At 73.5% G+C, this 56,145-nt stretch carries 49 protein-coding genes (2 of these 49 running past the window's edge); 21 read left to right on the plus strand and 28 right to left on the minus strand.

Annotated features, from left to right (window positions below; genetic code table 11):
- On the minus strand, positions 1-1,164 hold the 5' portion of the coding sequence (locus ACIRB4_RS10275) for a hypothetical protein (RefSeq protein WP_403289760.1). Its footprint begins 348 nt before the window's first position; the window shows 1,164 of its 1,512 coding nt (coding positions 1-1,164); the start codon lies at positions 1,162-1,164; its stop codon lies off the left edge, out of view.
- 157 nt (positions 1,165-1,321) lie between these two features.
- Between ACIRB4_RS10275 and ACIRB4_RS10280 the strand changes: the two genes are divergently transcribed.
- Positions 1,322-1,858 carry a WcaF family extracellular polysaccharide biosynthesis acetyltransferase gene (locus ACIRB4_RS10280; protein ID WP_403289761.1) on the plus strand — a complete coding sequence of 179 codons (537 nt, stop codon included), beginning with the start codon at positions 1,322-1,324 and terminating at the stop codon, positions 1,856-1,858.
- Positions 1,855-3,006 (plus strand): glycosyltransferase, encoded by a 1,152-nt coding sequence (locus ACIRB4_RS10285; RefSeq protein WP_403289762.1) that lies wholly within the window; start codon positions 1,855-1,857, stop codon positions 3,004-3,006. The genes ACIRB4_RS10280 and ACIRB4_RS10285 overlap by 4 nt, the downstream gene beginning before the upstream one ends.
- Here ACIRB4_RS10285 and ACIRB4_RS10290 read toward each other — a convergent pair.
- The 3 genes from ACIRB4_RS10290 to gmd all read right to left on the minus strand — a co-directional run bounded on the left by ACIRB4_RS10290 (position 2,985) and on the right by gmd (position 7,627).
- A complete protein-coding gene (locus tag ACIRB4_RS10290; protein WP_403289764.1) occupies positions 2,985-3,677 on the minus strand; it encodes a hypothetical protein in 693 nt (230 codons plus the stop codon). The genes ACIRB4_RS10285 and ACIRB4_RS10290 overlap by 22 nt on opposite strands.
- A 75-nt stretch (positions 3,678-3,752) precedes the next feature.
- Complete coding sequence (locus ACIRB4_RS10295; protein WP_403289765.1) at positions 3,753-6,473, minus strand: LamG-like jellyroll fold domain-containing protein; 2,721 nt, start codon at positions 6,471-6,473, stop codon at positions 3,753-3,755.
- A gap of 140 nt (positions 6,474-6,613) precedes the next feature.
- Positions 6,614-7,627, minus strand: coding sequence for a GDP-mannose 4,6-dehydratase (gene gmd, locus ACIRB4_RS10300; protein ID WP_403289766.1), 1,014 nt, complete (start codon positions 7,625-7,627; stop codon positions 6,614-6,616).
- A gap of 143 nt (positions 7,628-7,770) precedes the next feature.
- Between gmd and ACIRB4_RS10305 the strand changes: the two genes are divergently transcribed.
- Positions 7,771-8,760 (plus strand): GDP-L-fucose synthase family protein, encoded by a 990-nt coding sequence (locus ACIRB4_RS10305; protein WP_403289767.1) that lies wholly within the window; start codon positions 7,771-7,773, stop codon positions 8,758-8,760.
- Between the two features lie 18 nt (positions 8,761-8,778).
- Here the strand turns inward: ACIRB4_RS10305 and ACIRB4_RS10310 are convergent, their stop codons facing one another.
- Positions 8,779-10,254 (minus strand): sugar transferase, encoded by a 1,476-nt coding sequence (locus ACIRB4_RS10310; protein ID WP_403289768.1) that lies wholly within the window; start codon positions 10,252-10,254, stop codon positions 8,779-8,781.
- Between the two features lie 655 nt (positions 10,255-10,909).
- On the opposite strand from ACIRB4_RS10310, the gene ACIRB4_RS10315 reads away from it, so the two are divergent.
- From ACIRB4_RS10315 to ACIRB4_RS10325, 3 genes are read left to right on the plus strand one after another with little or no spacing between them, the layout of a single operon-like run.
- The gene (locus ACIRB4_RS10315; protein WP_403289769.1) at positions 10,910-12,472 is read left to right on the plus strand and encodes a glycoside hydrolase family 71 protein; all 1,563 of its coding nucleotides are present in this window, start codon (positions 10,910-10,912) and stop codon (positions 12,470-12,472) included.
- 48 nt (positions 12,473-12,520) lie between these two features.
- Positions 12,521-13,957 (plus strand): WGR domain-containing protein, encoded by a 1,437-nt coding sequence (locus ACIRB4_RS10320; RefSeq protein ID WP_403289770.1) that lies wholly within the window; start codon positions 12,521-12,523, stop codon positions 13,955-13,957.
- Positions 13,954-14,415, plus strand: coding sequence for a hypothetical protein (locus tag ACIRB4_RS10325; RefSeq protein WP_403289771.1), 462 nt, complete (start codon positions 13,954-13,956; stop codon positions 14,413-14,415). The genes ACIRB4_RS10320 and ACIRB4_RS10325 overlap by 4 nt, the downstream gene beginning before the upstream one ends.
- Before the next feature lie 59 nt (positions 14,416-14,474).
- Here the strand turns inward: ACIRB4_RS10325 and ACIRB4_RS10330 are convergent, their stop codons facing one another.
- On the minus strand, positions 14,475-14,897 hold the full coding sequence (locus ACIRB4_RS10330) for a DUF350 domain-containing protein (protein ID WP_403289772.1): 423 nt from the start codon (positions 14,895-14,897) through the stop codon (positions 14,475-14,477).
- A 341-nt stretch (positions 14,898-15,238) separates the two neighbouring features.
- Here ACIRB4_RS10330 and ACIRB4_RS10335 point away from each other — a divergent pair, with 341 nt between their 5' ends.
- From ACIRB4_RS10335 to ACIRB4_RS10355, 5 genes are all read left to right on the plus strand, one after another.
- Positions 15,239-15,790 carry a DoxX family membrane protein gene (locus tag ACIRB4_RS10335; RefSeq protein ID WP_403289773.1) on the plus strand — a complete coding sequence of 184 codons (552 nt, stop codon included), beginning with the start codon at positions 15,239-15,241 and terminating at the stop codon, positions 15,788-15,790.
- Positions 15,791-16,026: 236 nt separating this feature from the next.
- Positions 16,027-16,722, plus strand: coding sequence for a type 1 glutamine amidotransferase domain-containing protein (locus ACIRB4_RS10340; RefSeq protein ID WP_403289774.1), 696 nt, complete (start codon positions 16,027-16,029; stop codon positions 16,720-16,722).
- 41 nt (positions 16,723-16,763) lie between these two features.
- Entirely contained in the window at positions 16,764-17,726 is a 963-nt protein-coding gene (locus ACIRB4_RS10345; RefSeq protein ID WP_403289775.1) for a LysR family transcriptional regulator, read from the plus strand.
- A 53-nt stretch (positions 17,727-17,779) separates the two neighbouring features.
- Positions 17,780-18,790 carry a DNA topoisomerase IB gene (locus tag ACIRB4_RS10350; protein ID WP_403289776.1) on the plus strand — a complete coding sequence of 337 codons (1,011 nt, stop codon included), beginning with the start codon at positions 17,780-17,782 and terminating at the stop codon, positions 18,788-18,790.
- Positions 18,791-18,884: 94 nt separating this feature from the next.
- A complete protein-coding gene (locus tag ACIRB4_RS10355; protein WP_403289777.1) occupies positions 18,885-19,070 on the plus strand; it encodes a DUF2795 domain-containing protein in 186 nt (61 codons plus the stop codon).
- A gap of 91 nt (positions 19,071-19,161) precedes the next feature.
- Here ACIRB4_RS10355 and ACIRB4_RS10360 read toward each other — a convergent pair whose 3' ends face one another.
- Both ACIRB4_RS10360 and ACIRB4_RS10365 read right to left on the minus strand, forming a co-directional pair.
- Positions 19,162-19,971, minus strand: a complete 810-nt coding sequence (locus ACIRB4_RS10360) for an SDR family oxidoreductase (protein ID WP_403289778.1) — start codon at positions 19,969-19,971, stop codon at positions 19,162-19,164.
- A 108-nt stretch (positions 19,972-20,079) separates the two neighbouring features.
- A complete protein-coding gene (locus ACIRB4_RS10365; protein WP_403289779.1) occupies positions 20,080-20,826 on the minus strand; it encodes an SDR family oxidoreductase in 747 nt (248 codons plus the stop codon).
- A gap of 580 nt (positions 20,827-21,406) precedes the next feature.
- On the opposite strand from ACIRB4_RS10365, the gene ACIRB4_RS10370 reads away from it, so the two are divergent.
- A complete protein-coding gene (locus ACIRB4_RS10370) occupies positions 21,407-22,699 on the plus strand; it encodes an MFS transporter (RefSeq protein WP_403290416.1) in 1,293 nt (430 codons plus the stop codon).
- 302 nt (positions 22,700-23,001) lie between these two features.
- Here the strand turns inward: ACIRB4_RS10370 and ACIRB4_RS10375 are convergent, their stop codons facing one another.
- From ACIRB4_RS10375 to ACIRB4_RS10420, 10 genes are all read right to left on the minus strand, one after another.
- Positions 23,002-24,213 carry a glycosyltransferase family 9 protein gene (locus tag ACIRB4_RS10375; RefSeq protein WP_403289780.1) on the minus strand — a complete coding sequence of 404 codons (1,212 nt, stop codon included), beginning with the start codon at positions 24,211-24,213 and terminating at the stop codon, positions 23,002-23,004.
- 17 nt (positions 24,214-24,230) lie between these two features.
- Positions 24,231-25,631 (minus strand): D-glycero-beta-D-manno-heptose 1-phosphate adenylyltransferase, encoded by a 1,401-nt coding sequence (gene rfaE2, locus ACIRB4_RS10380; RefSeq protein ID WP_403289781.1) that lies wholly within the window; start codon positions 25,629-25,631, stop codon positions 24,231-24,233.
- Entirely contained in the window at positions 25,628-26,362 is a 735-nt protein-coding gene (locus ACIRB4_RS10385; protein WP_403290419.1) for an SIS domain-containing protein, read from the minus strand. The genes rfaE2 and ACIRB4_RS10385 overlap by 4 nt, the downstream gene beginning before the upstream one ends.
- A gap of 103 nt (positions 26,363-26,465) precedes the next feature.
- Positions 26,466-27,710 carry a glycosyltransferase gene (locus ACIRB4_RS10390; RefSeq protein ID WP_403289782.1) on the minus strand — a complete coding sequence of 415 codons (1,245 nt, stop codon included), beginning with the start codon at positions 27,708-27,710 and terminating at the stop codon, positions 26,466-26,468.
- Positions 27,707-28,672: a glycosyltransferase gene (locus ACIRB4_RS10395; protein WP_403289783.1), complete on the minus strand. Its 966-nt coding sequence runs from the start codon at positions 28,670-28,672 to the stop codon at positions 27,707-27,709. The genes ACIRB4_RS10390 and ACIRB4_RS10395 overlap by 4 nt, the downstream gene beginning before the upstream one ends.
- A complete protein-coding gene (locus tag ACIRB4_RS10400) occupies positions 28,669-29,748 on the minus strand; it encodes a glycosyltransferase family 9 protein (protein WP_403289784.1) in 1,080 nt (359 codons plus the stop codon). The genes ACIRB4_RS10395 and ACIRB4_RS10400 overlap by 4 nt, the downstream gene beginning before the upstream one ends.
- Positions 29,745-30,485, minus strand: coding sequence for a D-glycero-alpha-D-manno-heptose-1,7-bisphosphate 7-phosphatase (locus ACIRB4_RS10405; protein ID WP_403289785.1), 741 nt, complete (start codon positions 30,483-30,485; stop codon positions 29,745-29,747). The genes ACIRB4_RS10400 and ACIRB4_RS10405 overlap by 4 nt, the downstream gene beginning before the upstream one ends.
- On the minus strand, positions 30,482-31,549 hold the full coding sequence (locus ACIRB4_RS10410) for a glycosyltransferase family 2 protein (RefSeq protein WP_403289786.1): 1,068 nt from the start codon (positions 31,547-31,549) through the stop codon (positions 30,482-30,484). The genes ACIRB4_RS10405 and ACIRB4_RS10410 overlap by 4 nt, the downstream gene beginning before the upstream one ends.
- Complete coding sequence (locus ACIRB4_RS10415; RefSeq protein ID WP_403289787.1) at positions 31,546-33,210, minus strand: carbamoyltransferase; 1,665 nt, start codon at positions 33,208-33,210, stop codon at positions 31,546-31,548. The genes ACIRB4_RS10410 and ACIRB4_RS10415 overlap by 4 nt, the downstream gene beginning before the upstream one ends.
- A gap of 79 nt (positions 33,211-33,289) precedes the next feature.
- Positions 33,290-34,252, minus strand: a complete 963-nt coding sequence (locus ACIRB4_RS10420; protein ID WP_403289788.1) for an NAD-dependent epimerase/dehydratase family protein — start codon at positions 34,250-34,252, stop codon at positions 33,290-33,292.
- 350 nt (positions 34,253-34,602) lie between these two features.
- Between ACIRB4_RS10420 and ACIRB4_RS10425 the strand changes: the two genes are divergently transcribed.
- On the plus strand, positions 34,603-34,797 hold the full coding sequence (locus tag ACIRB4_RS10425; RefSeq protein ID WP_403289789.1) for a hypothetical protein: 195 nt from the start codon (positions 34,603-34,605) through the stop codon (positions 34,795-34,797).
- Positions 34,798-34,884: 87 nt separating this feature from the next.
- Here the strand turns inward: ACIRB4_RS10425 and ACIRB4_RS10430 are convergent, their stop codons facing one another.
- The 3 genes from ACIRB4_RS10430 to polX all read right to left on the minus strand — a co-directional run bounded on the left by ACIRB4_RS10430 (position 34,885) and on the right by polX (position 37,531).
- Entirely contained in the window at positions 34,885-35,367 is a 483-nt protein-coding gene (locus ACIRB4_RS10430; protein ID WP_403289791.1) for a hypothetical protein, read from the minus strand.
- Positions 35,368-35,452: 85 nt separating this feature from the next.
- A complete protein-coding gene (locus tag ACIRB4_RS10435; protein WP_403289792.1) occupies positions 35,453-35,689 on the minus strand; it encodes a DUF6480 family protein in 237 nt (78 codons plus the stop codon).
- Positions 35,690-35,803: 114 nt separating this feature from the next.
- On the minus strand, positions 35,804-37,531 hold the full coding sequence (gene polX / locus ACIRB4_RS10440) for a DNA polymerase/3'-5' exonuclease PolX (protein WP_403289793.1): 1,728 nt from the start codon (positions 37,529-37,531) through the stop codon (positions 35,804-35,806).
- 192 nt (positions 37,532-37,723) lie between these two features.
- Here polX and ACIRB4_RS10445 point away from each other — a divergent pair, with 192 nt between their 5' ends.
- A complete protein-coding gene (locus tag ACIRB4_RS10445; RefSeq protein WP_403289794.1) occupies positions 37,724-38,227 on the plus strand; it encodes a GNAT family N-acetyltransferase in 504 nt (167 codons plus the stop codon).
- A 98-nt stretch (positions 38,228-38,325) separates the two neighbouring features.
- On the opposite strand, the gene ACIRB4_RS10450 is transcribed toward ACIRB4_RS10445, so the two are convergent.
- A complete protein-coding gene (locus ACIRB4_RS10450; protein WP_403289795.1) occupies positions 38,326-39,402 on the minus strand; it encodes a lactonase family protein in 1,077 nt (358 codons plus the stop codon).
- A gap of 177 nt (positions 39,403-39,579) precedes the next feature.
- Here ACIRB4_RS10450 and ACIRB4_RS10455 point away from each other — a divergent pair, with 177 nt between their 5' ends.
- Entirely contained in the window at positions 39,580-40,755 is a 1,176-nt protein-coding gene (locus tag ACIRB4_RS10455) for a polysaccharide pyruvyl transferase family protein (protein WP_403289796.1), read from the plus strand.
- Positions 40,756-40,788: 33 nt separating this feature from the next.
- The gene (locus tag ACIRB4_RS10460; protein ID WP_403289797.1) at positions 40,789-42,198 is read left to right on the plus strand and encodes an FAD-dependent oxidoreductase; all 1,410 of its coding nucleotides are present in this window, start codon (positions 40,789-40,791) and stop codon (positions 42,196-42,198) included.
- A gap of 102 nt (positions 42,199-42,300) precedes the next feature.
- Here ACIRB4_RS10460 and ACIRB4_RS10465 read toward each other — a convergent pair whose 3' ends face one another.
- A complete protein-coding gene (locus ACIRB4_RS10465; RefSeq protein ID WP_403289798.1) occupies positions 42,301-42,954 on the minus strand; it encodes a GntR family transcriptional regulator in 654 nt (217 codons plus the stop codon).
- Between the two features lie 97 nt (positions 42,955-43,051).
- On the opposite strand from ACIRB4_RS10465, the gene glyA reads away from it, so the two are divergent.
- Genes glyA through ACIRB4_RS10490 form a run of 5 tightly spaced genes read left to right on the plus strand, consistent with a single transcriptional unit; the run spans position 43,052 to position 49,421 of the window.
- A complete protein-coding gene (glyA, locus tag ACIRB4_RS10470) occupies positions 43,052-44,371 on the plus strand; it encodes a serine hydroxymethyltransferase (RefSeq protein WP_403289799.1) in 1,320 nt (439 codons plus the stop codon).
- Positions 44,368-45,609 (plus strand): sarcosine oxidase subunit beta family protein, encoded by a 1,242-nt coding sequence (locus ACIRB4_RS10475; RefSeq protein ID WP_403289800.1) that lies wholly within the window; start codon positions 44,368-44,370, stop codon positions 45,607-45,609. The genes glyA and ACIRB4_RS10475 overlap by 4 nt, the downstream gene beginning before the upstream one ends.
- Before the next feature lie 26 nt (positions 45,610-45,635).
- The gene (locus ACIRB4_RS10480; protein ID WP_403289802.1) at positions 45,636-45,962 is read left to right on the plus strand and encodes a sarcosine oxidase subunit delta; all 327 of its coding nucleotides are present in this window, start codon (positions 45,636-45,638) and stop codon (positions 45,960-45,962) included.
- Positions 45,959-48,817, plus strand: coding sequence for a 2Fe-2S iron-sulfur cluster-binding protein (locus ACIRB4_RS10485; RefSeq protein ID WP_403289803.1), 2,859 nt, complete (start codon positions 45,959-45,961; stop codon positions 48,815-48,817). Before ACIRB4_RS10480 ends, ACIRB4_RS10485 begins: the two co-directional genes overlap by 4 nt.
- Entirely contained in the window at positions 48,807-49,421 is a 615-nt protein-coding gene (locus ACIRB4_RS10490) for a sarcosine oxidase subunit gamma (RefSeq protein WP_403289804.1), read from the plus strand. Before ACIRB4_RS10485 ends, ACIRB4_RS10490 begins: the two co-directional genes overlap by 11 nt.
- A 61-nt stretch (positions 49,422-49,482) precedes the next feature.
- On the opposite strand, the gene ACIRB4_RS10495 is transcribed toward ACIRB4_RS10490, so the two are convergent.
- The 5 genes from ACIRB4_RS10495 to ACIRB4_RS10515 all read right to left on the minus strand — a co-directional run.
- Positions 49,483-50,328, minus strand: a complete 846-nt coding sequence (locus tag ACIRB4_RS10495) for a carbohydrate ABC transporter permease (RefSeq protein WP_403290422.1) — start codon at positions 50,326-50,328, stop codon at positions 49,483-49,485.
- Positions 50,329-50,342: 14 nt separating this feature from the next.
- Positions 50,343-51,707, minus strand: coding sequence for a carbohydrate ABC transporter permease (locus tag ACIRB4_RS10500; RefSeq protein WP_403289805.1), 1,365 nt, complete (start codon positions 51,705-51,707; stop codon positions 50,343-50,345).
- Between the two features lie 10 nt (positions 51,708-51,717).
- Positions 51,718-53,040 carry an ABC transporter substrate-binding protein gene (locus tag ACIRB4_RS10505; protein ID WP_403289806.1) on the minus strand — a complete coding sequence of 441 codons (1,323 nt, stop codon included), beginning with the start codon at positions 53,038-53,040 and terminating at the stop codon, positions 51,718-51,720.
- A gap of 2 nt (positions 53,041-53,042) precedes the next feature.
- Complete coding sequence (locus ACIRB4_RS10510) at positions 53,043-54,692, minus strand: glycoside hydrolase family 13 protein (protein ID WP_403289807.1); 1,650 nt, start codon at positions 54,690-54,692, stop codon at positions 53,043-53,045.
- 230 nt (positions 54,693-54,922) lie between these two features.
- Positions 54,923-56,145 carry the 3' portion of an ABC transporter substrate-binding protein gene (locus ACIRB4_RS10515; RefSeq protein WP_403289808.1) on the minus strand. 52 nt of this gene lie beyond the right edge of the window, so 1,223 of the gene's 1,275 nt are visible here — the last part of the coding sequence; its start codon lies off the right edge, out of view; it ends in the stop codon at positions 54,923-54,925.

The raw sequence follows: 56,145 nt of genomic DNA on the forward strand, positions 1-56,145 counted from the left end.
GGGCTTGCCCGGCCACACCGAGCGCGGCACCGCGAAGAGCACGGAACCCGCCAGCTGCCGGCCGTAGCGGTGCCGGCTCCCGGAGTTCACCAGCGTGATGGTGTTGGCGAACATGCCGACCTGGTCGTAGTCCTTCAGCGCCAGCGGCTCCAGGACCGACGTCGTCTCGACCGGGCGGTAGTTCTTCTCGTCGTAACGGAACCGGTCGGAGAACGGGAACACGATCAGCGCCATCACCACCCCCAGACTGAGCGCCGACCGGTACATCGCCGCGCTCACCGGGAAGACGGTGAAGAGCAGCGAGAACATCACCGTCAGGAACCAGTAACGCGGGTTGGAGATCGGGTTGTTCACCACACCGTTGAGGAGCACGAGGGCGAGGAAGACCGCGATCACCGTCGGGCGGCGCCGGGCGCGGCGCGAGGTGACCAGCCAGCGGCTGTACGCGAGGAGGGCGAAGAGCGCCGGGACCGTGCCGAAGCCGCGCAGGAACGCCTGCCCGGCCTGCGAGTCGGCCTGCGAGACCCCGGCCTCCTCGATCCCCGCGATGATCTCCTGACGGCTGGAGAAGAAGACCGCCGGTCCGCCCAGCTTGACGACGAACAGACCGCTGCACGCGAAGGCGAGCAGCACCAGCAGATGCAGCCGGCGCCGGTGCACCAGGGCCGGGCGCTCCTCGGACCGCTTCGAGCCGCCGGGCCGCCCGCGGGCCAGCAGCGATCCCAGGTCGAAGGCGGCGCAGCCGACGAGGACCAGCGCGACCGCCGTGGTCAGGTCCGAGCGCGGGCCGACGACCGGGGTCGGCACCCGGCCGAGCACGGCCTGCGCCAGCGGCGCCACTCCCATCGCCATGTAGACGAAGAGCCAGAACGACCCCTGCAGCAGCTTGCGTCGGCTGGTCAGGATCATCGCCGAGAGCCGGGCCCCGGCGTACATGGTCAGAGCGATCTGCAGGTAGTACGCGGCGTCACGCGCGCCCGCGCCCGGCTGCACCGCCACCAGCAGCGGCAGAAAGACGGAGAAGCCGAGCACCAACGGGATCGACAGCGCCCGCGACAGCAGCGTGCGCGGTGACACGGGTGGGGCGAGCAGCAGCGGGGCGGGCGCGGCCTGCCCGGGGCGCCCCCGCGTGTCCGTCCCCGCACCGCGTACGTCGGTCGTCATCCCGCCCCCTGAATCCCCGCGCGCCCCGGCGCCGGCACGTCGCCGCACCCGCCCCCGGACGCCACGCGCGGCAGTCTACCGACGCCCCCCTGTCACCTCGGTTCAACCGCTAGTCTGGCCTCTCGGCGCCAGGGGAGGCGCCGGTGGGGGTGAACTCATGCGGAATCTCCCGGCCTTCACACTGGCCGGCTACGACAAGGGCCGCGGCCGAGTCGTGCAGGCCCTCTGGTTCGCGGTGATGAACACGGTCTTCATGGCATGGTTCTGTCCCGCCCGGCTGCGCGTCGCGCTGCTCCGCGCCTTCGGCGCCACCATCGGCGACGGGGTGCTGATACGGCACCGGGTCAGGGTCCTGTGGCCGTGGAAACTGACCGTCGGCGACCACACCTGGATCGGCGAGGGCGCCTGGCTGCTCAACCTGGAGCCCGTCACCCTCGGCGCCCACGTCTGCGTCTCCCAGGAGGCGCTGCTGTGCACCGGCGGCCACGACCACCGGGCCGCCGACTTCCGCTACCGCAACGCCCCGATCACCGTCGAGGACGGCGCCTGGGTCGCGGCCCGCGCCACCGTCCTCGCCGGTGTCACCGTCGGCCGCCACGCCGTCGTCGCTGCGGGCACCACCTGCCACAAGGACCTGCCGGAGCTCACCCTCCACACGGCCCAGGGCCGCCGACCCCTCCCGATGCCGGCGTGAGCGGCCCGCGTGTCCTGCACGCCGTGACCCTGCACAGCCCCACCCATGCCTTCGGCGGCCCGGTCCGGGTGGCGCTCAACCTCTGCCGGGGCCTCGCCTCGCACGGGCACCGGGTGCGCCTGACCGGGCTCGGCGACGGTTTCGACGCGGCGGGGGGCGCGCTGCCCACGGAGGTGGAGGGCGTGCCCGCCCGCCTCTACCAGGCCCGCACGATCCTGCCGCTCGGCTTCAGCGGCATCACCTCGCCCGCCCTGCTCGCGGGCGCCGGCGCGCTCGTACGGAACGCCGACATCGTCCATGTCCACCTCGCCCGGGACCTGGTGACGCTGCCCGTCGCACTCGCCGCGCTGCGGGCCGGGCGCCCGCTCGTGCTCCAGACGCACGGCATGGTCGACCCGAGCGACCGGACCCTGGCCAAGGTCCTGGACGCGGTGGCCGTCCGCCGCGTCCTGCGGGGAGCCTCCGCCGTCCTGTATCTCACCGGGCGCGAGCGCAGGGACCTGGACGCCGTCGCGGGCCGCCCTCTGGAGCGTTCCGTACGGCTCGTCAACGGCGTCCCCGCCCAGGAGCCGCGCCCGGCCCAGGCCGGGCCGCCCCGCGTCCTCTACGCCGCCCGGCTCCAGGCCCGCAAACGGCCCACCGACTTCGTCGCCGCCGTGCCCGAGATCCTGCGCCACCACCCCGACGCCACGTTCGTGCTCGCCGGCCCCGACGAGGGCGAGCGGCCCGCCGTGGAGGCGCTCGTCGCCGAGCTGGGGCTGCGGGACCGGGTGAGCCTGCCGGGGCCGCTGCCGGCCGGGCGGATGCTGGAGGAGCTGCGCCGGGCGCACGTCTACGTCCTGCCGTCGGTCGACGAGCCGTTCCCGATGTCCGTCCTGGAGGCGCTGTCGGTCGGCACACCGGCCGTCGTCACCACCTCCAACGGCCTGGCCCGGGACATCGCGGAGGCGGGCGCCGGCCGTGTCGTGACGGACGCCGCCGGGCTCGCACCGGCCGTCCGCGCCCTGCTGGATCCCGCCGCGAACGCCGCCGCCTCCACGGCGGCCCGCGAGCTGGCCGCGAAGGCGTTCTCGATGGACGCCGTCCTCGACACCCTGCTCGGCGTCTACGACACCGTCCGCCGGGGTCAGGCGGGCAGCCAGGCGTAGCACGCCGTGGAGACGAACTCCGCCGTCCTCGCGGGGACGGCGGCGCGCACGGGACCGTCCTCGCCGGGCGACGGCCCGGAGGCGAGGACCGTGCCGTCCTCGCCGACCGCACGCCAGGCGCAGGCGGGGTCGGTGGTCAGCGCGCGGTACGTCCCGGGCCTGGGCGCCTTGGTGGTGCCGTCGGGGAAGCCCTTTCGCGCGGTGGCGAGCAGCGGTTTCCGGTCGGTGCACAGATGGGTGATCGCCGCCTCGGCGTCCCGGATGTCGCCGGCGATGATCGCCCCGACGGCCGCGTCCCTGTCCCGCTTGGCGGTGCGTTCCAGCCGCTGACAAGACTCCTGGCCCGTCTGCAGCACCGCGGCCGGGTCGGTGTCCTTCGGTACCCGTCCGCTCAGATACGCCTTCTGGTCCTGGGTGAACGAGCCGGTGACCGGGCTCAGTTCGGCGTCCGGCACGACCGGGCCCACGGGCGTGGAGGGGGCGGCGGGGCCGGGCGACTCCGCCTCGGCCTGCCGGTCGGGCACAGCCGCCGTACGGGAGGGCCCCGCGGGCTTCGGCGGACCGTCGGCGCTGTCACCGCCGCCTCCGGAGGACGAGCAGGCGGGGAGGGCGAGCACGGCGGCCAGCACGAGCGCGGCCGCCGCCGGGTGCCGGTGAGGAGGACGGTGCATGAGGGACTCCTGTGGTACGTCGGACGCGGGGCCCGGGCCTGCCGGGCCCCGCGTCCTGCGATCGAGGGGCGATGCTCAGGGGGCGCCGAAGGTCAGCACCAGCTGAGGCGTGCCCTCCGCGGCCGTGGCCTCGGACGACCAGAGCCAGAGGGGATCGGTCCCGGTGCTGGTCAGCGCGACGCTGTACGAGCCGCCGAGGGCGGCGGAGAGGGCCGAGGTGCTCAGCGGCGCCGAGTACAGCGCCGAGCCGTCCGTGGCACCGCTCAGGGTGCCGATCGCCCCGGGGCCGAGCGCCGGACGGTTGTTGTACGTCAGCCCGTCCTCCGTCCACGCTCCGGTGACGGGGACCACGGACTGGCTGTCCGCCGAACCCGCGCCGGTCATGGTGGTCGTCTTCACCGCGAGCCGGGCGCTCTTGAGGACGGTTCCTGCCGGGGCGGACGGCAGGGTGAACCGCAGGTACGACGTGTACTCCGAGGTGCCGCGGACCGCCAGCGAGCCGGACGTGCCGTAATTGGTGTTCGGCGCACCGGCGTTGGCATAGGTGTCCTCCGCCGCGGTCACCGTGCTGACCGAGTCGGCCGGTGCGGTGGCCAGGCTGTGGTGCTTGGCGACCTGCGCGGCGGTGAGCGCCGTCGGGTAGACGGCGGCCTCGTCGAGCTGGCCGGCGAAGTAGGAGCTCGTGGGACGCAGCGGCCAGCCGGTGAGGTTGTCGGCCCCGACGTGCCAGTACCCCGCGTACTGCTGGTTGGTCTTGACGCTGTTGGAGCCGACCAACTTGCCGTCGACGTACAGCCGCATGCCGTCCGGGCCCTGGGTGCCGACCGCGTGGTGCCAGGCGCCGTTGTTGTACGAGCCGAGCGAGGTCAGCGTGCGGGTGCCACCGGAGTACACGCCGAACACCACGTTCCCGGTGTTGGTCATGTACAGGTGCTTGTCGTAGTTGCCGCTGGCGCGTGTGGTCCGGTTGCCGAAGCCGATCAGCTTGCCGCCGAGTTTCGTGGTGGTCTTGAACCACGTCTCGACGGTGAACGCGCCGGGCACCTCCTGGCGCTTGTCGCTGTGGATCTGCTCGTCCGTGCCGTTGAGGGACACGGCGGTGGAGGAGCCGCTGACGGCGGCCGGGGTCTGGCGCAGCGCCGGGGCGTTGACGTAGAGACCGCTGTTGTCGCCGTTCGACGAGTCGGCCGCGTACGGCGTGGTCGACTCGTCGAAGCGCCAGTACAGTCCGGCGCCGTCGGCGACGACCTGGGAGGCGTACGGCTCCGGTGAGACCGGCACGGTCACCGTGGAGGTCGCGGACAGACCGCTGGTGTTGCCGGCCGCGTCACTGGCCGTCACGCGGTAGGAGTAGGTCTGGCCCGGCGTCACGTCGGTGTCCTTGAAGGAGACCTGCGGACGCGACCAGTGCAGGGAGTCGCCGGCGACGGTCGCGACCGGGGTGGCCGCGCCGTTGCGGTAGACCTTGTAGGTCAGCCTGGAGTCGTCCAGGTCGAGGCTGGAGCGCCAGCGCACCTGCACGGCCGCCGGGCCGATGGCCGCGGCACTGGCCACGGGCACGGTCGGAGCTCCGGTGTCGGGGCCGGAGGCGAAGCGGGTGAGACCTTGCGCGGGGGCACCGTTCGTGGTCGTGAACTCGCCGCCGACCCAGAGGTACTTGGTGGCACCGGTGCCGGAGATGGTGAAGGCGCGCGGGCCGATGCCCTCGCCGATGCCGTCGTTGGTGTCGGGGAACCAGCCGAGCTTGCCGGTCGAGGTGGTCGGCTGGGCGAGCAGGTGGTAGCGGCGCCCGTCGGGGAACTCGCCCACGCTGGCGCAGTCGTGCGCGTGGGAGGCGCTGTACAGCACTCCCTGATACGAGCGGACGGCCTGCGTGGCGCCCAGGCAGGTGTCCCGCCAGCGCTGCTCGAAGTCCGAGAGGTTCAGGGCGATCCGGCCGTCGAAGACGCCGCCGCCGGTCCCCTCGTTGCCGGTGTAGAAGCCGGTGGCGTCGGTCTCGATGTCCTTCACGACGGAGTTCTGCGGGATCCAGCCGTTGGGGTACGCCTTCGTCACGGCGCCGGTCGTGGCGTTGACCACGGCGAGCGCGTGGGAGTCCGCCCCGTTGACGGTGAAGAAGTCGCCGCCGAGCAGCACATGCTGTCCGTCCGGGGTCACCTCGACGGCCCGGCCCGGTTCGTCCGCGTCGGCCCGGAAGGGCAGCAGCGCGCCCGTGGTGGTGACGGCGGCGAACCGCTGACGGGTCTGGCCCTCGACCGTGCCGAAGTCGCCGGCGGCGTAGACGGTGGTGTCGGTGACGGCGAGCGCGCGCACGGTGGCGGGGAAGCTGGGGTTGAACGCGGCCTTCGGTGTGCAGGTGGCGATGTCGATCGCGGCGAGGCTGGAGACCTGGGTGCCGTTGACGGCGCCGAAGTAGCCGCCGGCGTACAGCGTCTTCTTGTCCGGCGAGACCGCGAGGGCCCGCACGGTCGCGGTGCCGCTGCCGACGGTGAAGGAGAGGGAGCAGCCGGTCGGCGCACCCGTCGCCGCGTCCATCGCGGCGAAGTTGACGGCGCCGCGCGGAGTGCCGGTGCCGCCCTCGGGCGGACGTACCTCGGAGAAGGTGCCGCCGACGAAGACGGTGTCGTCGGCCTCGGCGAGCGCCCAGACGATGCCGTTGGTCTGCCAGGTCGGCAGATCGTCCGCGGTGAAGGCGACCGGTGGCGTCAGTGCCGTGGCCGGCGGGGCCAGAGACCCCCCGGCTCCGGCCGCGACGGTGAGGACGAGGGCAGCGGTGAGCCCCCAGGATCTACGCATGTTCCCCCCAGGCGTGATAGCCCAGTCAAAGTGGCGCGATGTCGTGCCATGCGAGGTGATGATTGCGCACTGTATGACGAACTGACCGGTCATGCGGCGGAGTTGACCAATCCGGTACGCCCGGTCCGGGACGGTGTGGCTCAGCGGTCGATACGGACCGTCACTCCGGCCAGCTGGTCCTCGACGAGTCGGACGTCGGCGTCGACCATGATCCGTGCCAGCTCCTCCACCAGGACGGCGGGTTTCCAGCCGAGCACGTCGTGCGCCTTGCTCGCGTCGCCGATCAGCGCGTCGACCTCGCTGGGCCGCTCGTACTTGGGGTCGAAGCGTACGAACTCCGCCCAGTCGAGCCCGGCGTGGGAGAAGGACGTCTCCACGAACTGCCGTACCGTCGCCGGGACCCCGGTCGCCACGACGTAGTCCTCCGGCTCGTCCTGCTGCAGCATCCGCCACATCGCCTCGACGTACTCGGGGGCGTACCCCCAGTCACGCACCGCGTCGAGATTGCCGAGGTAGAGCCGGTCCTGCAGCCCGGCCTTGATCCGCGCCACGGCCCGGGTCACCTTGCGGGTCACGAAGGTCTCGCCGCGGCGCGGCGACTCGTGGTTGAAGAGGATCCCGTTGACGGCGAACATGTCGTACGCCTCGCGGTAGTTGACCGTCGACCAGTACGCGAAGACCTTGGCGGCGCCGTACGGACTGCGCGGATGGAAGGGGGTCCGCTCGTTCTGCGGCGGCGGGGTCGCTCCGAACATCTCGGAGGAGGACGCCTGGTAGATCCGGGTGTCGATGCCGCTCGCCCGGATCGCCTCGAGCAGCCGCAGCGAGCCGAGGCCGGTCACGTCCCCCGTGTACAGCGGGGCGTCGAAGGAGACCCGCACATGGGACTGGGCGCCGAGGTTGTAGACCTCGTCGGGACGGATGTCGCGGAGCAGGTTCACTAGCGCGACCCCGTCCGAGAGGTCCGCGTGGTGCAGCACGAACGAGCGGTTCGCCTGCTGCGGATCCTGGTAGACGTGATCGATCCGCTCCGTGTTGAAGCTGGACGAACGGCGGACGAGACCGTGCACCGTATAACCCTTGGACAGCAGCAGTTCGGACAGGTACGAGCCGTCCTGGCCGGTCACGCCCGTGATGAGTGCGGTCTTGCTCATACGTGGTGCCCCTCCCCCACGGACCGGCCCCCGGCCGGTCCGCGCATGACGGATGTCTGATGACATCCGGGTCTGTGGTGGAACGATGAAAAGATCCTGATCTGGTATGTTGTCGGCCCCCTTGGCCTGGCATGATCCGGGCCATGACTCAATCGACGACCGTCCCGACGAACGCCCCGAAGGCCGATCAGGCGGGAGCACCGTCGTATCTGCCCGAGCGCGCCCGCGTGTTCGTCGCGGGACACCGCGGCCTCGTCGGCTCCGCCGTGGCCCGCCGGCTCACCGCGGACGGGCACGAGGTGATCGCCCGGACCCGCGCCGAACTCGATCTGCGCGACGCGGCAAGGACCGCTGAGTTCCTCGCCGCGACCCGACCCGACGCCGTCGTGCTCGCGGCCGCCAAGGTCGGCGGCATCCTCGCCAACAGCAGAGAGCCGGTGCGGTTCCTGGAGGAGAACCTCCAGATCCAGCTGAGCGTCATCGCCGGGGCGCACGCCGCCGGGGTCGAGCGGCTGCTCTTCCTCGGCTCGTCCTGCATCTACCCCAAGCTGGCGCCCCAGCCCATCTCCGAGGACGCGCTGCTGACCGGCCCGCTCGAACCCACCAACGAGGCCTACGCCCTCGCCAAGATCGCCGGCATCGTGCAGGTCCAGTCGTACCGCAGGCAGTACGGCGCCGCCTACATCTCCGCGATGCCGACCAACCTCTACGGCCCCGGGGACAACTTCGACCTGGAGACCTCGCACGTCCTCCCGGCGCTGATCCGCCGCTTCCACGAGGCCCGCGAGCACGGGCGCGAGGAGATCGTGCTCTGGGGATCCGGCACCCCGCGGCGTGAGTTCCTGCACGTCGACGACCTCGCCGCCGCCTGCGCCGTCCTGCTGCGGACGTACGACGGCGACGAGCCCGTCAACATCGGCTGCGGCGAGGACCTCACCATCCGCGAACTGGCCGAGACCGTCGCCGAGGTGACCGGATACCGCGGCCGACTGGCCTGGGACACCACCAAGCCCGACGGCACTCCGCGCAAACTGCTCGACGTGTCCCGGCTGACCGGTCTCGGCTGGAAGCCGTCGATCGCCCTCCGCGACGGCATCGCCTCCACCTACGCCTGGTGGCGGGAGCGGAACTGAACCCATGAGGCCGGCCCGTCAGTACGCTCCGCGACCGTCGACGACGGCGCGGAACGTACGGGCCATGACGTCGACGTCGCTCGTGAACGACCAGTTGTCGACATAGTGCAGATCCAGCTCGATCGTCTCGTCCCAGGACAGGTCCGAGCGGCCGCTGATCTGCCACAGGCCGGTCATCCCCGGCCGCACGGAGAGCCGGCGCAGCTCCACGTCGCCGTAGCGCGCCACCTCCTCCGGCAGCGGCGGACGCGGCCCCACGAGCGACATCGAACCCAGCAGCACATTGACCAGCTGCGGGAGTTCGTCCAGCGACGTGCGGCGCAGCAGCCGTCCCACCCGGGTCACCCGCGGGTCCCGGCGCATCTTGAACATCAGACCGTCGTGCTCGTTGGCGTGCGACAGCGCCGCCTTGCGGGCGTCGGCGTCCACGTACATGGTGCGGAACTTCCACATCACGAACGGGGACCGGCCCTGACCGACCCGTATCTGCCGGTAGAACACGGGCCCGGGAGACGTCAGCCGGACCGCCGCGCCGATCGTGAGGAACAGCGGCGACAGGAGGAGCAGACCCAGGACCGCGCCCACCCGGTCCATCACGGACTTCAGCACCTGCTGCACACCGCCGCGCACCGGAGGCGCCACCCTGAGCAGCGCCATCCCGGCCGCCGACGTGGTCTCCAGACGCTTGACCGCGCACTCCACCAGGCCAGGGGCGAGGGCGAGTTCGGTGCCCTCGTCGTGCAACCCCCAGGAGAGCCGGCGCAGCCGCTCGCCCGCCATGCGCGCTCCGGCCGCGACCAGCACGACATCGGCCTCCAGATCCCGGGCGGCGGCGAGTACGGGCGCGGTGTCCCCGTCGGCGGCCTCCGGCATCAGCTCGCCGAGCCGGGCGGCCACCGGGGCGCCCGTACGGACCGGGCCGTCCCCGATCGCGACGATGCCGACCACGACGTACGGATGGTCGGTGCGGCCCGCCAGATGCTCGGCCACGTCATCGGCGGCGCGGGGCTCGCCCAGGACGAGGACCCGGGTGACCACCTGCGCCTCGCGGCGTGCGGCGACGAGGTGATGCCAGGTCAGTTTGGTGCAGGTCAGGGTGAGTACGGGAGCCGGGAGCAGGGCCGCGAGGCAGAGCAGCGGCGGGTGGTGCAGATCGGCGGCGGCCCGCAGCACGGCGAGCACACCGAGGAGGATCAGCCAGTCGTGCAGGACGGGCAGGCTGCCCCGGGACTCACCCAGTTCACGCGCCGCGTACCGGCGCCGCAGGGCGCGTAACCCGGCCCAGGCGAGAGCGGCGACGACGGCGCCGACGAAGGCGTACGGCTGCCGCTCGACCTTGAGGATCAGCGCCGTGGGCAGTCCCGCCCCCAGGACGTCCACCCCCAGCGCGGCGGCCGGATACCAGCGCGCCTTGGCGCGTGAGTGCGGTGGAGCCGGTCGTGAACCGGTCTGCGGGCGTGCGGAATCGGTCTCAGTCGTGCGGGCATGCCACATGTACCCCCCCAGGCACGTGTCGACGTTCGCCACGCCGTTCACCGGGCCCCTGTCCGATGAAACAGGCGTCGCAACGCGGAACAGTACGACAAACACACGCACGTGCGCTGCTGTTCACGCGAAAGACCTCAGAAGGTGATGGCTCGTTCATCCCGTGACATGGCGTCCCGTGTCCGCTCGGGCGAACGCCCGGTGCGCGCGTCCCGCGAGGCCGTCGGCCCAGGTGACGTCGGGAAAGGAGCAGCGCGGCGGCGGCCGCGTCCCGCCGTGCCGGAACGGGGCACGTCGCGTGCGGCACTCCCCACTGTGGCGAAAAGAGCCATGCCCGCGCAGCCGAACGCCGGAAGTGGGGGAGCCACATGCGGACCCTTCGGAGGGGCATCCGGCGCGGAAGGAATCCGGCGCGCGGAAGGAGTCAGGCCGGAAGGAGTCCGGCGCGGAAGGAATCCGGCAGGGAGAGGAACGGGATGCGGAACGCCCTTCCGACCGGAGACACCACCGGTCACGCCCGAGGGCACGCCCGCAAGCGGTACCGGCCTGGCCGGCCAGGGCCGCTCACCACGGACCGGTGGTTGTTGTCCCGGGGTGCCGGATCGGTTGTACTACTGCCAGTCCGCGGGACCGCGGCGCCTCCGATCCGGCCGGAAGGACTCCCATGGCGTCCACCCCCGAAGCACCCGCCCACCCGGGCCGAAGGCGCCGGCCCGCCCGGCCCCACCGCGCACCGGGCCGGCGACGGCTTCTCCCGGGGCTCGCGCTGGGCGTCCTGCTCGTCGGCTCCCTGGCCGGCATCGGCGCCGCCGACGCGCTGCGCTTCGGGGCCCCGGCGGAGAAGCCCGGTGCGCCGCCGGAGCAGTACAGCACCGCGCTCCCCTTCGACCTGCCCGAACCCCGCGCACTTCGCGCCTCAGGCAAGCTCGTCCTCGCCCACTACTTCACGCCGTACCCGCTCTCGCTGGACAACCGGCCGCCCGGCGAGGACTACTACGCCCGCCACTACCTCACCGCCGACGGCGAACAGGGCAAGCACCGCGCCTACGGAGGGCTGCTGCGCGACCGCCCGCTCCCCGTTCCGCCGCGGACCGGGGAGTGGGAACTGGCCCATCTGCGCCAGGAGGTCCGCACCGCCCGCGACGCCGGACTCGACGGCTTCACCGTCGACATCCTGGCCCAGAGCGGTCGCAACTGGGAACGCGTCGAGCTGCTGATGCGCGCGGCCGCCGAGGAGGACCCCGGCTTCCGCATCCAGCTCATGCCGGACATGACCTCGCTCACCACCACGCCCACCGCCCTGGCCGATTCGCTGGCGCGACTCGCCCGCCACCCGACCGCCCACCGCCTCGCCGACGGCCGGCTCGTCGTCTCCCCGTTCAAAGCGGAGGAGAAGGAACCGGGCTGGTGGCAGCGGATGATGACCGAACTGAGTACCCGGCACGGCATCCGGACCGCGCTCGTCCCGCTCTTCCTCGACTTCACCCCGGAACGGGAGCGGTACGCCGCGATCAGCCACGGCTTCTCCGAGTGGGGCGGCCGCACGCCCCACCGGCAGGTCGGCGCCGCCGCCGACACGGAGCGCGCCCACCGGCTCGGCAAGATCTGGATGCAACCGGTCTCCGTCCAGGACGCCCGGCCCCGCCAGGGCGTCTTCGACGAGGCGGGCAACACCGAGACGCTGCGGGCGAGCTGGGACGCGGCCATCGCGTCAGGAGCCGACTGGGTGCAGCTGACCACCTGGAACGACTACTCCGAGGGGACCCACTTCGCGCCGTCACTCCACAACGGCTACGCCTACCTCGACCTCTCCTCCTACTATCTGACCCGCTTCAAGACGGGTACGTGGCCGAAGATCGTCCGCGACACGCTCTATCTGACCTCCCGCGTCCAGTTCGTGGCCGACACACCGCCTGCCTCCGTCCAGCCGAAGGTGATAGAGCCGCGCGAGGGCACGGCCACGCCCCGGGACACGGTGGAGGTGCTGAGCTTCCTCACGGCCCCGGCACGGGTGGACACCGCCGTCGGAGGCACGCGAGGCGCCCACCCGGCGCCGGCGGGTGTGCACGCGCGCCTCCTGCCGCTGCGCACCGGACACAGCGAGGCCACCGTGGTGCGGGAGGGGCGGACCACCACCACGGTGGCGAGCCGCTACCCGGTACGCCGCCCCGTCGACAGGCAGGACCTGCAGTACTACGCCGTGACCAGCGGCCGCAGCCAGCGCTGAGGGCCGGACACCGGGCCGTTGTCAGTGGCGGCCCCTACCGTTCTCCCCATGACGACGAAGACCTATCTGGAGCTGTCGCAGGACGGCGGCGGCGCGCACAAGTTCTACGAAGTGACGGTGGACGGCCTGGTGGTGTCGGTCCGTTACGGACGCATCGGCGCGGCCGGGCAGACGCAGACCTCGACGTTCCCGACCGCCGAGAAGGCGCGCGCCGCGGCGGCGAAGAAGATAGGCGAGAAGGTCCGCAAGGGGTACGCCCCCGCGGTGCCGGGACAGCGCGCGGCCCGCGCGGTCACCCGCCGTGAGGTCGTCTCCGCGCCCTCCACGGCGCGCGCGGTCGCCCCGGTCCTGTGGCGGTTCCGGACGGGCTCCGCGGCCTTCGGCATCCATGTGGGCGACGACGACGTGTACGTCGGCAACCAGTCCGGCGATGTGTACAGGCTGAGCCACGGGGGCGAGGTCCTGGCCCGGTTCAATCTTCCGGACGGGGTCAAGTGCCTGGTCGCCGACGACTTCTGGATCTACGCCGGCTGCGACGACGGCCGGGTGTACGACCTGTCGTCGAAACTGCCCTTCGCCGCCTACGACATCGCCGCCGACGTGGACATCTTCTGGCTGGACATCCACGAGGGCGTGCTGAACGTCGCCGACCGGGCGGGGCGGCTGACCGTCATCGATCACGAGGACGAGCACCAGTGGTCCCGCGGCAGCCGGGGCGAACACGCCTGGATGGTCCGCGCGGACGGCGACGGCGTGTACCACGGGCACAGCAAGGGCGTCACGGCCTACGCCCCGGACGGCGGCGGCGAGCTGTGGCACACGGCCACGGCCGGCGGGGTGCTCTTCGGCTGGCAGGAGGACGCCGCCGTGTACGCGGGCACCGCGCACCGGAAGGTGCAGCGGCTCGCCAAGAAGGACGGCCGGGTGGAGGCCGTGTACGCCTGCGACAGCCCGGTGTACTCGTGCGCGACCTCTCCCGGGGGCCGGTTCGTCTTCGCCGCCGACTCCGCCTCCTCGGTGTACTGCTTCGCCGAGGACGGCACGCGGCTCTGGAAGCTGGGCACGGGCGGGGGTTCGGCGCTCTCCATGCAGTACCGCGACGGGCGGCTCTATCTGGTGACGACCGATGGCTCGCTGGTGTGCGTGGACGCGAGCGAGACGGCGATCGCCGCGGCTCAGCAGGGCACCGTCCCGGTCGCCAGGGACATCAAGCTCGCCGCGGCCCTTCCCACGTACGAACCGGCGACGACGGTGGCGGCCGTGGCGTCGGTGCGGGCCGCGCCGGCCGGGGCGGTGATCGTGGAGTGCGTCCAGGAGGGCGGCCGGACCCGGGTCCACGTGGTCTCCGAGGGCTTCGATCCGTCCTGGAACGTACAGTTCCCGCGAGCCATCCGGGAGGCGGGCGCCCGGTACGTCGTCGACGCCCTGCACGCCGCGTCGGGCGGCTTCTACCGGGTCCGCGGCGACATCAGGCGGCTGCTGTGAACCGGACGTTCGAGGCGGCGACGGGGGACGGCCCTCCGCCGCCGGAGGGGGAGGCCGAGCAGCGGTCGCGGGAGGTACGAGCGGCCTGGGAGGGGTTGCTCCAGATCAGGCGGCTGACCCACGGCGACGGCGGCGACCCGTCTGCGCCGCCGGCCGAATGGGAGCGAAGACAGCCGGTCCGGGCGATCGCCCTCGCCCTGGAGGCGGCGAAGACCCCTCCGTCGGCCGTCGACGCCGCAGGCGCTCGGGTGGCGACCGGTTATCGCGTCGGGCCCGGTGAGCGGCCCGGGACCGCCGTCGTGGAGTGGCTGGGGCCGCCGGGCAGCGGAGCGGCCCGGGAGCAGGAGGCCGCGCTCGCCGGGCTCGTGCCCGTACTGGAACGGCTCGGCTGGGAGGCGCTGCTCTACCGGGGGCCGCGCGGCAGGCGGTTCCTGGAGGTCGAGCCGGCCGACCGCTGAAACGACGGTGCTCCTGGCGGCGGGGCTCGTCCGGCGGGCGCGGCGTTCGGGCGTACGGCTCAGGCGATGGAGGCGGAGACGATGGCCGAGACCGCCAGGTTGCACGAGGCCGTCACCCAGACGGCCGGGTGCGGTTCGGGGTCGACCAGGGTGGCGCCCAGCTTGCCGGGCGTGACCAGGTCCACCACCAGGAACGCCACGGCCATCATCACCAGGCCGAGCAGACCGAACGCCGCCGTGGACGCGAGGCCCTTGCCGAAATCGTCGTAGGTCGTCCAGATCGAGGTGAACACGATCCCGCCGATGCCGAGCAGCGCCGAGCTCAGCAGGACCGCGGCGTTGCGGTTGCGCTCCTGCCAGATCTGCCGGCCGAGCTTCCCCGGCGTCAGCACGTCCACGAGGAAGATGCCGAGGATCAGCAGCACGACACCGAGGGCGCCGTAGGCGGTGGCCCGGCCAAGGCCGTTGACGATGTCGATCATGGGATGCCGGCTCCGAACAGAAGTGATCGCGAATGATCGTGGGGCGTGGACCGGCAAAATGTAGCGCATGGTTCAAGGGCCCGGCCCGGGTGGTTGGGGCCTCCTGAAGGGTGAGGGGCGGCGGGGGAGAGGGACGGCGCGGCGACGGCAGCGGCGGCGGAGCGGTCGGGGGCCCGGACCGGCAGAAGCACTCCTTCCCCAGCACGGCCGGGCGACCCCCGCGAGGCATGACCCGTGTGGCCCAGCAACGCTGAGGCCCCGGCCCCCGGGGCGGCGACAGTGGAGGACGGAGAGCGCGTTCGTACCCCCCGCGCCCCCGCCCCCACGACCGGGAGACCTCTATGACCGCCCTCAACCGACGCGACCTCGGCCTGCTCGTCCTACGGTTCGGCACCGGCGCCGTGCTCGCCGCCCACGGCACCCAGAAGCTCCTCGGCTGGTTCGGCGGAGGCGGCATCGAAGGCACCACCCAGGCCATGGAGGCGATGGGCTTCTCGCCGGGACGCGAGAGCGCGATCGCCGCGGGCCTCGGCGAGGCGGGCGGTGGCGCCCTGCTCGCCCTCGGCCTCGCCACCCCGGCCGCCGGCGCCGCCGCGGCCGGCGCCATGGCCGGAGCCGTCTCCGTCCACGCCCCGGCGGGCTTCTTCGCCCAGGGCGGCGGATACGAATACCCCGCCTTCCTCGGCTTCACCGCCGCCGCGATCGGCATCGCGGGCGCCGGCCGCTACTCCCTCGACCACGCCACCGGACACGTCCTCGACCGGCCCTGGGTCGTCGCCACCGCCTTCATCGGCAGCGCACTCGCCGCGGCGGCCGTCGTCGGCCGCCGCGTCCAGACCCAGTCCGTCCAGCCGGACCCATGGCCCGAGGCGGACGCCGACGAGCAACCGTGAGCAAACGCCCACCGCCCGCCGACGGCGGGTCCCCGCCGGGCCCCCCGGCCGGGGGCCTCGCCAGGCCCTCCCCCGACTCTCCAGCGGGAGCCATTGGTCTTCCCATGGCAGGCATCGGGTTCTCCATTGGAACCCCGCCTTCGCGCGTCCTAGTGTCGAGGGCATCGCAGCGCTGACGATCCGGACTACCGCCCGCGGGCCCCACCGGCCCGCCCCACTCCTCGGAGAACCCCCTCATGTCGAAGATCCTTTTCGTGATGACCGGCGCCGACCACTGGACGCTCGCCGACGGCACCAAGCACCCCACCGGATTCTGGGCCGAAGAGGTCGTCGCCCCCTACGAGGCGTTCAAGGCCGCCGGCCACCGGATCGTCGTCGCCACCCCCGGCGGCGTCGTTCCGACCGTGGACAAGAGCAGCCTGACGGCCGAGGTCAACGGCGGCCAGGAGGGCGCCGACAGGGTCGCCCGCGCGCTCGCCGAGATCGCCGAGCTGCAGGACCCGATCGCGCTCGAGGACGTGGACCTCGACGAGTACGCGGCCGTGTTCTACCCCGGTGGCCACGGCCCCATGGAGGACCTCGCCGTCGACCGGACCTCCGGCCGGATCCTGACCGACGCCCTCGCCTCCGGCAAGCCGCTCGCCGTCGTCTGCCACGGCCCCGCCGCGCTCCTCGCCGCCACCGCGGAGGACGGCACGAACGCGTTCGCCGGCTACAAGGTCGCCGCGTTCACCAACGCCGAGGAGACCCAGGGCGGCCTCGCCGACCGGGCCGAGTGGCTGCTGGAGACCCGCCTCACCGAGGCCGGCGTCGACGTTCGGGCGGGCGAGCCGTGGGCCCCGCACGTGGTCGTCGACCGCAACCTCGTCACCGGCCAGAACCCGGCCTCCTCCGCGCCCCTGGCCGCCGAGGTGGTCAAGAGGCTGGCCTGACGCCACCGGCACCCCGGCGGGCACCCCGATAGGCTCCTGGAGTGAGCCGTAGGACGAGCGAGGACGAGGGGCGGGGGAGGACGCCGCCGGGCGGTGCGGCGCCCCCCGACCTCGATCTGCTGCGTACCTTCCTCGCGGTGTACCGCTCGGGGTCCTTCACCGCGGCGGCCCCTCTGCTCGGTCTCTCCCAGCCCACCGTGACGACCCGGATCCGGGCCCTCGAACGGCAGCTGAACCGGGAGCTCTTCGAACGCCGGCCGCGCGGGGTCCGCCCCCTGCCCACCGCCGACGAACTGGTCTCCCGGATCGCCGAGCCGATGGACGCCCTCGGCGCGGCCCTGGGCGACGGCCGGCCGGGCGGCGGCCGGACCGTCGCACCCGTCCACCTGGCGGGCCCCGCCGAGTTCCTCTCGTACTGCGTGCTCCCCCGACTGGCGTCCCTGACGGAGCAAGGGGTCCAGCTGCGGATCGCCTTCGGGCTGACCGACGACCTGCTGGAGGAGCTGCGTGCCGGCCGGCACGACCTGGTGGTCTCCACCGTCCGGCCCCGGGGCCGCTCCCTGGACTCGGTGCCGCTCACGGACGAGGAGTTCGTCCTGGTCGCCGCCGACGCCTGGGCGCGGCGCATCGGCGGCCCGGAACGGATCGCCGCCGACGGCCCCGCGGCGCTGTCCGGTGTCCCGCTCGTCTCGTACGCCGAGGACCTTCCCATCGTCCGCCGCTACTGGCGGCATGTCTTCGGCCGCCGGCTGTCCGCCCACGCCGCCGTCACCGTCCCCGATCTGCGCGCCGTCAAGGCGGCGGTCGTCGGCGGCAGCGGTTTCAGCGTCCTGCCGCGCTACCTCTGCGCCCGCGAACTCGCCGCCGGCGACCTGGTGCTGCTCCACGACCCGGCCGACCCGCCCATCAACACCAGCTTCCTCGCACGGCGCCCCGGCTCCTGGGACAACCCCCATGTCGCCCTGGTCCGCGACCACCTGCTGGAGTCGGCCCGCGCCTGCTGACGGACGCGGCACCAGGTACGCCTGAACGGGGCGGGAGCGGGCACAGGGGAGGCGTGCGACTGAGGACGAGCGATCCCGGCCGGCCGGGGTGGCGACGCGTACGCCACGGCCGTGGTTTCCGCTATCTGGACGCCGACGGCCGGCCTCTGTCCGACGAGGACAAGGCGCGCGTCGAGGCGCTGGTCATCCCGCCCGGGTGGGAGGACGTATGGGTGTGCCCGTGGCCCAACGGCCATATCCAGGCCACCGGGACGGACGCCGCGGGACGCCGCCAGTACCTGTACCACGAGGAGTTCCGCCGCCGGCAGGAAGAGGCGAAGCACGCACACGTACGGGAGGTCGCCCGCAACCTGCCGCGGCTGCGCGAGGGGATCGCCGCCGACCTGGCCCGGAAGGGTCTGTGCCGCGAGCGGGTCCTGGCCTGTGCGGCGCGCCTGCTCGACCTCGGCTTCTTCCGGGTCGGCGGCGAGGGCTACCGGCGCGACAACGACTCCTACGGACTCACCACCCTGCGACGGGAACACGCGCGGTGCGCCCGGGGCGAGGTCTTCCTGAGCTATCCCGCCAAGTCCGGCCGCCGGCAGACCCACGCCCTGGTCGACACCCCGACCTGCGAAGTCCTGCGCGCCCTGCTCCGGCGGCGCGGCGGCGGTGACCATCTCTTCGCGTACTGGGAGAGCAAGGCGTGGCACGACGTCCGCGCCGACGAACTCAACGCCTATCTGCGCGAGCGCTCCGGAAGCGACATCACCGCCAAGGACTTCCGCACCTGGCACGCCACCGTCCTCGCCGCCGTCGCCCTCGCCGTCTCCGAACCGGCGGCCCGGGAATCACGGACCGCGCGCGCCAAGGCGGTGAGCCGGGCCGTGAAGGAGGTCAGCGGCTACCTCGGCAACACACCCGCCGTGTGCCGGAATTCGTACATCGCCCCCGCCGTCGTCGAGCGCTACGAGGACGGCGTCACCGTCGCGGCGGCGCTGGGCCGCCTCGGCGAGGACGGGGTGTTCGGCCGCCCCGCCACCCAGGGGGCGGTGGAGCGGGCGGTCCTGCGCCTGCTGGACTGAGCGCCGCGGGGCGCCACCGGCCGCCCGCCCCTCACAGCCCGCACCCGCACTGAATGTCCACGTTTGTCCGCCTCTCGGTGGGTACCTGCCCGGTATGAACGTGAACCCCATCGCCATGCAGAAGGCCCTGTCCGGGATGAACTACCCGGCCTCGAAGAAGGACATCGTCGAGAGGGCGTCCCGCAACCACGCCGACCGGGAGGTCAAGGAAGCGCTCGAAAGGCTGCCGGACAAGGAGTACGACTCCCCGGCGGAGGTCAACAAGGAAGCGTCGGACTGACGCCGCGCCCTGTCCGGCCCTGATCCGGACAAACCAACTGGCCCGGTGTTCCGCCCCGTCCTGCGCGGGGCGGAACACCGCGGCGCGTGGGTCAGGGCCTGCGCCAGTCGTCGCTGTCCAGGTGGGAGCCCGCCATCGGGCCCATCCGCAGCATCCCGCCGTCCACGGTCCACGACGCCCCCGTGACGTATGACGACTCCCGGCTCGCCAGCAGCGCGACCACGGCCGCGACCTCCCGGGCGTCCCCCGGCCGCCCGAGCGGGATGCCCGGCCGGGACGCGGCGAGGACGTTCGCGTCCTCCTGGCCGGTCATCGGCGTGGCGATCTCGCCCGGAGCGACCGAGTTGACCGTGATGCCGTGCTCCGCCAGCTCCAGCGCCATGACCTGGGTGAGCAGGCCGAGCCCGCCCTTGGCCGCGCAGTACGGGCCCGCCCCGACCCGGGGCTGGTGCTCGTGGACGGACGTGACGTTGACGATCCGGCCGCCTCCCCCCTGGGCGATCATGCGGCGCGCCGCGCGCTGCGAGCAGAGCAGAGGCCCCACGAGATCCACGTCGAGGACGTGCCGGACCAGCGCGAGATCGAGATCCAGGAAGGGCGTCGCCGTACCCGTTCCGGCGTTGTTGACCAGCACGTCCACCCCGCCGAGCTCCTCCGCGAGCAGATCGACCACGTCGGCCGCCTCCGGCAGCCGCGTGAGGTCCAGGTGCGCCGCCACGGCCCGCCGCCCCAGCGCGCGCACCTCGTCGGCCGTGGCGGCCGCGCCCTCCTCGTCGCTGTGCCAGGTGATCCCGATGTCCATGCCGGCTTCGGCCAGCCGCACCGCGACGGCACGGCCGATGCCGGAGTCGGAACCGGTCACGATCGCTGTCTTCGGGCTGAAGCCGAGTGTGTCGGCCATGAGGGGCGCCTCCTCCAGGAGAGATCCCGCCGATCGGCCGGGCGATCGGCGGGTCGGATGTCGATCGGTGGGGCGGTCGGTCGGGTCGGATGTCGGGCGGTCGGTCGGTCAGGGCCAGGAGGGCTCGCGGCGCGGCACCACCACGACCTCGGCGACCGCGCTCCCCGGCGGCACCGACAGGGCGTACATCACGGTGTCCGCCACGATCTCGGGGCTCTGCAGCAGGGACACGTCCGCGTCCGGGAAACGGTCCAGGATGAACGCGGTCTCCATGCCGCCGGCGACGACGCCCGTGATGCCGATGCCGGGGCAGTCGCGCTGCGCCTCCTTGAACAGCGTGTGCGTGAAGGTGCGCAGTCCGGTCTTCCCGGCGGCGTACGGACCAGCCTCGGTCCATGTGCGGATCGCCGCCGTCGAGAGGATGTTGACGATGTGTCCGCCGCCCCGCGCCACCATGCGCCGGTAACCCTCGCGGCACAGATACATCGGGCCGAGCAGGTTGGTGGTGATGACCCGGGTCATCTCCTCGGCCGTCAGCTGTTCCACGGCCTTCGTGACGTCGACGGCGGCGTTGTTGACCAGAATGTCCACCGCCTCGCCGGCGTCGTCCAGGTCCCGGAAGACCTCGGCCACCGCCTCCGCGTCCCTGACGTCCAGGACGACCGGCCGCGCCTTGCCCCCCTCGGCGAGCACGCTCTCGCACAGCTCCTTCGCGAGATCCTGACGCACGTCCGCGACCAGGACCGACGCCCCGGCCTGCGCGAGCCGCCGCACGATCGCGGCACCGAGCCCCCGCGCGCCGCCGGTGACCAGTGCCTGCTTTCCGTCCAGCTCGACCTGTACCCCGCTGTTCATGCTTTCCCTCCGGTGTGATCTCCGCGGCCGGTGCCCGGTGGGCCACCGGCTCTCGCCTTCCTTCACTGTGCGTACGTGCGGCGCTTCGGAGCGCGCCGGATTACGCCGCCGGGCCCAACCGCCGTCGCCGCGCCGCGCCTCTCGGGCGGGGCTCCAGCGGCCTGTGGCACGGGTCTCTCCGACCGTCCGGACCAGCCGTTCCGGGCCGGTGTGAGCAAGCCCACCAGAAGCGCCGAAACCCTTGCGGTACAAGCACGTTGGGGCTCTCACGGCCCCCGGTCGCCGGGCCCCGCGCGATCGGCGGAACGCTTCTCCGGAACCGTCTGCCACGATGGTCGCCGGGACCGCCCCGCCGCTCAGAGCCGAGCGCTCGCGGAACGCCGCTCCGGCACACGGAGAGGCACGGAGGGTCCCTCCCGCCTCCCCCGTCCGCGCCGCCGCGCGCCTCCCTGGTACTCCTGTGTCTTCCTCCACGCCGCCCTCGTCCGTCACCCCGCCCCCGCCCGGCGCCGCTCCCGCCGTCACGCCCGGAGACGCCGAGAACGGCCGTTCGCCCTGGCGCTCGCTGCGCGGGCGCAGCATGCGCTGGTGGGCCGTCGCGAACTTCGTCTCCAACGCCGGTACCTGGATGCAGCTCACCGTCCAGAACCTGCTGGTGCTCCAGATCACCGGGTCCGCCGCCGCGACCGGCCTCTCCATGTCCGTCCAGGCCGCACCCGGCCTGCTCCTCGGACCGCTCGGCGGGGCGATCGTCGACCGCTGGCCCAGGAAGCTCACGGCCGCGGTCGGCCAGGCGCTGCTCGCCGCCGTCGCCGCCCTCACCGCCGTGCTCGTGGCGCTCGACCAGCTGAACCTGCCCGTGCTCCTGGGGCTCGCGGCGCTCACCGGTCTCATCGCCACGGTCGACGGCCCCGCCTGCTCGCTGCTCGGCAACGACCTGGTCCGTACCGAGGACGTGCCCTCGGCCATCGGGGTCGGCTCCCTCGCCCACAGCGGCGGGCGGCTCGTCGGAGCCGCGCTCGCCGGCGTGACGGTCGGGGTCCTCGGCACGGCAGCCGCCTATGTCGCCAACGGGCTGTCGTTCCTCTTCGTCGCCTGCGTCATCCCCTTCCTCAAGCCCGTACGGCGCGACGAGCCCGCGGTGGCCGAGAAGGCCGCCGCCACCCTGACCGTGTCCCCGCCCGCCTCCACCGGCGGCGTGCGCGAGGGCCTGTCCTTCTTCGCCCGCCGCCCGCGCCTGGTCGCCCTCGCGGGCCTCAACGCCGTCAGCGCGCTCTTCGGCCGGAACTACTCGCTCACCCTGGTGGTCCTCGTCACCGGCCCCCTCGCGGGCGACGCCGGCACGTTCAGCACGGTCGCCACCGTGCTGGCCGTGGGCGGCATCGTGGGCGCGGTCCTCGGCGCCCGGCTGCACCGGCCCGGCGTGCGCCTTGTCGCTCTCCTCACGCTCGCCGGGGCGCTGCTCCAGATCTTCGCGGGCGTGGCCCCGTCGGTGGCGGTGCTGCTCGTCCTCGTCCTGCCCATGGCCGTGGCCGAGTCCGTCGCGGACACCGCGCAGAACACCGTCCTGCAGACCGACCCGCCGCCCCACATGCGCGGCCGGGTGCTCGGCGCCTGGAACAGCATCCGTACGCTGTGGGGCCTCGCGGCGCCCCCCACGCTGGGGCTCCTGATGGAGCTCCTCGGGGTACGGGGAGCCCTCGTGGCCGGCGGCCTGGTCGTCGCGGCCACCGTCGGCACCGCCCTGCTCACGCGCCGCCGCCGCACCGCCCCCGTACGGATCGCGCCGGTCGTGGACGCGCCGATCTCCGAGGTCCTGACGGTGAAGGCGCACGCGCCGACCACGCGCCCCGAGGTCAGCACGGCCGTCTGACCGACGCGGCGCCGCCGGGCCCTGCGTCCGGCGCGGGGCGGCCGCCTCCGGCCCCGTCCGGCGGGTACGGCGTGGGGCGAGCGCCTCCGGCCCCACCTGGTGGGCACGGCGGGGGGTGACCGCTCCCGGCCCCGCCCGGTGCGTACGGCGCGGGACGACCGCTCCCGGCCCCGCCCCGTCCTTTCCACCGCGGGGCCCGGGCAGCGCCCCGTCGAGCACTCCCGCAGGGGAGCCGGCGGAGCCCTTCGCGGCGCCGACATCCGAGTGCGGCCGGGCGGCGGACCCACGGCCGGTACGGATGCTCATGGCAGAGCCCTCGCGGGCGCCTTGCCGGCCTCCAGGCCGGTGTCGGCGGTCAGGGCCCGGACCGCCTCGCGTACCTCGTCGACCGTGATGCGCAGCAGTCGCGGGTCCGGCACCACGCCGTGCGCGTCGCCCGGCCGCAGCGGGTCGTCGCCGGGGGAGGGGCGCCACAGCGCCCGGTGGGGGCCGTCCGCGGGCGGGCCCCACAGCAGGGGAGCCACCGGCCCGAACAGCACCACGGACGGGGTGCCCAGCGCCGAGGCGAGATGGGCCAGGCCCGTGTCGCCCACCACCACGCACCGCGCCGTCGCGACCAGCGCGCACAGCTCCGGGAAAGGCACGTCCTCCCGCCCCCCGATCACCGCCGCGGCGGGCAGCCCGGCCCGTTCCGCCACGGCCCGCGCCTGCGGCCCCTCGCCCCGGCCCGCCGTCACCACCACCGGGTGCCCCGCCTCCCGCGCACTCGCCGCCACGGCGGCGAACCGGTCGACGGGCCACCGGCGGGCGGGGGCGTCCGCCCCCGGATGGATCACCACGGCGCCCGGCACGGGCGAGGCGACGGGCGGCGGCGGGATCCGCAGCTCGCCCGGGTCGGCGTCGAGGCCGTGCCAGCGCAGCAGTCGGCACCAGCGCTCCCTCTCGTGCTCGTCCGGTCGCCACCGGGGGGCCACGAGGCCCGGCAGCTCCGCATGGCCGAACGCCCAGAGCCCGCCCGGCGCCAGCCGCTGGAGGAGCCGGTGGCTGAGCGGGCCGCAGCCGTGCAGATCGACCGCCAGGTCGGGCGGCGGTCCCCGCCACTCCAGGGCGGCCGGGACCTCGCGGCCCGTGGCGTGCGTCGGCAGCAGCCGGTCCACCGCGCCGGTGGCGCGCGCGACCTCCGTCAGCCGTTCCGGGGCGGCCAGGACGATCTCGTGCCGGGGAAATCCCCGGCGCAGCGCCCGCAGCGCGGGCACGGCGGTCAGCAGGTCGCCGAGACCGAGCGCCCGCAGCACCAGCACCGCCGGCCGCTGCCCGTCACGCTCGTACGGCACCTCCGCGTCGTCGTACGGCACCCCGGCGTCCTCGTACCGAGCCTCGCCGTCCTCGTACGGCGCCTCACCGCCCCGGTACGGCGCCCTGCCGTCCTCGTACGGCACTTCACCGTCCCCGTACCGCGCCTCACCGTCCCCGTACGACGCGTCGGCGCGCCCGGCGGTCCCGCCGACGGACATCGCTTCCTCCCGGGCCGTCATCGCGCGGCCGACGGCGGCGGGGCGGTCGCCGCGCGGGCGGCCCGGTCGGCGAGGGACGTCGTGGAGCGGCCGTCGAGGTAGGGCAGCACGACCGCCTGGCCGTCCCACTTCCGCAGGACCTCCGCCTCCGGCAGGTCGTCGGCCGCGTAGTCGCCGCCCTTGACCCACACATCGGGACGCAGTGACTCGAGCAGCCGTACGGGCGTGTCCTCATCGAAGGCGACGACCGCGTCGACGCTACCCAGGGCGCTCAGCACCCGGACGCGGTCCGCGAGCGGGGTCAGCGGCCGCCCCGGGCCCTTGAGCCGGGCCACCGACGCGTCCGAGTTCACGCACACGATCAGGCAGTCCCCGATCCGCGCCGCGTTCTCGAGCAGCCCCACATGACCGGCGTGCAGCAGGTCGAAGCATCCGCCGGTGGCCACGACCGTGCCGCCGCGCGAGCGGACCTCGCGGGCCAGCTCGAACGCGTCGCGCGGCAGCGGGCGTTCGGTCTCGGGGTCGGCGGCCGGCTCCCACAGCCCACGGCCGCCCGCGCCACCCGCGTTCACGAACGCCGCCGCCTCGGCGACCGCGCGGGCGACCGCCTCCTCGGGCAGGGCGCCGTCCGCCAAGGCGGCGGCCGCCGCCGCGGCGAAGCAGTCGCCCGCTCCGCACGGGTCGCCCTCGGCGCGGTACGGCGCAGGGACGAGCACCGGCGCCGCGCCGGGCCGGGCGAGGAGCGCGCCCCGCTCGCCGAGCGTGACGGCGACGGAGCCCGCGGCCCACCGCTCCGCGAGATCGGCGCCCCGGTCGGCATGGGCGCGGAGGGAGGTGCCGGCCAGGGCGCTGAGCGTGCTCGCCTCGGCCGCGTTGGGGGTGACCAGACGGGCCCCCGGCACGGGCGGGCCGCCCCGGGGGTGCGGGTCCCAGACCAGGGGCACGCGGGGGGCCGCCGCGGCCAGTGCCGTACGGAGGACGTCCGCTGTGCCGCGGCCGTAGTCCGCGACCAGGATCGCGCGGGCGGAGGCGAGAGCGGCCAGTGCCCGCTCACCCGGCCGGCCCGGCGTACCGCCGCCGCGGTCGATCCGGACCAGGGGGCGGCCCCCGGCCAGGACGCGGGTCTTCACGGGCAAGGTGCCCTCCAGCGGGATCCGCGCCAGTGCGACGCGGCCGTTCAGCGCGCGGCGCGCGGTGTCGCTGGCCGGGTCCCGGCCGAGCGCCGTGATCAGGACGACGTCGTCGCGGTAGCGCGACGCGAGGAGGGCGGCGAGCCCGGCGCCACCGGGCCGGGACCGTTCCCCGGCGACGTCGACGACGGGCACGGGGGCGTCGGGGGCGAGCCGGGTGGCCGCGCCCTCGATGTCCTGGTCCAGCAGGAGGTCGCCGACGACGACGAGGGGTCCGGACGTGTTCACGGCGACCTCCGGAGGATCGGGACCGTGGGGACGCCGGGATCGTGCGGGACGCCGTTGTGTGTGCCGCCGTTCCCCGACGGCGCCGGGGCCGGGGAGGACGGCTGTCCCGCGGCCCGGGCCGACGGCCGCGCGCCCCGGGCGGACGCCTCCGTCACGACCGCCGCGTCGAAGAACTCGCAGAGCAGATGGACGGCCACCAGATGGGCCTCCTGGACGGTCGCCGTGGTGGCCCCGTCGACGCACAGCGCCTCGTCGGCCACCTCGGCCAAGGGGTTGGGGCCCGGGCCGGTGAGGGCCCAGACACGGAGCCCGGCCGAGCGGGCGGTCATGGCGGCGGAGAGCAGATTCGCGCTGCGGCCGGAGGTCGACAGCAGCATCAGCACGTCACCGGTGCGGCCGTGCGCGGCGACCTGGCGGGCGAAGACGTGCTCGAATCCGTAGTCGTTGCCGATGGCGGTGACGCTCGACGTCTCCGCGTGCAGCGAGATCGCCGAGTAGGCGGGCCGCTCCTCCCGGTAGCGCCCGACCAGCTCGGCCGTGAGGTGCTGAGCCTGGGCGGCGCTGCCGCCGTTGCCCGCCGCGAGCAGTCGGCCGCCCGCGGGGAGTACCTCTGCGAGACGGTCGCCCCACCGCGCGAGCCGCCCGAGCTGCTCGTGGCGCAGGCGTTCCACCGCGGCCTGGAGCGACCGGCAGTGGCGCTGGGCGGTCTCGTACGTGTGTGATTCGCTCATGGTGTGCCGGCCGGGCGCTTCGCCGAGCGCCTGCCGCACCTCCTTCCGGCTTCGTGACTCCGACGGCGGTCCGGCCGCGAGGCCGGGTGGCCGCCGCGGGCGGTCAGAGCGCTCCCGCGACGGGGACGCGTGCGGCGAGCGCCGTGCGGTACGACGCCTCCGTGGCGGACGCCACCCGCGGCCAGCAGAACCGTTCGAGGACGCGCCGGCGGCCCGCCTTCCCGTACGCGGTGCGCAGGGCGGGATCGGCGAGTATCACGGTCACCGCGGCGGCGAGCGCCGCGGGGTCCTTCGGCGGTACGAGAAGCCCGTTGACCCCGTCGGCGACGGTGTCCAGCTGGCCGCCCACGGCGCTCGCGACGACCGGCCGCCCGCAGGCCATGGCCTCCAACGGCACGATGCCGAAGGGTTCGTAGTCCGCCGGGCAGAGCACCACGTCCGCGCTGCGCATCAGGGCGGGCACGTCGGCGGTCGGCACTCCGCCGAGGAAGCGGACCCGGTCCGCCACGCCCGCTCGCGCCGCGAGGGCGCGCAGCCGCCGTACCTCCGGATCGCCGTCGAGCCGGTCGGGGGGCGGGCCGCCGACGACCAGGAGCTCCGCGGTCCGCAGCCGGGCCAGGGCCGCGATCGACACGGCGGCGCCCTTGCGCGGGACGAGCCGCCCCAACTGCAGCAGCCGGTGCGGGTGTGCGCCGCGCGGGGCGACCGGACCGTCCGGGCGGAATACCTCGGGATCGACGCCGCAGGGGACGATGTCGACCTTGCCGCGCGGAACGCCCATGGCGGCCAGTTCGTCGACCTCGTCCCGGCAGGTGGCGATCACCCGGTCGCACCCCGTACCGACGTCGGTCTCGCAGGCGACACGGGCGGGCGGGCTGGTGTCCGCGCGGCCCTGGTTCCGCCGCTTGACCGTGCCGAGGGCGTGGTACGTGTGCAGCAGCGGGATCGGGGTCTCCCGCGTCGCCCACAGTGCGGCGAGCCCCGACATCCAGAAGTGCGAGTGCACCGCGTCGGGTGCGCGGGCCCGCCACTGACCGGCCAGATAGCGCCCGAACTCCCGCATGTACGGCAGGAGTTCGTCCTTCGATATCCGCTCCGGAGGGCCGGCGGGGACATGGTGCACCTCGACGCCCGGCCGCAGCGGCGTACGGTCCGGCAGATCCGGGTCGTCGCGCCGCGTGTACACCGTCACCCGGTGGCCGCGGTCGGCGAGCGCCCCGGCCAGCTGGGCCACGTGCACGTTCTGGCCGCCGGCGTCGACGCCGCCCAGGGTCGCGAGCGGGCTGGCGTGCTCCGAGACGAGAGCGAGGGCCAGGGGGCGGCCGTCGAGCGAGGAGAAGGATGTCATGACCGAACCTCCGCGATGAGGCGCTCCCAGTCGTCCAGGAAGCGTTTGAGCCCGTACCGTTCGAGGGCCGCCTGCCGGGCGCGGGCACCGTCCCGGGCGGCCGCCTCCGGTTCGGCGAGGTAGTGCCGGGCCGCCCGCGCGAGGACCTCCGGGCGGGTGGAGAGCGTCCCGGCGCCGGCGGGGACGGCCTCGACGGCCTCCGTGGTGGCCAGCGCCACCACCGGCATCCCCAGATGCATGGCCTCCAGGAGGGAGAGCCCGAGGGAGGTCCAGCGCACCGGGTGCAGATACAGACGGCGTTCGGCCATGGCGCCGTGCAGGCGCTCCTGGGGGAGATCGGCCGTGCGGCAGCGGTCGGAGGTGAGGCCGAGGTGGGCGGCGAGCCCCTCGGTCCGCATGCCGAAGACATCGAGCGGCGCCGCCTCGGCCAGCAGCGGCAGCAGGTCCGTACCCACGTAACGGCGGCGCCTGACCGGCTCGTTGACCACCACCGCGGCCCTCGGCAGACGGCCGGTGTACTGGTGGCCCGGGTCGACGATGCCGTGCTCGATCACGGCGGTCCGGGTCGAACCGCTTTCCCAGAACAGCCGGTTGAAGTGGGTGACGTGGACGAGCGTCAGATCCCGGCGGTCGGCCGCCGGGTGCCGGGTGTCGGGCACGTCGCCGCGCGGGGCGTTGTGCTCCAGGTACACCGTCGGCACGTCCTTCCCCGGGCGGCGGCCGCCGAGCCAGCGGGTGGCCAGTTCCTCCTCGTGCGGCCGCTGCAGCACCAGCAGATCCACCGGCGTGTTCGCCAGCTGCTCCGGTGGGACCTCGCGCACGGCCGACGGCCAGGCGAAGGTCTCGGCCCGCCCCCGCCCGTCGGGTCCCCGGTCCGGCGTGACCGGAACCAGATAGGTGTGGGGGCCCTGGACGAACGCGGTCGTCCAGGAACCGTGCACATGCCACAGGAGGATGTTCATACGGTCGCTCCTCGCTCCGTCCCGTACGCGTCCTCCGGTCGGACCGGAGCGGCACCGGGAGCCGGTCGGCCGAGGAGCGCGGCCACCGCCGCGATCACCTCGGCATCGCTCACCGCGTCGAGGCAGGGATGTCCCTCGACCGGGCACGTTCGCGCCCTGCTGAGCGCGCAGGGGGCGTTCTGGTCGCCGAGCAGCACCTGCGGCACCCGGAAGGGGCGCCAGCGCTCGGCGGGGACCACCGGCGCGAACAGGCAGACCACGGGGGTGCCCACGGCCGCCGCCAGATGCGCGGGGCCGCTGTTGCCCGCCACCACGCACCGCGCGCGTCCGAGGACCCCGGCGAGGGTGTGCAGACCGGGGGTCGCCCCGCCGAGGTCGAGACCGTGCCGGCCCGCCACCCGGGCCGTCAGCGCCTTCTCGGCGCGGCTGCCGGTCACCACCACGCGATGGCCCGCCTCGTGCAGGGCGGCGGCGGCCCGCTCCGCCCGTGCCGGGCTCCACGCGCGCGCGGGCACCGCCGCGCCCGGATGCAGCACGACGTACGGCTCCGGGCCGGTGAGGTGCGTGGTGTCGGGCCGCTCGGTGACCCGCAGCGCACCGTCGTCGCCCGGCGGAAGCCCGAAGCCGCTCGCGTGCGCCAGGTCCAGCGCGGCCTCCGCCTCGTGCCGGCCCGGCAGCCGGCGGTGGCGCAGATCGAGCAGGGAGCCGGGATAGTCCTCGCTGTCCGCGGCGATCCACGGCACCCCGGCGAGCCGCAGCAGGAGCGCCGCCGGAAGGGGGCTCTGGTGGTACGAGACGAGGATCAGCGCACGGTCGAACCGGCCGGCGGAGACCGCGTCGACCAGGGCCGCGCAGTCGCGGCGCGAGACAGGAGGCGGCTCCAGGCCGACCCAGGGCGCGTCATGGACGAGGACGTCGTCGACCCCGGGCAGCACCTCGGCGGCGGGGGCGCCGAGCGGGCCGCACAGCATCGCGGTCCGCGAGGAGCCCGCCGCGACCGCCCGGACGGCCGGGCCCGCCAGCAGGACGTCCCCGGCGCTGTCCAGACGTACGACCAGGGTGCGGGGGGCGGTCATCGGACACCGCCCCGCAGCCCCGTTCCGGCGGCGGAGTCGGTGCCCAGGAGGATCATGCGGACGGTGGCCGGGAGGTCGGCGGCCGTCTCGGCGGCCGCCTCGATCTCGCCGGGAAGGGTCACGGGTGTCGGGACGAGGATGCCCCGGGCGCCCGCGGCGCGCGCCGCCTCGACGTCCGCCCCGATGTCGCCGATCACCACCGTGCGGGACGGCCGCACCCCCAGCCGCGCGCAGGCGGCCAGGACCAGGCCCGGCGCGGGCTTGCGGCACGGGCAGCCGTCGTCCGGGCCGTGCGGGCAGACCGCCCACACGGCGAACGGGCCGAGGCGCTCGTCCACGCGGCGCCGTACCGCCTCGACGTCCTGACGGGTGATCAGACCGCGGGCCACGCCCGATTGGTTGCTCACCACCCCGACGGGGATGCCGAGGCTGCGGACCGCCGCGACGGCTTCCGCCGCGCCCGGCATGAGCGTCACCCGGTCGGGATCGCCGTTGTACGGCACGTCGACGACCAGGGTGCCGTCCCGGTCGAAGAGAACGGCCTCCGGCAGCCGGGCGTACGGGCCCCGGGCCCACCCCGGCCTCGGCGGAAGCGGCGCGTCGGCCACGTCACCGTCGAACACCCACGGCTCCCGCGGGTCCTCGACGGCGCCGGCCGGGAGCACGTCGTCGCGGGAGCGGGCCCGGAGCCGGCTCGCGTCGGCGGGCCGGGCCCGCGCCGCCGAGGGGGCGCTCATGATCCGACCTCCTCGCGCAGCGGCTCGTCGGGCAGTGCCGGGTCCAGGGACGGCGGGCGGGCCGGGCCGCGGGGGCGGGCGCCGCGGTGGACGACATGACCGCGCAGCCGGTGCCAGGTGGCGGCGGCCGGGATGACCGCGCTGGTCAGGACCATGCGGGTGATCTCCTCCCGGGTGCGGGGGCCGGGGGCGATGCGCGCGAAGGCGAACTCGGCCGTGCCGGCCAGCCAGGCCGCCGCGCACACGGCCGCGGCCGCCCGCCTGCCGAACGCGGCGCAGCACAGGGCCCCGGCTCCCGCGGCGGTCACCGCCAGGTGGCGGGGGATCCGGCCGCGCGGAGCATGCGCCCGGGACCACCAGTCCGGCCCGTGCAGCCGGCGCATCAGCACGTCGTCGGCGTTGCCCGCCTGCTGACGCACCGAGATCCAGCGATCGGCCGGCCGTACCGGATGGGTGGTCCGGCGGGTTCCCGCCGCCAGGATCCAGCCTCCGGCCAGCAGCCGCAGCGCCAGGTCCGCGTCCTCCCGGAAAGCGCGGCGGAAGCGTTCGTCGAAGCCTCCCGACGCGTCCAGCGCCTCCCGGCGGAAGGCCATGTCCGCGGTGATCCAGCGGGCGGTGGCCAGACCCGCCGTATTGCGTTCCCAGTCGGTGGGGCGGCGGTCCACCGGCAGCGGTACGTCGATGCGGGCCGTGACCGCCCCCGTGTCGAACGACGCCGTGGCGAGGTCCCGGGCCAGGTCCTCGCCCCACGTGGACGAGGGCACCACGTCGTCGTCGAGGAAGACGATCCACGGCACCGGACCGGCCGCCGCGGCGCCGGTGTTCCGGGCCGCCGCCGGGCCGCGCGCACGGCCCGGCACCACGACCGTCACCGGCCGCAGGACCTCCGGGATCTCCAGGCCGGGAACCGTGCCGCCGCCACCGGGACGGTCGTGGACGAGCACCACCCGCGCCGGCCTCGGCCCCGGGGAGGCGGCCAGCGCGGCCAGACAGCGGCTGAGGCTCGGCCGGCCGAGGGTCGGCACGACGACCGCGTACGACGGCACCGGACGGGGGCCGTTCACCGCGACCACCCGTTCGCCCCGGGCCGGAACATCTCGCCGCGCCGGACCGCGTACGGCCCGATGGCCAGCAGGTCGACCGGCGAGGAGCCGAAGCACTCCAGCGCGTCACGCGGGTCGTCCACCATGGGCCGGCCCGCGGTGTTGAGGCTGGTGTTGACGACCACCGGAAGCCCGGTCCGCCGCTCGAACTCGCCGAGCATCCGCGCCACCAGCGGCTCCAGGGCGGGGTCGACGGTCTGGATGCGCGCCGTGCCGTCCACGTGCACGACCGCCGGGATGCGTTCCCGCCACTCCGGCGCGACATCGTGGACGAAGAGCATGTACGGGCTGGGCAGCGGCCCGTCGAAGATCTCGGCGGCCCGGTCGGCGAGCACCATCGGCGCCACCGGCCTGAACTGCTCGCGGCCCTTCACGTCGTTGAGGCGCTCCAGATTGCCCGCGTGTCCGGGGTGGGCGAGCAGCGAGCGATGACCGAGCGCCCGGGGCCCGTACTCCGAACGCCCCTGGAACCAGGCCACGATGGCGTTGTCGGCCAGCGCCTCGGCCACGGTGGCCGCGATGTCCGGCGGCCGCTCGAACGGCACCGCCGCGGTCTTCAGCCAGCCGCCGAGCTCCGCGTCCGACCAGTCCCGGCCGAGGGCCGCTCCGGGCATCGGCTCCGGGTCGTCCCCGGCCTGGGCCGACACCAGCAGGGCGGCGCCGAGCGCCGTGCCGGCGTCACCCGCGGCCGGCTGCACCCACACCCGTGCGAACGGGCCCTCGCGGGCGATCCGCGAGTTGGCCACGCAGTTGAGGGCGACGCCACCGGCCAGCGTCAGGACCCGGTCGTGCGTGCGCCCGTGCAGCCAGCGCGCCAGGTCCAGCATCGTCTCCTCCAGAACCGCCTGCGCGCTCGCCGCGACGTCGGCGTGGGCCTGGGTCCACGGCTCGTCGGGCCCGCGCGGCGGACAGAACTCGTCCCAGGGCACGCCACCGGCCCGGAAACCGCCGTCGCCCGTCGGATGGACGTACCGGCGCAGCTCGCCCAGCATGCGCGGAGAGCCGTGCGAGGCGAGCGCCATCACCTTGAACTCGTCGGAGGAGCGCAGGAACCCGAGATGCGCGGTGAGATCCTCGTACACCAGCCCGAGCGAGTCGGGGAGCCCCTGCGCGTACAGCGGCTCGATGCGGTCGCCGGTCCGCCGCGCCGCCAGGTGAGAGCTGCGCTCTCCCCGCCCGTCGAGGACGAGGACCGAGGAGGACTCGGCGTCCTCGGCGGCGAAGGCGCCCGACGCGGCGTGGGCCATGTGGTGCCCCACGAAGCGGACGATGCCGGGGTCGAGCCCGGGGAGCGAGGTCTTCAGGAATCCGGGGACCTCGCGCGCGTAGGTCTGCCGGAGGTGGTCCCAGGGGTCGTCGAGGCCCATGGCGTCGGCCGGCAGGGCCAGCGCGGGATCGTACGAGTACGCGACGGCGTCCAGATCCTGCGGTCGCAGCCCGGCGCGCTTCAGGCACCACCGGGCCGCCTGCTCGGGCAGCTCCCAGGCGGAGAACGGCACCGGGCGCTTGCCGTGTTTGCGCCGGGAGAAACGTTCCTCCTCCGCGGCGGCGACCGTCCTCCCGTCGATGACGAGCGCGGCGGCGGGGTCGTGGAAGAGGGCGTTGATTCCGAGAACACGCATGATGGCGGGGGCCTTTCCGCTGTGGGGACACGGCCGCCTCCAAGAGGGGCGGCGCGGGACGCGGGCTGGTCGGTGGTCCTCAGTCGTCCTGATGGGCGCGGAACCAGGCGATCGTGCGGCGCAGCCCGTCTTCCGCCGGGACGGTGGGCTCCCACTGGAGCTTGTCCCTGGCCAGCGTGATGTCGGGACAGCGGACGGCGGGATCGTCGGTGGGCCGCTCGATGAACCGGATCTCCGAGCGGGAGCCCGTGAGTTCGACGATCCAGCGGGCCAGGTCCAGCATGGTGATCTCGGCCGGGTTACCGATGTTCACGGGGCCCCGCATCCCGTGCGCGGCCGCCGCGAGGATGCCCCGGACGGTGTCGCCGACGTAGCACAGCGACCGGGTCTGGCGCCCGTCACCGGTGACCGTGAGGGGCGCACCGGCCAGAGCCTGCCGTACGAAGGTCGGCACGGCCCGGCCGTCGTACCCGCGCATCCGGGGCCCGTAGGTGTTGAAGAGCCGCACGATGGCGGTGTCGGTACCGTGCGCCGACGCCTCGGCCGTGGTGAGCGCCTCGCCGAAGCGCTTGGCCTCGTCGTACACGCTGCGCGGTCCGACGGGGTTCACGTTGCCCCAGTACCGCTCGCTCTGCGGATGCTCCTGCGGATCGCCGTACACCTCCGAGGTGGAGGCGAGGACGAAACGCGCTCCGGAGGCGCGGGCGAGGGCCAGGGCGTTGCGCGTGCCCAGGCTGCCGGCCTCCAGGGTGTGCAGGGGCAGGCGCAGATAGTCCGCGGGGGAGGCGGGCGAAGCGAAGTGGAGCACCAGGTCGGGCGGCCGGTCGAGCTGGAACGGCTCGGAGACGTTCGCCTCCACCAGGGTGAAGTCCGGATGGTCGAGCAGGGGGGAGATGTTCGACCGCCGCCCGGTGCTGAAGTCGTCGACACAGGTCACCGCCGCTCCCGCGTCGAGCAGTGCGGCGCACAGGTGCGAGCCGACGAAGCCGGCGCCACCCGTCACGACCGCGTGCTCCCAGCGGGACGCGAATGAAGTTGCCATGGTGATCTCCTCCGGCGGATGTGAGGGGAGACGAGCCGCAGCTCCGGAGCGGCCGAAAGGCGGCGGCGCCCCCGCGCGCCCGAGGGGCGCTGTCCGGGGGTGCTGGTAGGGAGCTCCAGCGTGCTTCACACGGACCGGCTCCGCCACGCGAAACCGACTGACCGGGTGAAACGCCGTAGATGGGGAGTTGTGCGGATTCAGGCGGTTCCCGGAGTCCGGACCGCCGCTACCCGCGCCGAGCAGCGCTACTCGGCGCGATCGCTCATTCACCCCTGTTTGCCCCATTTCGCACCGGGAGCGGGATGCTGAGAAGGCGAACGACCGGGCCGACGAGGACGGAGGAGACGGTGATGAGCAGCCCCCAGAGCCGTGAGCAGCGGCGCAGTGTCAAGGGGGGCGCGACCCCGCAGGACAGCGCCGAGGTCAAGGCGCGACAGGGACCCGGCACGGGTGGCCGGGGCAGGGCCCACGGTACGGACAAGGACGGCAAGGGCGGCGGCGAAGGCGGCGGGGTCCCGCCGGACCAGCGCCGCGACCACCCCTGACGCGAGGCCCTTCAAGCCGGTTAGCGGCCGGATGGACGGCACCTCCGGGAATCCCCGGAGGTGCCGTCCGTGCTGTCCCTGTGTCGGTCAGCCGCCCGAACACCTCGCCGAGTTCTCCGCGTCGGTGATGGCCTTCGTCAGCGCCTCCAGGTCGGGCTTGATCTGGTCCACGGCCGCCGTGCCGTTCATGTTCCTGTCGAGGCGGTCCATGGACGCGTCCAGCCTGTCGAACGCCGTGCGCAGGGCGTCGGTCCTCACGGCCGTCCCCTCGGCCGTGTCCTCCGTGTCGCTCAGGTCCTCGGCCAGGTCGGCCCGCATGTCCTGCAGGTCCGTCACGGTCCCGGAGGGCTCCATGGTGGCCATCTCGTCCGTCTGCGACCTGAGGTCGGCCAGGTCGGCGCAGACCGCCTGGGTGGGGTTGCCGTCGCCGCCCGCACCCCCGCCGTCGCCGCCGCCGCATCCGGCGAGGCCGAACAGACCGGCGGCCGCTGCGAGAAGGGCGCCGGGCAGGACGTGACGCGCTCGACGCCGGCCGGACGGCGCCGGTGCGGGCGCGGTGCTGGGGGTCATCGTGAACCACATCCTTCCGGGCGCGCTCCGCGTGCACGTGCCTCGGTCGGAAGAGCGGCGGGAGTCCGCGGCGGCGGCCGGTCGGTCACCGAGTCGCCAGCACGATCGCGTACGCGAGGAAGAACAGCGCGCACACGGCGGCGAGGATCCACACGATGAGCAGGGGGCCTCGCCCCCAGCCGCGCCGCGGCGGCCGGTAGGGGCCGGTGCCGGTGCCCGTACCGGCTTCGGCCGGAGGGGTCTCGCCGGGCGGGACGCCGCCGCCCGCTTCGAGTCCCGGGGTGGTACGCGGGTCCGGGTCCGGGTTGCTCGGTGTGCTCATGGGAAAACCTCCCTGTCGCTCCACGAGAAGCCGGTCGGCGCCTACCCAGCGAGGCACGAGATACTCGGCCGCCGACCGGGGGCCGCCCGTACCCGGCCCACGGCCCCGCCCCCCTCAGCGGTCCTTCTTGGCGAGGAACCGGCGCAGCTTCGCGAGCGGCCAGGCGTTGATGACGTCGTCCTTGGTCAGCCAGCCGCGCTGCGCCGTCGCCACCCCGTACCGCAGGTAGGGCAGGTGCGTGGTCGTGTGCGCGTCGGAGTTCACGGCGAACTTCACGCCGTGCCGTTTCGCCCGCAGGATGTCCTCGTCGCACAGGTCGAGACGCTCGGGATGCGCGTTGATCTCCAGAGCGGTGCCCGCCCGGGCGCAGGCGGCGAAGACCGCGTCGAAATCGGCGTCGATTCCCGGGCGCTTGCCGATCCGGCGCGTGGTCGGATGGCCGATGACCGCGACGTGCGGGTTCTCGCAGGCGCGGATGAGACGGCGGGTGAGCTCCTGTCTGCTCTGGTTGAAGTGGGAGTGGACCGAGGCCACGCAGATGTCGAACTCCGCGAGGAACTCGTCCGGCCAGTCCAGGGCGCCGTCCGGCCCGATGTTGAGCTCCGTGCCGTGCAGCAGCCGCATCCTGTGGCGGGTGCCGTCCAGGGCGCGTACCCGCTCGCGCTGAGCGAGGATCTTCTCGCTGGTCATGCGCTGCATGTACAGGTTCGGGGCGTGGTCGGTCACCGCGTAGTACGCGTAGCCCCGGGCCGCGGCGGCCGCGATCATGTCCTCCAGCGGCGCAAGGCCGTCGGTGAGGTCGGTGTGGGTGTGCAGATCGCCGCGGATGTCCTTCTCGGTGACCAGGTCGGGGAGTTCGCCGCGCAGCCCGGCCGCGATCTCGCCCCGGTCCTCGCGCAGGGTCGGGGGTATCCAGGGCAGTCCGAGCCTCGCGTAGATCTCTTCCTCCGTCTCGGAGGTGACGCTCTCGCCGCTCTCCACGTCGAAGAGCCCGTACTCGGACAGCTTGAGACCCTGCCGTACGGCGAGTTCGCGCGTACGGATGTTGTGCGCCTTGGAGCCGGTGAAGTACTGCAGTCCGGCGCCCCAGGAGGCGGGGGGAAGGACCCGTAGATCCACCTGGAGACCGGTGGTGGTCCGTACGGACGTCTTCTTCTGTCCGCGCGCGATGACCTCGGCCGTGTGCGGGAACGCCGTGAGGGCGTCCATGAACGGGCCCGAACGGTCCGCCGCCACCAGGATGTCCACATCGCCGATGGTCTCCCTCATGCGGCGCAGGGACCCGGCGTACGCGCACCGCTCGCAGCCGGGGATGCCCGACAGTTCGGCCACGAGCTGCTCGGCGACGTCCATGGCCGCGTTGACCAGGATCCGGCCCCTGCCGGCGCTCCGCAGCACGGAGATGCCGTGCAGGATGTTCTCCTCGGTCCGCTCGCCGAAGCCCTTCAGATCGCGCAGCCGTTCCTGGTGGACGGCGTCGAGCAGCTGGTCGACGGAGCCGACGCCCAGTTCCTCGTACAGGACCATGGCCTTACGGGGGCCGAGCCCGGGAACCGTGATCAGTTCGCGCACACCCGCCGGTACGGACGCCCTGGCCTCCTCGACGACGGTCATGCGGCCGGTGCGCAGATACTCCAGGACCTTGTCGGCGACCGACCTGCCGACGTTCGGGATCTCGCGCAGCGCCTTGGCGTCGAGCGTCGACACGTCCTCCGGGTGGCCGCCGATGGCGCGGGCGGCCTTCTCGTAGGCGCGGGCCTTGAAGGCCTCCCCGCCCCTGATCGCGATGAGGTCGGCGTACTCCTGGAGCAGCGCCTCGACCTGGTCGTTGGCTCGTGCCATGCCTCCAGGGTCCCGCGCACCCACCGGGCGGGCACGCGGGACGGCCGACGGGGGAGCCCCGCCGGCCTTGTCGGGGCCTGCTAGTTTGTCGAGCAGCACTCACGCCTTCCCGGCCGGGCATCGCCTCCGCCAGGGAGGCTTTTTTCATGCCCCTGGCCGCCACCTGGCCGCCGCCGGCCACGAAGGAGATCCATGCCCGACGTCACCGCGCGTCTCGCCGGCGCTTCCGACCGCCCCGCCCTTGAGCGCCTCTGGCTGATGTTCCGGCACGACATGTCCGAGTTCGACGGCGTGCTGCCCGACCCCCGGGGAGCGTTCCGCACCGACCGGCTCGACGCCGCCCTCACGGAGCCCGGCTGGGCGCCCTATCTCCTCACGCGGGGCGAGCGCCCCGCCGGTCTCGCGCTCGTCCGCGGCCTGGCCGGTCCGACCCGCGTCCTGAACAGCTTCTTCGTGGTGCGCGGCGCGCGCAGGACGGGGTTCGGCCTGCGCGCCGTCCAAGCGGTCGTGGCCCTGCACCCGGGGCCGTGGGAGGTCGCCTTCCAGGAGGCCAACGCCGTCGCGGTCCGCTTCTGGCGCCGGGTCGCCACCGAGATCGCCGGTGACGCGTGGAGCGAGGAACGCAGGCCCGTACCGGGCCGCCCGGACCTGCCACCCGACAGCTGGATCTCGTTCGTCGCCCGAACGCGTACCTGACCGGCGGGCGGCCCCGCAGCGCGGACCGGCCGACCGGCGGACCGGCGGACCGGCGGCTGGACCCGCGCGGGACGACCCCGGCTGTTCCCGCCTCCGGCTCAGGCGAAGACCACGCAGGCGGCCGCCGGCACCTCCACCGCGCCCGCACGGCGCAGGCGTCCGGTCCGCGGGTCCGCGTCGAACCAGGTGATGTCCCCCGACCACTCGTTGGCGACGTAGACCCGGCGCCCCGACGGGTCGGTCACCAGATCGCGCGGCCAGCTGCCCCCGCAGTCGACGCCGTCCACGAGCTGCGGCTTCTCCGCGTTCTCGGCGACGGAGAACGTCAGGATCCGGTTGCTGCCCCGCACCGCCGCCCGGACGAAGCGCCCGTCGGAGGAGACGGACACGACGGAGGGGTAGGCCCGTTCCCCCTCCGGGACACCGTCGGAGTCGACGGCGACCTCCGACAGCGGCTCCAGGCGCCCGGACTCCGCCTCCCAGCGGCAGACCGTCATCTGCGGCTCCAGTTCGTGGAGCACGTACACCACCTCGCCGTCCGGATGGAAGGCGAGGTGACGCGGGCCCGACCCGGCCCGGAGCACCGTTTCGGTGTGCGCCCTGAGCACTCCGGTGGTCCGGTCGAGCGCGCAGACCCGTACCGAGTCGGTCCCCAGGTCCACGCTCACCACCCACCGGCCGCCGGGGTCGGGGAGCACCTGGTGGGCGTGGGGCCCCCGCTGCCTCTCCGGGTCGGGGCCGGAGCCGTGGTGCGCCAGTACGAAGGGGGGACCGGAGACGCTCCCGTCGGGGCCCACCGGGAGGCTGCTGACGCTGCCGGAGGCGTAGTTGGCGGTCAGCAGCCGTCCCCCCACCACACTGAGGTGGGTGGGCCCGGACCCGCCCACCTCCACCGCCGGGCCCAGCGCGGTGAGCCCGCCGGCCTCCGCCCGGAAGGCGGCGGCCCCGCCCTCCTCCGTGTCGCTCACCGCGTAGAGGACCCCGGCCCTGGGCGCGAGCACCAGACACGCGGGGTTCCGCACGGTGCCGACGGTCGTACGCGGGGCCAGGGCACCGCTTGCCTCGTCCACGGCCGCGACCGTGATGCCCTTGCCGCCACCCGAGGTGAACGAGCCGATGTACGCCCACCGGCCCGTGCCCCGGGCCGTCCCGTTCCCGCTTTCCGCGCCGTCCACAGCGTGACCTTTCGTCGTTCCGGATCCGTGCAGGCTGAACGACGGGACGGGTACGGGGTCACCACGCCTTACTCCGTTCGTCACACCTCGGGCCCCCGCCGTATCTCGAGATGCGTAAATCTCGCGATGGGGTGAACTGGTGGAGGAGTGCGCAACCAGGTTCACGAGGGGCCGATCATGGGCGACGGAAACGGCGTCACCGTAGGAGTGCTGGGTTCCTACGGCGGACGGAACGTGGGCGACGAGGCGATCCTCACCGCCATGCTGGACCGCATCAGGGCCGGGCGTCCGGACGCCCGCGTGGTGCTGTTCTCCCGCAATCCCGACCACAGCCGCGTCGCCCATCCGGGCGTCGAGGTGGTGGCCTGGGAGGCCGTGAACAGGGAGCGCATCAGCGAGCACCTGCGGGGCCTCACCGTGCTCGTGCTCGGCGGGGGCGGAATCCTCTACAACACCGAGGCCCGCCGGTACCTCCGCCTCGCGCGGACCGCTCAGGACCACGGCGTGCCCGTCTTCACGTACGCCGTCGGCGCCGGCCCCCTCACCGACGAGGTCGACTGCACCTGGGTCCGCACGACGCTCTCCGAGGCGGCCGAGGTGACGGTCCGCGACGAGGAGTCGAAGCTGGTCCTCGAAGAGGCCGGTCTGGACCGGCCCATCACGGTCACCGCCGACCCGGCCCTGCTCCTTCGGCCCGGCGACGGCGGCGCCGAACTGCTCCGGGCCGAGGCCGTACCCAGCGGAGTGCGGCTCGTCGGGATGAGCGTGCGCGAGCCCGGCCGCGCGGCGGAGCACCTCGACGAGGAGGGCTACCACCAACTCCTCGCCAACGTCGGCGACTTCCTCGTCAACCGCCTGGACGCCCATATCGTGTTCGTCCCCATGGAACACGACGACATCCGGCACTCGCACGCCGTCGCGTCCCACATGGCCGACGCCGGACGCTGCACGGTCCTGCACGGCACCTACCGCCCGCAGCAGGTCATCGACATCGTCCAGCGGCTCGACCTCGCCATCGGCATGCGACTGCACTTCCTGATCTTCGCCGCGCTCGCCCAGATCCCCCTGCTGCCCCTGCCCTACGCCGGCAAGGTCTTCGACTTCGCCCAGCAGATCGGCGCGCCCGCCCTGCGCGGCGTGGTGCGGGAGAACGCGGGACTGCTCCTGGCCGAGGTGGACCGCCTGTGGGACGAGCGGCCCGCGCGCGCGGCGCACACGGCCGCCCGTACGGCGGCGATGAGGCTGCGGTCCGCCCAGACCGCCGATCTGCTCCTCGCCTACCTGGACCGCACCGCCCCCCGACCCCTGGCACTGCGCACCGCGACGCCGACGTCCGCGTTCCCGGCCGGCTGAACCCGCCGGCCACCGGCCCCCGAGGGAGACAACGTGTCCTACCTGATGCCGCCCCGCGTCCCCCGGAGCGTGGAGCTGCCGCCGCGCCAGGCGCTGCACGCCGGCTCCACCCAGGTGCTCGTCGTCGGCGGCGGCCCCGCCGGCATCGGCGCGGCCCTCGGCGCCGCGAACGCGGGTGCCCAGGTCACCCTCGTGGAGCGGTACGGATTCCTCGGCGGCAACGCCACCGCCGCGCTCGTGATGCCGCTGATGAGCTTCCACAACGAGGTCAAACAGGCGGTGACCGGTGACGCCGCCCGCCTGCTGCCCCCCGACCACGGCGAGGGGGAACCGGTCGTCGGCGGCGTGCTGTGGGTCCTCCTCGACCAGCTGGTGCGCGCGGGGGCGGCGATGCGACCCTCGGTCGAGACCGGCTACACGGTGCCGTTCGACGCGGAGCTCTTCAAACTGGTGGTGTACGAGCTGCTGGAGACGCACGAGGTCCGCACGCTGCTGCACGCCTTCGCCTCCGGCGTCGTCCCCCTGCCCGACCGCGCACGGGCCGTGTTCGAGACCAAGTCGGGGCCGCTCGTCATCGACGCGGACGTGATCGTCGACTGCACCGGGGACGGCGACATCGCCGCCGCGGCCGGAGCCGCCTACGAGATCGGCCGGCCCGAGGACGGCTGGACGCAGCCCATGACGCTGATGTTCCGCATGGTCCGCTTCGACCAGGAGGAGTTCGCCGCCTACGCCCGGGCCAACCCGGACCAGTGGAAGGGCGTGCACGGGCTGTGGGACCTCGTCCGCGCCGCCACCGACGCCGGGGAACTGGACCTGCCCCGTGAGGACATGCTCTTCTTCGCCACCCCGAACACGGGGGAGGTGGCGGTGAACTCCACCCGCGTCACCGAGGTCGTCGGCACCAGCGTCTGGGACCTGACCCGCGCCGAGTTCGCCGCGCACCGCCAGATGGCGCAGATCGCCCGCTTCCTGCGCGGCCGCGTGCCGGGCTTCGCCGACTCGTACGTCGTCCAGAGCGGTGTCCAGGTCGGTGTCCGGGAGACGCGCCGGATCGTGGGCGAGTACCAGCTCACGGGCGAGGACGTGCTCACCGCCCGTACCTTCGACGACGCCATCGCCCGCGGCGCCTACCCCGTGGACATCCACAACCCGAGCGGCCGCGGCACCACGCTCAAACGGCTTCCGCGCGGCGAGTCCTACGACATCCCGCTGCGCTGCCTCTTTCCCCGGGACGTGGACCGCGTCCTGGTCGCCGGACGCTGCATCTCCGGGGACCACGTGGCCCATTCCTCCTACCGGGTCATGCCGATCTCGATGGCGACCGGCCAGGCCGCCGGCGTCTGCGCGGCTCTCGCCTCGGTGCAGGGCAAACGGCCCCGGGACGTCGAGCCGAGCGCGGTCCAGCGGGAGCTCCGCTCACAGGGCGCCAGCCTGCGCTGAAGCAGGGGGCGGCCGTTGGTGTAGCACGTGTCCGGCCGTGCACGGCGCCCGCGAAGCGCTCCGCCCGTGCGCCCGCCCAAGCTCCGACGCGCCCGCGGCTGTTCAGATGACGCCGCGGATCGCCGCCTCGAACCCCGCCACGTGGCGCGCGGCGAGGTCCGCCGCCTTCTCCGCGTCGCGGTCGATGACGGCGCGCAGCAGCGGCCCGTGCTCGTGCACATGGCCCGCGAGCCCCGGCAGCCGGTCGAGGAACAGGCACCAGATCCGGGTGGCGAGATTGTCGTACCTGACCAGGGTGTCCTCGAGGTACGGGTTGCGGGTCGCGGCGTACACGGCGCGGTGCAGGGTCATGTCGACCCGGATCAGGTCCGCGCCGCCGTCGGGGGCGTCCGCCAGCTGTGCCAGCAACCGGTCGAGTCCCTCGCGGTCGCTCTCGGTGGCGCGCTCGGCCGCCAGGGACGCGGCGAGCGGCTCCAGCCGCTGACGGACCTCCGAGATGTGGCCGAGATCGGCGATCTGCACCTCGGTGGCGAAGGTGCCGCGCCGCGGGTAGGAGACGATCAGGCGCTCGTGCTCCAGCCGCTTGAGGGCCTCGCGGACCGGGGTGCGCCCGAAACCGAGTTCGGCGGCGATCCGCTCGTCGTTGAGGGGCTCCCCGGGCCGGATGCGGAGGGTCACGAGCCGGTCGGAGAGGGAGCGGTAGGCCTGGTCGGCCAGCGTCCCCCGGCCGTCACCGTCCTCGGTCGAAGAAGTCACCGCACCCTCCCTTGACGTGCCCGATCCGCGCTCCTAGTGTCGCACACGCCGTGACTGGTATATCAGTCGTCTTTCAGTCGGTCCCGAGGGAGTTCGCATGACTGCCCACACCCCCGACCAGCGAGCGGCCCGCTCCGCGGTCCTCGGCGCTCCACTCCACGACGTCGACCCGGAGATCGCCACGGCGATCGAGGCGGAACTGGCCCGGCAGCGCGGCACCCTGGAGATGATCGCGAGCGAGAACTTCGCACCGCTCGCGGTCATGCGGGCCCAGGGCTCGGTGCTGACCAACAAGTACGCCGAGGGCTACCCCGGACGCCGCTACTACGGCGGCTGCGAACACGTCGACACGGTCGAGCAACTGGCCATCGACCGCGCCAAGGAGCTGTTCGGAGCCGAAGCGGCCAACGTGCAGCCCCACTCCGGCGCACAGGCCAACGCCGCCGTGATGGCCGCCCTGCTGCAACCCGGCGACACGATCCTGGGCCTCGACCTGGCCCACGGCGGCCACCTCACCCACGGCATGCGGCTCAACTTCTCCGGACGCCTGTACAAGGCCGCGGCCTACCAGGTCCGCGAAGTCGACCACCGCGTCGACATGGAGCAGGTCCGCAAACTCGCCCAGGAGCACCGGCCGAAGCTGATCGTGGCCGGCTGGTCCGCCTACCCCCGCCATCTGGACTTCGCCGCCTTCCGCCGCATCGCGGACGAGACCGGCGCCTATCTGATGGTCGACATGGCCCACTTCGCGGGCCTCGTCGCGGCCGGGCTGCACCCCTCGCCCGTACCCCACGCGCACGTGGTGACCACCACCACCCACAAGACGCTCGGCGGCCCCCGCGGCGGTGTGATCCTCTCCACCGCCGAACTCGCCAAGAAGATCAACTCCGCGGTCTTCCCGGGCCAGCAGGGCGGCCCCCTGGAACACGTCATCGCGGCGAAGGCCGTGGCCTTCAGGCTGGCTGCCCAGCCGGAGTTCACCGACCGTCAGCGCCGCACCCTCGAAGGCGCCGCGATCCTCGCCGAACGGCTGCTCGCCGAGGACGTCCGGGCCGCCGGGATCAGCGTGCTGACCGGAGGCACGGACGTCCACCTGGCCCTGGTGGACCTGCGCCACTCCGAACTCGACGGCCGGCAGGCCGAGGACCGGCTGCACCGGATCGGCATCACCGTCAACCGCAACGCCGTCCCCTTCGACCCGCGCCCGCCGATGGTCAGCTCCGGAGTCCGTATCGGCACCCCCGCCCTGGCCGCCCGAGGCTTCGGGGCCGAGGAGTTCACCGAGGTCGCCGACGTCGTCGCGACGGCCCTCCTGCCCGGTTTCGACGCCCAGGTCGCCGCCGCGCTGCGCGCACGCGTCCAGGTCCTGACCGACCGCTTCCCGCTGTACCCCGCCACCCAGGAGGCCGGCCAGTGACGCACCCGTACACCGGCACCCCCGGCGACGCCCTGCCCGACCACCCCGACTTCCTGTGGCGCAACCCCGATCCCAAGCCGACCTACGACGTCGTCATCGTCGGCGGCGGCGGGCACGGCCTGGCCACCGCCTACTACCTGGCCAAGAACCACGGCATCACCGACATCGCGGTCCTGGAGAAGGGATGGCTCGCGGGCGGCAACATGGCCCGCAACACCACCATCATCCGCTCCAACTACCTGTGGGACGAGAGCTCCGGCATCTACGAGCACTCGCTGAAACTGTGGGAGACCCTCGAAGAGGATCTCGGCCACCCCATCCTCTTCAGCCAGCGCGGCGTCCTCAACCTCGCCCACAGCCCGCAGGACATCCGCGACAGCAAGCGCCGCGTCTACGCCAACCAGCTCAACGGCATCGACGCCGAGTGGCTGGAGCCGGACGAGGTCGCCAAGGTCTGCCCCATCGTCAACATCTCGCCCCACGTGCGCTACCCGGTCCTCGGCGCCACCTACCAGCCGCGCGCCGGCATCGCCAAACACGACTACGTCGCCTGGGGCTTCGCCCGCAGGGCCGACGCCTACGGCATCGACCTCATCCAGGACTGCGAGGTCACCGGCATCGACATCCGGGGCGGCCGCGTCACGGGGGTGCGCACCACGCGGGGCGACATCGCCGCCGGAAAGGTCGCGCTCGCCGCCGCCGGACACTCCTCCGTCCTCGCCTCCATGGCCGGCCTGCGCCTCCCGCTGCAGAGCCACCCCCTGCAGGCGCTGGTCTCGGAACTGCTCGAACCGGTGCACCCCACCGTGGTCATGTCGAACGCCGTGCACGTGTACGTCTCCCAGGCCCACAAGGGCGAACTCGTCATGGGAGCCGGCATCGACAGCTACAACGGCTACGGCCAGCGTGGCGCGTTCCACATCCTGGAGCGCCAGATGGCCGCCGCCCTGGAGCTCTTCCCCGTCTTCGCCCGCGCCCACATGCTGCGCACCTGGGCCGGCATCGTCGACGTCACCCCGGACGCCTCTCCCATCGTCGGTACCACCCCCGTCGAGGACCTCTACCTCAACTGCGGCTGGGGCACCGGCGGTTTCAAGGCCACCCCCGGGGTCGGCTGGTGCTACGCCCACACCATCGCCACCGGCGCACCGCACCCGTACAACGCGCCCTTCACCCTCGACCGGTTCAGCACCGGAGCCCTGGTCGACGAGCACGGCGCCGCCGCCGTCGCCCACTGACGCCCGCGCCGGGCAAGGAGGTTCACATGCAGCTCATAGCCTGCCCCTGGTGCGGTGAGCGCGAGGAGAACGAGTTCCACTACGGCGGACAGGCTCACGTCGCCTACCCCGAGGACCCGTACGCGCTCGACGACGAGCAGTGGGCGCGCTACGTCTTCTTCCGCGACAACCCCCAGGGCCCGTTCGCCGAGCGGTGGGTGCACGCGGCCGGCTGCCGGCGCTGGTTCGACGCCGTGCGCGACACCGCCACCCACCAGTTCCTCACGGACCACCAGCCCAGCGCCGAGCGCCCCCGCACCACGAGCACCGCACCCGCCGCACCGCGGCGGGACAGCCAGGAGGCCGGCCGATGAACAACCCGTTCCGCGCCCACGGCCGCGGTCACCTCGACCGCTCCACCACCCTCTCCTTCACCTTCGACGGCACCGCCTACACCGGGCACCCCGGCGACACCCTCGCCTCCGCCCTGCTGGCCAACGGGGTGCACCACGTGGCGAACAGCATCAGGTACGGCAGGCCGCGCGGTGTCCTGGCCGCCGGAGCCGAAGAGCCCAACGCGCTCGTGCAGATCGAGGCCCCCTTCCCCGAGCCCATGCTCACGGCCACCACCGTGGAGCTGTACGACGGCCTCGTCGCCCGCGGCCTGTCCGGCCGGGGCCGGCTGAGCAGCGAGCCGGACCCGGCCCGCTACGACTCCCTGCACGCCCACTGCGACGTCCTGGTCGTCGGCGCCGGCCCGGCCGGACTGTCCGCCACCCTGGCGGCCGCACGCTCCGGAGCCCGCGTGATCCTCGTCGACGAGCTCCCCCGGCCCGGCGGATCGCTCCTCGGCAGCCGGGAACTCCTCGACGGCGCACCGGCGACCGCCTGGGTCGACGGCGTCGTCGCCGAGCTCGAATCCTGCCCCGACGTGCGGATCCTGCGACGCACCACCGCCTTCGGCCACTACGACGACGGACTCGTCCTCGCCCTCGAGAAGCGCACCGACCACCTCGGCGCCGCCGCGCCCGCCCACCTCTCACGCCAGCGGATCTGGCGCGTCCGCGCCCGGCAGGTCGTCCACGCCACCGGCGCCCACGAACGGCCGGTCGCCTTCGACGACAACGACCGGCCCGGCATCATGCTGGCCGGCTCGGCGCGCACCTACCTCAACCGCTTCGGTGTCCTGCCCGGAGAGCGGGCCGTCGTGTTCACCACGAACGACAGCGCCTATCCGGCCGCGCTCGAACTGGCCGACGCGGGGGTGCCGATCGCCGCGGTGATCGACGCCCGCGAGGAGGCGCCGGCCCACTGGCGGGCCGCCTGCGACGAGCGCGGCATCGACGTACGCGCCGGTCACGTCGTCACCGGAACCAGCGGCATCGAGCGCGTCTCCCGCGCCCACGTCGCCCCTTTCCGCCGGGGACGCCTCGGCGGCCGGCAGGGCGTCGACTGCGACCTGCTGCTCGTCTCCGGCGGCTGGAACCCGTCCGTGGCCCTGTTCAGCCAGGCACGCGGCGCCCTGCGCTACGACCCCGGCATCGGGGCCTTCGTCCCCGCGCGGGCGCTGGACGGCGTCCGTACGGCGGGAGCGGCGAGCGGCGTCTTCACCCTGGCCGGCTGTCTGGCCGACGGCGCGGCCGCCGCCGGGCGAGCCCTGTCGGCCCTCGGCAGGACCGCCCCCACGATCACCCCGCCGGCCACCGCCCCGCTTCCCGGCGCGGCGTCCGGCCGGGTGCTGTGGCGCGTCCCGAGCCGGCGTGACCCGGACGGCGCGCACCAGTTCGTCGACCTGCAGCGCGACGCCGTCGTCGCCGACGTGCTGCGGGCGACCGGGGCGGGCCTCAGGTCGGTCGAGCACGTCAAGCGCTACACCACCATCGGCACCGCCCACGACCAGGGCCGCACCTCGGGCGTGATGACCTCGGGCATCGTCGCCGAGGCGCTCGGAGTGGACGTCGCCGACCTGGGCACCATGCGCCTGCGTCCGCCCGCCGTGCCGGTGCCCTTCGCCGCCTTCGCGGGCCGCAACCGCGGAGAGCTGTTCGATCCGGTCCGGGTGACCCCGCTGCACCCCTGGCATGTCGAGCACGGCGCCCGGTTCGAGGACGTCGGCCAGTGGAAGCGCCCCTGGTACTACCCGCGGGCGGGGGAGACCATGGACGAGGCGGTGCTGCGCGAGTGCCGGGCGGCCCGCACGGGCGTCGCCATGATGGACGGCTCCACGCTCGGCAAGATCGATGTGCGGGGCCCGGACGCCGGCGTACTCCTCGACCGGCTCTACACCAACATGATGAGCACGCTCAGGACCGGCCGGATCCGCTACGGCGTGATGTGCGGCGTCGACGGCATGGCCCTCGACGACGGCACCGTGATCCGGGTGGCCGAGGAGGAGTTCCTGCTGACCACGACCACCGGCAACGCGGCCAGGGTCCTGGAGTGGATGGAGGAGTGGCTGCAGACCGAGTGGCCCGACCTGCGCGTGCACCTCACCTCCGTCACCGAGCACTGGGCGACCATCCCCCTGGTCGGCCCCCGCTCCCGCGAGGTGCTGGCCCTGGTGGCCCCCGAACTGGACGTCGACAACGACGCCTTCCCGTTCATGACCTGGCGGGACACCACCGTCGCCGGTGTCCCGGCGCGGGTGTGCCGCATCAGCTTCTCCGGTGAGCTCGCCTACGAGATCAACGTGTCCGCCTGGGACGGCATCACCGTGTGGAAGGCCCTGTACGCGGCCGGCCGCGCGTTCGGCATCACCCCGTACGGCACCGAGGCGATGCACGTGCTGCGCGCCGAGAAGGCGTACCCGATCATCGGGCAGGACACCGACGGCACCGTCACCCCGCAGGACCTGGGCATGGGATGGGTCGTGTCGAAGAAGAAGCAGGACTTCATCGGAAAGCGGTCCTTCTCCCGCCGGGAGAACCGGCGCGAGGACCGCAAGCAGCTGGTGGGCCTGCTGCCGGCCGACGAGCACCTGCTCCTGCCCGAAGGAGCCCAGATCATCGCCACCGGCACCGTTCCCGCCCCACCGGTCCCCATGCTGGGCCATGTCACCTCCAGCTACCGCAGCGACGCCCTGGGGCGGACCTTCGCCCTGGCCCTGGTGCGCTCGGGAACCCGGCGCATCGGGGAGACCCTCTACGTCCCGCTGGACGGCGGGACCGTCCCGGTGACCGTGACCGACCCCGTGCTCTTCGACAAGGAGGGAGCTCGCCGTGACGGCTGAGACGCCCACGCGACACAGTCCGCTCGCCGCGTGGCGGGACCGCCTGGCGGGGCTCCCCGCCGGCCTGCGGGCGCGGGAACTGCCCTTCCTGACCCAGCTCTCCCTGCGGGCGCGGCCCGGCGGCCCGGCGGCCCGGGCCGTCGAGACCGCGCTGGGCACCACCCTGCCCGGCCCCCTGCGCGCCGGGATGTCGGGCGATGTCGAGGTGCTGTGGATGGGCCCGGACGAATGGCTGCTGGTGGCCCCCGAGGGCCGACAGGACACACTCGGCGCGCGGCTGCGGGCGGCCATCGGCGACGAGTTCGGCACCGTCACCGACGTCTCGGCGCAGCGCACCACCTTGGCCCTGTCCGGGCACCTCGTCCGCACGGTCCTGGCCCACGGCTGCGCCCTCGACCTGGACCCGCGGGTGACACCCGCCGGCTCGTGCCTCACCACGCTCCTCGCACAGGCCCCGGTCACACTGGTCGTACGGGAAGAGGCGGCCGCAGACGTCCGGCTGCTGGTCCGCTCCTCGTTCGCGTCCTACCTGGCCACCTGGCTCGTCGACGCCTGCACGGAGTACGGCGGAGGCACCGGCGACCGGACCGTCGTCTCCCGCTGAGACGGCCGCCACGCACGGCCGGGGGCCCCGCGCCGACGCGCGAGACCCCCGGGCCGTGCGGTCACTTCACCGAACCGGCCATCACTCCCTGCACGAAGTGGCGCTGGAAGGCGAAGAAGACCACCACCGGCACGATCAGCGACAGGAAGGCGCCCGGCGCGAGGACATCGATGTTGCTGCCGAACTGCCGTACCTGCGACTGCAGTTCCACCGTCAGCGGCTGAGAGGAGCTGTCGGCGAAGAGCAGTGCCACCAGCATGTCGTTCCACACCCAGAGGAACTGGAAGATCGCCAGGCTGGCGATCGCCGGGCGGCCCACCGGCAGCACGAGCCGCGTGAAGATCCGCCACTCGCCGCCCCCGTCCATCCGCGCCGCCTCCAGCATCTCGCGCGGGATGTCGGCGAAGTAGTTGCGCAGCAGGAAGACGGCGAACGGCAGCCCGTAGGCGACGTGGAAGAGGACCACGCCCGGGATCGTGCCGAACAGTCCCAGCTGCCCGAACAGCTTCGCCACCGGCAGCAGACCCACCTGCACCGGCACCACGAGCAGCGCCACCACGCCCAGGAAGATCCAGTCCCGGCCCGGGAACTCCAGCCAGGCGAAGGCGTATCCGGCGAGCGCCGCGACGACGACGACCAGGACGGTCGTCGGCACCGAGATCAGCACCGTGTTCCAGAAGGCCCGGGTGATGCCCGCGTTGCCCAGGAGGGCGGTGTAGTTGTCCAGGGACAGCTGACCGGGCCCGGTCAGCGCCGTCCACCAGCCGCTCGCCGCGTTGTCGCTCGCCGAGCGCAGCGAGGACAGCAGCAGCCCGGCGACCGGGGTCACCCAGACCAGGCCGACCACGGCCAGGAACGCCTGGACCAGGCCGTTGCCCAGCCAGCGGCGCAGCCTGCCGCCCGGCATCGTCGCGGTCGCACTCATGACTGACTCCTGCGGAAGCGTCGGACGTTGAACACCATCGCGGGGATCACAAGCAGCAGGAGCAGCACACCCAGCGCGCTGCCGAGCCCCTGATTGTTGCCGCCGCCGAAGGAGACGAGCCACATCTGGGTGGCGAGCACCGTGGCGTCCTCCTGCACCGGCCCCGGCGCGATGATGTAGATCAGGTCGAAGACCTTCATCACATTGATCACCAGCGTCACGAAGACGACGGTCAGCACGGGCGCGAGGAGCGGCACGGTGATCCGGCGGAAGACCTGCCACTCGTTCGCCCCGTCCATCCGAGCCGCCTCCAGCGCGTCACGCGGCAGGGACGACAGACCGGCGCCGATGAGCACCATCGCGAACCCCGTCCAGATCCACAGGTACGCGCCGATGATCGCCGGAGTGACCAGCGCGGGACCGAGCCAGGAGACACCCTCGTACGGCGGCGCGAAGTTCTCCGCCGGCAGCCGGACCGTGTACGCGCCCGCCCCGAGGCCGGGGAAGCGGAACGTTCCGTCGGCCGCGGTGGTCGCGGTGGCGACGCTCTTCCCGTCGCGTACCGCCTCCACCGTCATGCCGGGAAGTCCCCGCTCCCCGGCGTCGACGGCACCGGGCCGCCCGCCGCCACCGGGCGTGAAGTCGAGGTACACGGTGCCGGCCAGATCCTTCGGACCGGCGGTGCCGCCCGCCGCCGGCTTCGCGTCGGCGGGCAGTTCCTTGGGCGGCACGCCGACGAAGCCGAGGGCGACGCTCTGCCCCGGGGAGACCGTCCCGGCCGTGCCGTACGAGCCGTCCGGCCGCTTCTCGAGCCCCTGTCCCTCGCGGGCCCGGGCCTTCGGATACGACGATGAGTCCTGGAAGACGTCGTGCACGCCGACCACCGCCGCGTTCAGCACGCCCTTGTCCGGGTCCTCCTCGTACGCGAGGCGGAAGATGATGCCCGCCGCGAGGAAGGAGACGGCCATCGGCATGAACAGCAGCAGCTTGAACGCGGTCGCCCAGCGGACCTTCTCCACCAGCACCGCGAGGATCAGCCCGAGACCGGTCAGCAGCGTCGGCGCGACGACCACCCAGATGGCGCTGTTGCGGATGGCGGTCAGGGTGGCCGGGTCGCGGAACATCTCCGCGTAGTTGCCCCCGCCGACGAACTCGGTGCCCGACGCGTCGAAGAAGCTGCGGCCCACCGAGAACAGCACCGGATAGACGACCAGCGCGCCGAGGAGCAGCAGCGCCGGCAGTACGAACGCGACGGCGATGATCCGCCGGCGGCGCCGGGCCCGGTCCCGGGGACCGGAGTCCCGCCGGCCGTCCTCGGCGGCGCCGGCCCGGGGCGGCGGGGGAGCGGTGACTGTGGTCATGACGGCCGCCTCAGCTCTTGTACGCCTTGGCCGCCGCGGCCTCAAGGGCCGCCGCGGTGCCGGCCGGGTTCGACGCGTCGCGCAGGAAGTCCTGGAGGATCTTCCACTCGCCCACGCCCTTGGTGCCGCCGAACGCCGCCGGAGCCTGGTCCGACATGTCGAAGCGCACCGAATCCCCGGCATCTATCAGCGACTTGGCGGTCTCGCGCAGCGTGTCGTCGCCGTAGGAGGCGAGGTCGAGCTTCTTGTTCGGAGACAGGAAGCCGCCCGCCTCGGCCCATACGGCCGCGGCCTCCGGCGTCGCGAGGTACTCCATGAACGCCATCGCGGCCTTCTGGTTCCGGCCGTCCTTCAGGACGACGGCCGCGTCGCCGCCGCTGACCACCGGCGCCGTGCCGCCCGCGACCGCGGGGAAGGGGAAGAAGGTGGCGTCCTCGCCGATCTTCCGGCCGAACTGGTCCTTGGCGATGCCGGCGACGAAGTCGCCCTCGTACACCATCCCGGCCTCGGGCTTCGGGCCGAAGACCTTCTCGACCGAGCCGGGGAAGTCGGTGCCGAGCGCGCCCTGCTGGCCGCCCGCGATCAGCTTCTTGTCCGAGAAGAGCGCGCCGAGGGTGGTCAGCGCCTTCACCACGGTCGGGTCGGTCCACTTGATCTCGTGCCGGGCGAGCTTGTCGTACTTCTCCGGGCCGGCCTGGGAGAGGTAGATGTTCTCGAACCAGTCGGTCAGCGTCCAGCCGTCCTCACCGGCGACCGCGAAGGCCGGCAGGCCCGAGTCGGAGACCGCCTGCCCGGCCTTGAGCATCTCCTCGTACGACTTCGGCGGCACCACGCCCGCCTGTTCGAACGCCTCGGGGCTGTACCAGACGGTCGACTTGTGGGCGGCCTTGAAGTACAGGCCGTACAGGGTGCCGTCGACGGAGCCGTAGTTCTTCCACACCGGCGCGTAGTTGGCGTCGACGGACTTCTTCGCGGTGTCCGACATCGGCTTGAGCCACTTCTGCCGGGCGAACTGCTGGAGCACGCCGACCTGGGGGACCATCACCACGTCGGGGGCGTTGCCGCCCTCGATCTTGCTGCCGACGACCGTGGAGACATTGTCGCCGGTCGAGGTGAACTGGGTCTTGGCGCCGGTCTTCTCGGTGAAGGCGTCCAGCACCTTCTGGAAGTTCTTCTGCTCGGCGCCGGACCAGACACCGGCCACGTTCAGGGTCTGGCCGCTGAGTTCCTTGCCGCCGCCCGCGCTCACCGGGCCGCCGCCGCAGGCGGTCGCCCCCAGTGCCAGGGTGAGCGCCGAGCAGCACGCCATCGCCGTCCGTCGTCGCATCGTCATCGTCATACCTCCGAGGTGGTGTGGTCACTGATCCACCAGGCGGCGGTGGATCCGGGCAGTACGCCGGCCGGGCAGGGGCCGCTGGACAGCAGGGGAGCGCCGGAGGCCGGTGCGGGCACCGACGCGGCGGTGAAGTTCACGGCGCAGACGAGCCCGTCGCCGCGCAGGAAGGCCAGGACGCCCGGTGGCGCGTCCAGCCAGCGCAAGGTTCCCTCGCCCAACTGGGGCAGCCCGTGCCGCAGTTGCAGGCCCTCGCGGTACAGGTGCCAGAACGAGCGGGTGTCGGCGAGCGCCCGGTCGGTGGCGTGCTCGGCGAACCAGCCGGGCTGCGGCAGCCACGGCTTGGCGCTCTCCGCCCCGGTACTGAAGCCGAACGGGGACGCGTGCCCCGACCACGGCAGCGGTACGCGGCAGCCGTCGCGGATCCTCGCCCGGCTGCCGGTGCGCCGGAAGATCGGGTCGGTGAGCACCTCGTCCGGCAGGTCCACGACCTCCGGCAGGCCCAGTTCCTCGCCCTGGTAGATGTACGCGGCGCCGGGCAGGGCCAGCATCAGCAGGGCGGCGGCGCGCGCCCGGGCGACCCCCAGGCCGCTGCCCTCGGTGCCGGACTCGCCGTAGCGGGTGACCGTGCGCACCTGGTCGTGGTTGTTGAGCACCCAGGTGACGGTGGAACCGGTGCCCGCGATGTCGCGCATCGCCTCGTCGATCACCTTGCGGAAGGCGTCGGCGTCCCAGGGCGCGCTCAGCAGGTCGAAGAAGAACGCCTGGTGCAGCTCGTCGGGGCGGACGTACTGGGCGTGTTCACGGGCGGTCGGAACCGACACCTCGCCGACCAGCAGCCGCTCGCGGCCGTCGCGGGCCGTGTACTCCTCGCACACCGACCGCCAGTGGCGCCACACGTCGTGCACCTCGGGCCGGTTCCAGGCGAGCGGGTTGACCGAGTCACGGGTGCGGGCGTCGGCCTCGGGGTCGGGGGAGTCCGGCAGGTCGGGGTGTTTGAACAGTCCGGCCGCCACGTCGATGCGGAAGCCGTCGACGCCCCGGTCGAGCCAGAAGCGCAGGGCGTGGTCGAAGTGGGCGCCGACCTCGGGGTTGCGCCAGTTCAGGTCCGGCTGCTCGGGGGTGAACATGTGCAGGTACCACTGGCCGGGCGTACCGTCCGGCTCGGTGACCCGGCTCCAGGCGGGGCCGCCGAACATGGCGTGCCAGTTGTTGGGCGGCTCGTCGCCGTGCGGGCCGCGGCCCTCGGCGAAGTGGAAGCGGGCGCGGGCCTCGCTGCCGGGGCCGGAGGCGAGCGCCTCGCGGAACCAGGCGTGCTCGCTGGAGCAGTGGTTGGGGACGATGTCGAGCAGCACCTTGATGCCCAGCCGGTGGGCGTCGGCGACCAGCAGGCCGAATTCGGCGAGGTCGCCGAAGACCGGGTCCACGTCGCAGTAGTCGGCGACGTCGTACCCGTGGTCGTGCTGCGGCGAGGGGTAGAAGGGGCTGAGCCAGATGCCGTCGACCCCGAGCTTCTTGAGGTACGGCAGGCCCGCCCGGACACCGGCGAGGTCGCCGATCCCGTCGCCGGTGCTGTCCAGGAAGCTGCGGACGTACACCTGGTAGATCACCGCGTCGCGCCACCAGTGACGGCGGCCTGGGGCTGTGAGCATCACCCGTTACCCGTTTCTGCGTGAAGGGGTGCGCGCCACCCAGAGCGGGTAGCGGTTATGCATGCATGTTAGGTATCCGTGTCAGGCAGGTGTCAACGAAGTTGCCGAAAAGAGACGGACGTTGGGAGAGTTTGTCCGGTTTGTGCGGAGGGTGCAGGCATGCGGACCCGTAGATCGCTACCTAACAGATAACTAGCGAGTCGGGAGGTGACAGAGCGATGAGAGAGACGTCAGCGACGACGGGCGATGGCCGCGAGCTCACCCGCGAGCCGGCGCACCGCCGCCTCGGGCGTCTGGTGCTGCGCCATCACGTCGTGCGCCACGGCCTGCACGGCCAGGCTCACCTGCTCGTAGTGCGGGCTCTTGGGACGCGGCGCGGCCGCGAGCACACTCTCCCGGAGCGCGGGCAGATAAGGGAAGCGCGCCACCAGCGCCGGATCCCCGTACAGCGCGGCCCGCACCGGCGGCAGGGCGCCCTCGCCCAGGACCCGGCGCTGCACCCGCTCGCTCGTGAGGTACGCGATCAGGTCGCGCGCCGACTCCGGATGCCGGGCATGGCTGCTCACGGCCAGGTTGGAGCCGCCCAGCACGCTCGTGCCCGGGCCCTCGGGGCCCGGCAGCGGCACCGCGCCGAACTTCCCCGCGACCCGCGACCGCGCGCCGGAGGCACCGGCGTACGCGTACGGCCAGTTGCGCAGGAAGAGCAGCCGGCCGTCCTGGAACGCCTGCCGGGACTCCTCCTCCTTGTACGCGAGGGCCTCCCTCGGGATCCAGCCGTCCCGCACACCGCGGGAGAGGAACCCCAGCCCCTCGCGGGCGGCCGCCGAGTCGACCGTGACCCGCTCGCCCTCGTCGCCGAGGATGGACCCGCCCGCCGAGTACACCGCCTCGGCGGCGTTGACCGTCAGCCCCTCGTACGGCAGGAACTGGCCCGCGTAGCCGCCGAGCCCGTACCTCGGGGCGATGGTGCGGGCCTGCCGCTCCAGCTCCGCCCAGGTCCGCGGGGGGCGCTGCCCCTCACGGTCGAGCACGTCCTTGCGGTAGAAGAGCATCCCGGCGTTGGTCACGTACGGGACGGCGTAGAGCCGCCCGTCGTACGTCGCCGTGTCCACCACCGGCGGCAGGAAGCTCTCCAGCGGGAACCGGCCGCGCTCCAGTGGTGCGATCCACCCCGACGCGGCGAACTCCGACGTCCACGCGACATCGATGTTGAGCAGATCGAACCTGCCTTCGCCCGACCTCAGGTCCGTGATCATCTGGGCCCGGGTCTCGTCGGCCGAATCCGGCAGCTCCACCAGGGTGACCCGCTCGGCCGGGTGCGCGCGGTTCCAGCCGTCCAGGACACGGCCGAGATAGCCGGTCAGGTCACCGGCCGTCGCCAGCGTCATGGGGCCGCGCCCGTCGCCGCGCTCCGCGCCGCCCGACGGAGCACCGGCGGCCACATAACCCGTCA

The organism is Streptomyces sp. NPDC093600, from assembly GCF_044764755.1.
Taxonomy (GTDB): Bacteria; Actinomycetota; Actinomycetes; order Streptomycetales; family Streptomycetaceae; genus Streptomyces.

Coding starts and splice junctions, on each gene's coding strand:
- ACIRB4_RS10280 (WP_403289761.1), top strand. CDS start 1,322: ATGCGGAATCTCCCGGCCTTCACACTGGCCGGCTACGACAAGGGCCGC.
- ACIRB4_RS10290 (WP_403289764.1), bottom strand. CDS start 3,677: ATGCACCGTCCTCCTCACCGGCACCCGGCGGCGGCCGCGCTCGTGCTG.
- ACIRB4_RS10295 (WP_403289765.1), bottom strand. CDS start 6,473: ATGCGTAGATCCTGGGGGCTCACCGCTGCCCTCGTCCTCACCGTCGCG.
- gmd (WP_403289766.1), bottom strand. CDS start 7,627: ATGAGCAAGACCGCACTCATCACGGGCGTGACCGGCCAGGACGGCTCG.
- ACIRB4_RS10305 (WP_403289767.1), top strand. CDS start 7,771: ATGACTCAATCGACGACCGTCCCGACGAACGCCCCGAAGGCCGATCAG.
- ACIRB4_RS10310 (WP_403289768.1), bottom strand. CDS start 10,254: ATGTGGCATGCCCGCACGACTGAGACCGATTCCGCACGCCCGCAGACC.
- ACIRB4_RS10315 (WP_403289769.1), top strand. CDS start 10,910: ATGGCGTCCACCCCCGAAGCACCCGCCCACCCGGGCCGAAGGCGCCGG.
- ACIRB4_RS10320 (WP_403289770.1), top strand. CDS start 12,521: ATGACGACGAAGACCTATCTGGAGCTGTCGCAGGACGGCGGCGGCGCG.
- ACIRB4_RS10330 (WP_403289772.1), bottom strand. CDS start 14,897: ATGATCGACATCGTCAACGGCCTTGGCCGGGCCACCGCCTACGGCGCC.
- ACIRB4_RS10335 (WP_403289773.1), top strand. CDS start 15,239: ATGACCGCCCTCAACCGACGCGACCTCGGCCTGCTCGTCCTACGGTTC.
- ACIRB4_RS10340 (WP_403289774.1), top strand. CDS start 16,027: ATGTCGAAGATCCTTTTCGTGATGACCGGCGCCGACCACTGGACGCTC.
- ACIRB4_RS10355 (WP_403289777.1), top strand. CDS start 18,885: ATGAACGTGAACCCCATCGCCATGCAGAAGGCCCTGTCCGGGATGAAC.
- ACIRB4_RS10360 (WP_403289778.1), bottom strand. CDS start 19,971: ATGGCCGACACACTCGGCTTCAGCCCGAAGACAGCGATCGTGACCGGT.
- ACIRB4_RS10365 (WP_403289779.1), bottom strand. CDS start 20,826: ATGAACAGCGGGGTACAGGTCGAGCTGGACGGAAAGCAGGCACTGGTC.
- ACIRB4_RS10370 (WP_403290416.1), top strand. CDS start 21,407: ATGCGCTGGTGGGCCGTCGCGAACTTCGTCTCCAACGCCGGTACCTGG.
- ACIRB4_RS10375 (WP_403289780.1), bottom strand. CDS start 24,213: ATGTCCGTCGGCGGGACCGCCGGGCGCGCCGACGCGTCGTACGGGGAC.
- ACIRB4_RS10385 (WP_403290419.1), bottom strand. CDS start 26,362: ATGAGCGAATCACACACGTACGAGACCGCCCAGCGCCACTGCCGGTCG.
- ACIRB4_RS10390 (WP_403289782.1), bottom strand. CDS start 27,710: ATGACATCCTTCTCCTCGCTCGACGGCCGCCCCCTGGCCCTCGCTCTC.
- ACIRB4_RS10395 (WP_403289783.1), bottom strand. CDS start 28,672: ATGAACATCCTCCTGTGGCATGTGCACGGTTCCTGGACGACCGCGTTC.
- ACIRB4_RS10400 (WP_403289784.1), bottom strand. CDS start 29,748: ATGACCGCCCCCCGCACCCTGGTCGTACGTCTGGACAGCGCCGGGGAC.
- ACIRB4_RS10405 (WP_403289785.1), bottom strand. CDS start 30,485: ATGAGCGCCCCCTCGGCGGCGCGGGCCCGGCCCGCCGACGCGAGCCGG.
- ACIRB4_RS10415 (WP_403289787.1), bottom strand. CDS start 33,210: ATGCGTGTTCTCGGAATCAACGCCCTCTTCCACGACCCCGCCGCCGCG.
- ACIRB4_RS10420 (WP_403289788.1), bottom strand. CDS start 34,252: ATGGCAACTTCATTCGCGTCCCGCTGGGAGCACGCGGTCGTGACGGGT.
- ACIRB4_RS10425 (WP_403289789.1), top strand. CDS start 34,603: ATGAGCAGCCCCCAGAGCCGTGAGCAGCGGCGCAGTGTCAAGGGGGGC.
- ACIRB4_RS10430 (WP_403289791.1), bottom strand. CDS start 35,367: ATGACCCCCAGCACCGCGCCCGCACCGGCGCCGTCCGGCCGGCGTCGA.
- ACIRB4_RS10435 (WP_403289792.1), bottom strand. CDS start 35,689: ATGAGCACACCGAGCAACCCGGACCCGGACCCGCGTACCACCCCGGGA.
- polX (WP_403289793.1), bottom strand. CDS start 37,531: ATGGCACGAGCCAACGACCAGGTCGAGGCGCTGCTCCAGGAGTACGCC.
- ACIRB4_RS10445 (WP_403289794.1), top strand. CDS start 37,724: ATGCCCGACGTCACCGCGCGTCTCGCCGGCGCTTCCGACCGCCCCGCC.
- ACIRB4_RS10455 (WP_403289796.1), top strand. CDS start 39,580: ATGGGCGACGGAAACGGCGTCACCGTAGGAGTGCTGGGTTCCTACGGC.
- glyA (WP_403289799.1), top strand. CDS start 43,052: ATGACTGCCCACACCCCCGACCAGCGAGCGGCCCGCTCCGCGGTCCTC.
- ACIRB4_RS10480 (WP_403289802.1), top strand. CDS start 45,636: ATGCAGCTCATAGCCTGCCCCTGGTGCGGTGAGCGCGAGGAGAACGAG.
- ACIRB4_RS10485 (WP_403289803.1), top strand. CDS start 45,959: ATGAACAACCCGTTCCGCGCCCACGGCCGCGGTCACCTCGACCGCTCC.
- ACIRB4_RS10495 (WP_403290422.1), bottom strand. CDS start 50,328: ATGCCGGGCGGCAGGCTGCGCCGCTGGCTGGGCAACGGCCTGGTCCAG.
- ACIRB4_RS10500 (WP_403289805.1), bottom strand. CDS start 51,707: ATGACCACAGTCACCGCTCCCCCGCCGCCCCGGGCCGGCGCCGCCGAG.
- ACIRB4_RS10505 (WP_403289806.1), bottom strand. CDS start 53,040: ATGACGATGCGACGACGGACGGCGATGGCGTGCTGCTCGGCGCTCACC.
- ACIRB4_RS10510 (WP_403289807.1), bottom strand. CDS start 54,692: ATGCTCACAGCCCCAGGCCGCCGTCACTGGTGGCGCGACGCGGTGATC.